General features: G+C 30.6%; 65 protein-coding genes (2 of these 65 cut by a window edge). 24 read left to right on the top strand and 41 right to left on the bottom strand.

The window, feature by feature from the left end; genetic code table 11:
• The 10 genes from mtrA to mcrB all read right to left on the bottom strand — a co-directional run.
• Positions 1–137 carry the 5' end (the start) of a tetrahydromethanopterin S-methyltransferase subunit A gene (mtrA, locus tag MBBWO_RS03355; RefSeq protein ID WP_116669471.1) on the bottom strand. It extends 580 nt beyond the left edge of the window, so the window shows 137 of its 717 coding nt (coding positions 1–137); it begins with the start codon at positions 135–137; its stop codon lies off the left edge, out of view.
• The gene (locus tag MBBWO_RS03350) at positions 138–467 is read right to left on the bottom strand and encodes a tetrahydromethanopterin S-methyltransferase subunit B (RefSeq protein WP_116669470.1); all 330 of its coding nucleotides are present in this window, start codon (positions 465–467) and stop codon (positions 138–140) included. It abuts the gene before it with no gap.
• Between the two features lie 16 nt (positions 468–483).
• Positions 484–1,293 (bottom strand): tetrahydromethanopterin S-methyltransferase subunit MtrC, encoded by an 810-nt coding sequence (gene mtrC / locus MBBWO_RS03345; RefSeq protein WP_116669469.1) that lies wholly within the window; start codon positions 1,291–1,293, stop codon positions 484–486.
• 1 nt (position 1,294) lies between these two features.
• The gene (mtrD, locus tag MBBWO_RS03340) at positions 1,295–1,996 is read right to left on the bottom strand and encodes a tetrahydromethanopterin S-methyltransferase subunit D (protein WP_116669468.1); all 702 of its coding nucleotides are present in this window, start codon (positions 1,994–1,996) and stop codon (positions 1,295–1,297) included.
• A gap of 13 nt (positions 1,997–2,009) precedes the next feature.
• Entirely contained in the window at positions 2,010–2,888 is an 879-nt protein-coding gene (mtrE, locus tag MBBWO_RS03335; protein ID WP_116669467.1) for a tetrahydromethanopterin S-methyltransferase subunit E, read from the bottom strand.
• Between the two features lie 247 nt (positions 2,889–3,135).
• Positions 3,136–4,791, bottom strand: a complete 1,656-nt coding sequence (mcrA, locus tag MBBWO_RS03330; RefSeq protein WP_116669466.1) for a coenzyme-B sulfoethylthiotransferase subunit alpha — start codon at positions 4,789–4,791, stop codon at positions 3,136–3,138.
• A gap of 2 nt (positions 4,792–4,793) precedes the next feature.
• Positions 4,794–5,555: a coenzyme-B sulfoethylthiotransferase subunit gamma gene (gene mcrG, locus MBBWO_RS03325; protein ID WP_116669465.1), complete on the bottom strand. Its 762-nt coding sequence runs from the start codon at positions 5,553–5,555 to the stop codon at positions 4,794–4,796.
• Positions 5,556–5,557: 2 nt separating this feature from the next.
• Complete coding sequence (gene mcrC, locus MBBWO_RS03320; protein WP_116670020.1) at positions 5,558–6,157, bottom strand: methyl-coenzyme M reductase I operon protein C; 600 nt, start codon at positions 6,155–6,157, stop codon at positions 5,558–5,560.
• A 1-nt stretch (position 6,158) separates the two neighbouring features.
• Positions 6,159–6,614 (bottom strand): methyl-coenzyme M reductase operon protein D, encoded by a 456-nt coding sequence (gene mcrD, locus MBBWO_RS03315; protein WP_116669464.1) that lies wholly within the window; start codon positions 6,612–6,614, stop codon positions 6,159–6,161.
• 40 nt (positions 6,615–6,654) lie between these two features.
• On the bottom strand, positions 6,655–7,986 hold the full coding sequence (gene mcrB / locus MBBWO_RS03310) for a coenzyme-B sulfoethylthiotransferase subunit beta (protein ID WP_116669463.1): 1,332 nt from the start codon (positions 7,984–7,986) through the stop codon (positions 6,655–6,657).
• A 588-nt stretch (positions 7,987–8,574) separates the two neighbouring features.
• Here mcrB and mmp10 point away from each other — a divergent pair.
• Positions 8,575–9,819, top strand: a complete 1,245-nt coding sequence (mmp10, locus tag MBBWO_RS03305; RefSeq protein WP_116669462.1) for a methyl coenzyme M reductase-arginine methyltransferase Mmp10 — start codon at positions 8,575–8,577, stop codon at positions 9,817–9,819.
• Here the strand turns inward: mmp10 and MBBWO_RS03300 are convergent.
• The 3 genes from MBBWO_RS03300 to MBBWO_RS03290 are packed head-to-tail and all read right to left on the bottom strand — an operon-like array spanning position 9,816 to position 12,386.
• Positions 9,816–10,841 (bottom strand): metallophosphoesterase, encoded by a 1,026-nt coding sequence (locus MBBWO_RS03300; RefSeq protein WP_165807921.1) that lies wholly within the window; start codon positions 10,839–10,841, stop codon positions 9,816–9,818. The two genes, mmp10 and MBBWO_RS03300, sit on opposite strands and share 4 nt — an antisense overlap.
• 50 nt (positions 10,842–10,891) lie before the next feature.
• On the bottom strand, positions 10,892–11,806 hold the full coding sequence (locus MBBWO_RS03295; protein ID WP_116669460.1) for a methanogenesis marker 7 protein: 915 nt from the start codon (positions 11,804–11,806) through the stop codon (positions 10,892–10,894).
• Positions 11,807–11,864: 58 nt separating this feature from the next.
• Entirely contained in the window at positions 11,865–12,386 is a 522-nt protein-coding gene (locus MBBWO_RS03290) for a hypothetical protein (protein WP_116669459.1), read from the bottom strand.
• 40 nt (positions 12,387–12,426) lie between these two features.
• On the opposite strand from MBBWO_RS03290, the gene comB reads away from it, so the two are divergent.
• The 5 genes from comB to MBBWO_RS03265 all read left to right on the top strand — a co-directional run bounded on the left by comB (position 12,427) and on the right by MBBWO_RS03265 (position 16,986).
• Positions 12,427–13,134, top strand: coding sequence for a 2-phosphosulfolactate phosphatase (gene comB / locus MBBWO_RS03285; RefSeq protein ID WP_116669458.1), 708 nt, complete (start codon positions 12,427–12,429; stop codon positions 13,132–13,134).
• 55 nt (positions 13,135–13,189) lie between these two features.
• Complete coding sequence (locus MBBWO_RS03280; protein WP_116669457.1) at positions 13,190–14,362, top strand: TraB/GumN family protein; 1,173 nt, start codon at positions 13,190–13,192, stop codon at positions 14,360–14,362.
• A 104-nt stretch (positions 14,363–14,466) separates the two neighbouring features.
• Entirely contained in the window at positions 14,467–14,679 is a 213-nt protein-coding gene (locus tag MBBWO_RS03275) for a DUF1922 domain-containing protein (protein ID WP_116669456.1), read from the top strand.
• Positions 14,680–14,707: 28 nt separating this feature from the next.
• Complete coding sequence (locus MBBWO_RS03270) at positions 14,708–16,048, top strand: hemolysin family protein (protein ID WP_116669455.1); 1,341 nt, start codon at positions 14,708–14,710, stop codon at positions 16,046–16,048.
• The gene (locus tag MBBWO_RS03265; RefSeq protein WP_116669454.1) at positions 16,048–16,986 is read left to right on the top strand and encodes a calcium/sodium antiporter; all 939 of its coding nucleotides are present in this window, start codon (positions 16,048–16,050) and stop codon (positions 16,984–16,986) included. Before MBBWO_RS03270 ends, MBBWO_RS03265 begins: the two co-directional genes overlap by 1 nt.
• On the opposite strand, the gene MBBWO_RS03260 is transcribed toward MBBWO_RS03265, so the two are convergent.
• Positions 16,983–17,834, bottom strand: a complete 852-nt coding sequence (locus MBBWO_RS03260) for a TIGR00269 family protein (RefSeq protein WP_116669453.1) — start codon at positions 17,832–17,834, stop codon at positions 16,983–16,985. The two genes, MBBWO_RS03265 and MBBWO_RS03260, sit on opposite strands and share 4 nt — an antisense overlap.
• A 52-nt stretch (positions 17,835–17,886) precedes the next feature.
• Between MBBWO_RS03260 and MBBWO_RS03255 the strand changes: the two genes are divergently transcribed.
• On the top strand, positions 17,887–18,192 hold the full coding sequence (locus MBBWO_RS03255; protein WP_116669452.1) for an MTH1187 family thiamine-binding protein: 306 nt from the start codon (positions 17,887–17,889) through the stop codon (positions 18,190–18,192).
• Between the two features lie 29 nt (positions 18,193–18,221).
• Here the strand turns inward: MBBWO_RS03255 and MBBWO_RS03250 are convergent, their stop codons facing one another.
• Positions 18,222–19,328, bottom strand: coding sequence for a DegT/DnrJ/EryC1/StrS family aminotransferase (locus MBBWO_RS03250; protein ID WP_116669451.1), 1,107 nt, complete (start codon positions 19,326–19,328; stop codon positions 18,222–18,224).
• A 121-nt stretch (positions 19,329–19,449) separates the two neighbouring features.
• Between MBBWO_RS03250 and MBBWO_RS03245 the strand changes: the two genes are divergently transcribed.
• The 6 genes from MBBWO_RS03245 (at position 19,450) to cofG (ending at position 24,658) form a co-directional block, all read left to right on the top strand.
• Complete coding sequence (locus MBBWO_RS03245; RefSeq protein WP_116669450.1) at positions 19,450–20,634, top strand: tRNA (guanine(10)-N(2))-dimethyltransferase; 1,185 nt, start codon at positions 19,450–19,452, stop codon at positions 20,632–20,634.
• A gap of 230 nt (positions 20,635–20,864) precedes the next feature.
• Entirely contained in the window at positions 20,865–21,341 is a 477-nt protein-coding gene (locus MBBWO_RS03240; RefSeq protein WP_116669449.1) for an Lrp/AsnC family transcriptional regulator, read from the top strand.
• Between the two features lie 9 nt (positions 21,342–21,350).
• Positions 21,351–22,028: a SepCysE family protein gene (locus MBBWO_RS03235; protein WP_116669448.1), complete on the top strand. Its 678-nt coding sequence runs from the start codon at positions 21,351–21,353 to the stop codon at positions 22,026–22,028.
• Between the two features lie 144 nt (positions 22,029–22,172).
• Positions 22,173–23,114, top strand: coding sequence for a GTP cyclohydrolase MptA (mptA, locus tag MBBWO_RS03230; RefSeq protein ID WP_116669447.1), 942 nt, complete (start codon positions 22,173–22,175; stop codon positions 23,112–23,114).
• Positions 23,115–23,126: 12 nt separating this feature from the next.
• On the top strand, positions 23,127–23,564 hold the full coding sequence (locus MBBWO_RS03225) for a DUF2120 family protein (protein WP_116669446.1): 438 nt from the start codon (positions 23,127–23,129) through the stop codon (positions 23,562–23,564).
• An 8-nt stretch (positions 23,565–23,572) separates the two neighbouring features.
• Complete coding sequence (cofG, locus tag MBBWO_RS03220) at positions 23,573–24,658, top strand: 7,8-didemethyl-8-hydroxy-5-deazariboflavin synthase subunit CofG (protein ID WP_116669445.1); 1,086 nt, start codon at positions 23,573–23,575, stop codon at positions 24,656–24,658.
• On the opposite strand, the gene MBBWO_RS03215 is transcribed toward cofG, so the two are convergent.
• Complete coding sequence (locus MBBWO_RS03215; protein ID WP_116669444.1) at positions 24,645–25,382, bottom strand: class I SAM-dependent methyltransferase; 738 nt, start codon at positions 25,380–25,382, stop codon at positions 24,645–24,647. The two genes, cofG and MBBWO_RS03215, sit on opposite strands and share 14 nt — an antisense overlap.
• A gap of 195 nt (positions 25,383–25,577) precedes the next feature.
• On the opposite strand from MBBWO_RS03215, the gene psmB reads away from it, so the two are divergent.
• The 4 genes from psmB to comC all read left to right on the top strand — a co-directional run bounded on the left by psmB (position 25,578) and on the right by comC (position 30,397).
• Positions 25,578–26,192, top strand: coding sequence for an archaeal proteasome endopeptidase complex subunit beta (psmB, locus tag MBBWO_RS03210; RefSeq protein ID WP_116669443.1), 615 nt, complete (start codon positions 25,578–25,580; stop codon positions 26,190–26,192).
• 135 nt (positions 26,193–26,327) lie between these two features.
• A complete protein-coding gene (locus tag MBBWO_RS03205) occupies positions 26,328–28,238 on the top strand; it encodes a beta-CASP ribonuclease aCPSF1 (protein ID WP_116669442.1) in 1,911 nt (636 codons plus the stop codon).
• Positions 28,239–28,340: 102 nt separating this feature from the next.
• On the top strand, positions 28,341–29,360 hold the full coding sequence (gene purM / locus MBBWO_RS03200) for a phosphoribosylformylglycinamidine cyclo-ligase (protein ID WP_116669441.1): 1,020 nt from the start codon (positions 28,341–28,343) through the stop codon (positions 29,358–29,360).
• An 11-nt stretch (positions 29,361–29,371) separates the two neighbouring features.
• Positions 29,372–30,397 (top strand): L-sulfolactate dehydrogenase, encoded by a 1,026-nt coding sequence (gene comC, locus MBBWO_RS03195; RefSeq protein ID WP_116669440.1) that lies wholly within the window; start codon positions 29,372–29,374, stop codon positions 30,395–30,397.
• A gap of 5 nt (positions 30,398–30,402) precedes the next feature.
• Here the strand turns inward: comC and MBBWO_RS03190 are convergent, their stop codons facing one another.
• From MBBWO_RS03190 to MBBWO_RS03175, 4 genes are read right to left on the bottom strand one after another with little or no spacing between them, the layout of a single operon-like run.
• Positions 30,403–32,202 carry a DNA-directed DNA polymerase gene (locus tag MBBWO_RS03190; protein WP_116669439.1) on the bottom strand — a complete coding sequence of 600 codons (1,800 nt, stop codon included), beginning with the start codon at positions 32,200–32,202 and terminating at the stop codon, positions 30,403–30,405.
• Positions 32,202–33,236: an AI-2E family transporter gene (locus MBBWO_RS03185; RefSeq protein ID WP_116669438.1), complete on the bottom strand. Its 1,035-nt coding sequence runs from the start codon at positions 33,234–33,236 to the stop codon at positions 32,202–32,204. The genes MBBWO_RS03190 and MBBWO_RS03185 overlap by 1 nt, the downstream gene beginning before the upstream one ends.
• Before the next feature lie 16 nt (positions 33,237–33,252).
• Positions 33,253–34,053, bottom strand: a complete 801-nt coding sequence (locus MBBWO_RS03180) for a dihydroorotate dehydrogenase electron transfer subunit (RefSeq protein WP_116669437.1) — start codon at positions 34,051–34,053, stop codon at positions 33,253–33,255.
• 5 nt (positions 34,054–34,058) lie between these two features.
• On the bottom strand, positions 34,059–34,973 hold the full coding sequence (locus MBBWO_RS03175; protein WP_116669436.1) for a dihydroorotate dehydrogenase: 915 nt from the start codon (positions 34,971–34,973) through the stop codon (positions 34,059–34,061).
• A gap of 115 nt (positions 34,974–35,088) precedes the next feature.
• Between MBBWO_RS03175 and MBBWO_RS03170 the strand changes: the two genes are divergently transcribed.
• Together MBBWO_RS03170 and MBBWO_RS03165 are read left to right on the top strand one after the other, a co-directional pair.
• A complete protein-coding gene (locus tag MBBWO_RS03170; protein ID WP_116669435.1) occupies positions 35,089–36,258 on the top strand; it encodes an NOP5/NOP56 family protein in 1,170 nt (389 codons plus the stop codon).
• Between the two features lie 3 nt (positions 36,259–36,261).
• Positions 36,262–36,906: a fibrillarin-like rRNA/tRNA 2'-O-methyltransferase gene (locus tag MBBWO_RS03165; RefSeq protein WP_116669434.1), complete on the top strand. Its 645-nt coding sequence runs from the start codon at positions 36,262–36,264 to the stop codon at positions 36,904–36,906.
• A 368-nt stretch (positions 36,907–37,274) separates the two neighbouring features.
• Here the strand turns inward: MBBWO_RS03165 and MBBWO_RS03160 are convergent, their stop codons facing one another.
• The 10 genes from MBBWO_RS03160 to MBBWO_RS03115 all read right to left on the bottom strand — a co-directional run bounded on the left by MBBWO_RS03160 (position 37,275) and on the right by MBBWO_RS03115 (position 44,421).
• Positions 37,275–37,955, bottom strand: coding sequence for a phosphopantothenoylcysteine decarboxylase domain-containing protein (locus MBBWO_RS03160; RefSeq protein ID WP_243408460.1), 681 nt, complete (start codon positions 37,953–37,955; stop codon positions 37,275–37,277).
• Positions 37,948–38,463 carry a flavoprotein gene (locus MBBWO_RS03155; protein ID WP_116669433.1) on the bottom strand — a complete coding sequence of 172 codons (516 nt, stop codon included), beginning with the start codon at positions 38,461–38,463 and terminating at the stop codon, positions 37,948–37,950. The genes MBBWO_RS03160 and MBBWO_RS03155 overlap by 8 nt, the downstream gene beginning before the upstream one ends.
• Positions 38,464–38,472: 9 nt before the next feature.
• Entirely contained in the window at positions 38,473–39,021 is a 549-nt protein-coding gene (locus tag MBBWO_RS03150; protein ID WP_116669432.1) for a PsbP-related protein, read from the bottom strand.
• Between the two features lie 42 nt (positions 39,022–39,063).
• Positions 39,064–39,774 carry an endoglucanase gene (locus MBBWO_RS03145; protein ID WP_116669431.1) on the bottom strand — a complete coding sequence of 237 codons (711 nt, stop codon included), beginning with the start codon at positions 39,772–39,774 and terminating at the stop codon, positions 39,064–39,066.
• Between the two features lie 57 nt (positions 39,775–39,831).
• Positions 39,832–40,641, bottom strand: a complete 810-nt coding sequence (gene pheA / locus MBBWO_RS03140; protein ID WP_116669430.1) for a prephenate dehydratase — start codon at positions 40,639–40,641, stop codon at positions 39,832–39,834.
• 62 nt (positions 40,642–40,703) lie between these two features.
• The gene (locus MBBWO_RS03135) at positions 40,704–41,519 is read right to left on the bottom strand and encodes a CBS domain-containing protein (RefSeq protein WP_116669429.1); all 816 of its coding nucleotides are present in this window, start codon (positions 41,517–41,519) and stop codon (positions 40,704–40,706) included.
• Between the two features lie 48 nt (positions 41,520–41,567).
• Positions 41,568–42,509 carry a CBS domain-containing protein gene (locus MBBWO_RS03130; RefSeq protein WP_116669428.1) on the bottom strand — a complete coding sequence of 314 codons (942 nt, stop codon included), beginning with the start codon at positions 42,507–42,509 and terminating at the stop codon, positions 41,568–41,570.
• Positions 42,510–42,595: 86 nt separating this feature from the next.
• Entirely contained in the window at positions 42,596–43,294 is a 699-nt protein-coding gene (locus tag MBBWO_RS03125) for a 7-carboxy-7-deazaguanine synthase QueE (protein ID WP_116669427.1), read from the bottom strand.
• A 2-nt stretch (positions 43,295–43,296) separates the two neighbouring features.
• Entirely contained in the window at positions 43,297–43,818 is a 522-nt protein-coding gene (locus MBBWO_RS03120; protein WP_116669426.1) for a 6-pyruvoyl trahydropterin synthase family protein, read from the bottom strand.
• A gap of 9 nt (positions 43,819–43,827) precedes the next feature.
• The gene (locus MBBWO_RS03115) at positions 43,828–44,421 is read right to left on the bottom strand and encodes a DUF366 family protein (protein WP_116669425.1); all 594 of its coding nucleotides are present in this window, start codon (positions 44,419–44,421) and stop codon (positions 43,828–43,830) included.
• Between the two features lie 118 nt (positions 44,422–44,539).
• Between MBBWO_RS03115 and MBBWO_RS03110 the strand changes: the two genes are divergently transcribed.
• The 3 genes from MBBWO_RS03110 to MBBWO_RS03100 all read left to right on the top strand — a co-directional run bounded on the left by MBBWO_RS03110 (position 44,540) and on the right by MBBWO_RS03100 (position 48,630).
• Positions 44,540–45,613, top strand: coding sequence for a DNA polymerase subunit beta (locus MBBWO_RS03110; RefSeq protein ID WP_116669424.1), 1,074 nt, complete (start codon positions 44,540–44,542; stop codon positions 45,611–45,613).
• Between the two features lie 214 nt (positions 45,614–45,827).
• Complete coding sequence (locus MBBWO_RS03105) at positions 45,828–47,648, top strand: DNA cytosine methyltransferase (RefSeq protein ID WP_116669423.1); 1,821 nt, start codon at positions 45,828–45,830, stop codon at positions 47,646–47,648.
• Entirely contained in the window at positions 47,641–48,630 is a 990-nt protein-coding gene (locus MBBWO_RS03100; RefSeq protein WP_116669422.1) for an HNH endonuclease, read from the top strand. The genes MBBWO_RS03105 and MBBWO_RS03100 overlap by 8 nt, the downstream gene beginning before the upstream one ends.
• A gap of 254 nt (positions 48,631–48,884) precedes the next feature.
• On the opposite strand, the gene MBBWO_RS08105 is transcribed toward MBBWO_RS03100, so the two are convergent.
• The gene (locus MBBWO_RS08105) at positions 48,885–49,025 is read right to left on the bottom strand and encodes a hypothetical protein (RefSeq protein ID WP_165807920.1); all 141 of its coding nucleotides are present in this window, start codon (positions 49,023–49,025) and stop codon (positions 48,885–48,887) included.
• Positions 49,026–49,356: 331 nt separating this feature from the next.
• On the opposite strand from MBBWO_RS08105, the gene MBBWO_RS03090 reads away from it, so the two are divergent.
• Both MBBWO_RS03090 and cas4 read left to right on the top strand, forming a co-directional pair.
• A complete protein-coding gene (locus MBBWO_RS03090; protein ID WP_116669420.1) occupies positions 49,357–50,304 on the top strand; it encodes a Kiwa anti-phage protein KwaB-like domain-containing protein in 948 nt (315 codons plus the stop codon).
• 230 nt (positions 50,305–50,534) lie between these two features.
• Positions 50,535–51,362: a CRISPR-associated protein Cas4 gene (gene cas4, locus MBBWO_RS03085; RefSeq protein WP_116669419.1), complete on the top strand. Its 828-nt coding sequence runs from the start codon at positions 50,535–50,537 to the stop codon at positions 51,360–51,362.
• Here cas4 and MBBWO_RS03080 read toward each other — a convergent pair.
• The 10 genes in view from MBBWO_RS03080 to MBBWO_RS03035 are tightly spaced (at most 18 nt apart) and all read right to left on the bottom strand, a layout consistent with a single transcriptional unit that may run on beyond the window.
• Complete coding sequence (locus MBBWO_RS03080) at positions 51,359–52,018, bottom strand: DUF5612 domain-containing protein (RefSeq protein ID WP_116669418.1); 660 nt, start codon at positions 52,016–52,018, stop codon at positions 51,359–51,361. The two genes, cas4 and MBBWO_RS03080, sit on opposite strands and share 4 nt — an antisense overlap.
• Positions 52,011–52,274 (bottom strand): energy-converting hydrogenase B subunit P, encoded by a 264-nt coding sequence (locus MBBWO_RS03075; RefSeq protein ID WP_116669417.1) that lies wholly within the window; start codon positions 52,272–52,274, stop codon positions 52,011–52,013. The genes MBBWO_RS03080 and MBBWO_RS03075 overlap by 8 nt, the downstream gene beginning before the upstream one ends.
• A 9-nt stretch (positions 52,275–52,283) precedes the next feature.
• A complete protein-coding gene (locus MBBWO_RS03070) occupies positions 52,284–53,282 on the bottom strand; it encodes a respiratory chain complex I subunit 1 family protein (RefSeq protein WP_116669416.1) in 999 nt (332 codons plus the stop codon).
• A gap of 18 nt (positions 53,283–53,300) precedes the next feature.
• Complete coding sequence (locus MBBWO_RS03065; RefSeq protein ID WP_116669415.1) at positions 53,301–54,428, bottom strand: hydrogenase large subunit; 1,128 nt, start codon at positions 54,426–54,428, stop codon at positions 53,301–53,303.
• A gap of 15 nt (positions 54,429–54,443) precedes the next feature.
• Complete coding sequence (locus MBBWO_RS03060; RefSeq protein WP_116669414.1) at positions 54,444–54,890, bottom strand: NADH-quinone oxidoreductase subunit B family protein; 447 nt, start codon at positions 54,888–54,890, stop codon at positions 54,444–54,446.
• Positions 54,891–54,902: 12 nt separating this feature from the next.
• Positions 54,903–55,385: a 4Fe-4S binding protein gene (locus MBBWO_RS03055; protein WP_116669413.1), complete on the bottom strand. Its 483-nt coding sequence runs from the start codon at positions 55,383–55,385 to the stop codon at positions 54,903–54,905.
• Positions 55,386–56,798 carry a 4Fe-4S binding protein gene (locus tag MBBWO_RS03050; RefSeq protein WP_116669412.1) on the bottom strand — a complete coding sequence of 471 codons (1,413 nt, stop codon included), beginning with the start codon at positions 56,796–56,798 and terminating at the stop codon, positions 55,386–55,388.
• Between the two features lie 15 nt (positions 56,799–56,813).
• Entirely contained in the window at positions 56,814–57,068 is a 255-nt protein-coding gene (locus MBBWO_RS03045; protein ID WP_116669411.1) for an energy-converting hydrogenase B subunit J, read from the bottom strand.
• An 8-nt stretch (positions 57,069–57,076) separates the two neighbouring features.
• The gene (locus tag MBBWO_RS03040; protein WP_116669410.1) at positions 57,077–57,553 is read right to left on the bottom strand and encodes an MnhB domain-containing protein; all 477 of its coding nucleotides are present in this window, start codon (positions 57,551–57,553) and stop codon (positions 57,077–57,079) included.
• Positions 57,550–57,671 carry the end of an EhbH gene (locus MBBWO_RS03035; RefSeq protein ID WP_116669409.1) on the bottom strand. It continues 157 nt past the right edge of the window, so only the last 122 of its 279 coding nucleotides appear in the window; its start codon lies off the right edge, out of view; the stop codon is at positions 57,550–57,552. Before MBBWO_RS03035 ends, MBBWO_RS03040 begins: the two co-directional genes overlap by 4 nt.

Raw genomic sequence — 57,671 nt, 5'->3', positions numbered from 1 at the left:
GCAATAGCTGCACCAGAAAGATCTGCTTCAATGTGAGAAGCTAAAGTTGTTACAGCAACAGGACTTTCAGGATCCCCTACAACATAGTCTCCACTAATAACCGGCCATCCTTCTGCAGGTGATTTTTTGTCAGCCATCTATAAAACCCCCAAACTTATTAATATAGGCATTGCAGCAAAGATGATGACAACTGCTAATAAAAATCCGTAAACAGTGTTTGTTAATAAACCTGCAGTTACATAAGAACCATCCCTTCCTGGGAATGAGTTAGATGGACTTACATTTGGATCTAATGCATTAAATAAATCATCAGCAGCTTGTTCAACTTTTGCTACTGCCGCATCAACATCATCCATTGATAAAATTACTACACCTGAACCTAATGAAGCTCCTAATAATCCAGTAGCAGGGTCAAGAGCTAAATTCATTTCAGGTACGACTTGAACCATAGGTAACATTTCAACCATAATCATACACTCCTATTTATTCCTCTAATTTAGGCCAAAGACCAGACCATTTTACAGATGCAGCTGCACCATAGGAAGCATTTACGAATGCTCTGAATGAAATGACCCATCCAATTAAACCAATGATTAATACAATAAACCAACTTACTCCACCAGTAATTACAGATAAAATACCGGTAATTATCATTGCTAAGAATGCAGTGGAAGCAGCACATTTAAGAGTTCTTACTTGATCTTCGTTAGGTCCTAAACATGCGTTATATGGGTGTTGGATTGCCATTGTGTTCATAATAAAGAATACAGCAATAAAACCAGTACCAACAACATGTTCTAAAACAGCTTCAATATCATAAGTTCCAGTGATAGCAACAGAGAATCCTAAAACAGATAAAGCTGCAGCACCTGCAATTTCCATAGTACATCTTTCTAAAATAGGGATTTTCATACCTACAATTTTTTTAGCAACAACAGCTACAATTAAACCAATAATCATTGCGAAGATTAAACCGATAACAGGTCCAGCAACTTCTAATTGAGGGAAACTGTAACCAATACCGATACCAGCTAATGCACCGACAATACCAATAGATAAAGACATGTATCCGATAGATGGTACACCAGTACCTAAACCGTAACTAGCTACTCTACGAATAGCATCAGCACCCCATACGATAGCACAGACACCACCAAGTCCTGCAATAGCAGAACCGAATAATGTACTGTATGGTGCTACATAAATACCAATTAATCCACCAACGATACCTAAAATTAATAAATGAACGGAGCTAATTGAGCCAGTTGCTTCTCCACTTCCTCCAGCAGACATCTTATATACCTCCTGTTAATAATACACAGAATATTCCTAAAACAATAGATGCAATTAAACATGCTACTGCTCCAGTACCAATCCTTTTGAATTTAGGATCAGTGAAACCTTCAATAGTACCACCAATGTTATAAGATGCAATTACTGCGTTAACGAAGAAAACACCAGTACCTAAAATAGCAGCTAAACCAATAGTCATAGTAGGGTCAGTTACAAAGGAACCTTCAGTAGCAGCAAGGTTGATAGCATAGTAAACCATACCTCCACCGAAACCACCACATAATGCACCTATAATACCACTAATAAATGAAGAAGTAGGTACACCGTGTCCTTCAGTACCAGGAGTTTTATACTTTTCTTGGTTACGTCCAGTAATAGGGTCAACTTCTACTTTAGAAGCTGCAGGTACAACACCTACACCATATACATAAATTAAATCAGCAATGTACATAGTAATACCCATCATAATCATAGCACCAATAGCACCACCGATACCAATAATATACCATGGCTCACCAGTCATGGATGCAGCAGTAATAAGTCCAGTTAAACCTGCACCAGCTGCTAACATTGCAGTACCAGTACCTACACCAGTTGCGGTAGCCATAGCTGCAGGAGCTCCTCCTACAGGAATGAAATGTACACCAGCACCGATGAGGACACCACCGATTGCGATAAATAAAATTAATGTAATTGGATCCATAATGAAAACCTCCTTATTCTTCCTCATATGGTCCATAAGCGTTTCTTGCAAATACTTCTAATCTGTCATTTAAGATAATTAATAAAATGACAATTATAATACCTACAACGATTCCGCCATAAATTCCAAATACAACAGTATTCCAGAAACTGAAGAATACAACGAGACCGAAACATAAACCAGTTAAAGGTCCACCAAATTTAGCACAGAAGTTTACGACATCCATGGAGTTTTTAGCACCAACAGGAGCTTTAGTAACAATATCTCCTTGAATAGCTACAGGAGTACCTCCACCAAAGTCGAATTTTTGATATTCGCTTTCTGCACCATAATGAACGTCCCCAGTTGAAGAACCAATTGCTCCAAGGGTAATACCCCAAAGAACAGCTAACATAGGTAATGGGAATACATGTAAAGCAGTACCATTAATTGGGATAATCATTAAATAAGAAACTCCGACAAGACAAAAAGTAGTTATAAATCCGTGACCAACAATAGGTCCTAAAGATTGAGTTAGCACATCCATAAATAAAGGTTGTTCGAATTGAGATTGACCAACAATCCTACCCATATGTGCTGTAACTGTGTAAATACCGTGAACTAAAGCAGCAACACAAGCACCCATTGCAATAGCTATAATTGGGAAAACAGAAAATTCCATTAAAATAAATGCAATAGCACCAGCGATACCACACCAAACACCATAAGCGACCGGTTCACCAGAAGCCGCCTTGTTTATCATACGGTGTAAATGTCCCATTTGAGGAGCTAATTGAACTTGTGAGTTAGGGTTACTTTGAGAACCAATATCAGATTCTAAGTCCTCTGCAGCCCCACCGATAGTTGCAACAGCACCCATCAATGCAACAACACCTAATGTTACAGGGTCCATAATTTTTTCCTCCATATTTTTTTATTAAATTTGATCATTTAATAAACATGAAATAATATTCAATCCATTTGAATATTGAAATTAATGTATGTAAATCAAAAAGATTACAATCAATAGTAAATTCTATTGATAAGATAATTTTTTTATATATTAATATAAATGTTTTACTAAAATTTTTTAAGGTAAGCTTAAATTTTTTTTAAAAATAAATGGGTAAAGGATACCCATTTATTCTAAGTCAATATATCTATTTTGCTGGAGTAATAGCAGTTCTTTCACCGGATGGTTCGAACTCTCTTAATGCACCTTTAGCAAATTCTGCACGAGGTTTACTGAAGTCAAAGATTAAGTTTTTGTCAGCAAATGCAATTTTGATTAATGGGTTGAAAGCCCATGCATCTTTACGAGCAGAGTGAGGAGCTTGTGCGATACCAGCGTATTCACCTTGGTGACCTACGTTCATTGCATAGTTAGGATAGTTAGGACCTCTCATTTCAAGTGGTAAACCTTCATCGTTTCTGATAGCGAATACGTTAGCAGCACCACATTGATCTTGTAAGTCGTAACCGTAGAATCCTAATCTGGAATGTTGTTCTTTGTGTAAGTATTGTGCTAAGTACCATGCACTTAAACCAGTTTGTGCATTTCCAGTTGCGAAAGCAGTGGAAATACCAGCAGCTGCGGAAACAACAGCAGCTCTTTGAGAACCACCGAAGTGAGTTTCAAGTAAAGCTGGGTATTCTTCGTATTGTTCTAAGGAGTAGAAAGTTACTTCAGAACCAACATCGAGAACAGTGTCCATGTTGTTTGGAGCTTCACATAATCCACCGTATTTGTCTTCTACATAATCTTGACCATAGTAACTGAAGTCGTCTAAAACGTTATCAGTGTATGCAGCGGTAGCATATTGAGTAAATCCTACACCACCAGACATGTAAGAACCTAACCAAATTTGGTCGTATAAAGCTGCACCTAAAGCTACTACTTCTAATGAAGAACGTACAGGGTCGTCAGGGTAAAGTCTAGTTGCTTGACAGATATCTGCCATGAAACCGAATGGAACTCCACCAAGTTCGTTTTCTGCTCTTGCTCTTCTGATAGGTAAGTAAGTACCCATGTGGATAACTTCTGCGTGTTTGGATGCGTATGCGAAGTCACCAGTAGCTCCTTCACCAGCACATTGGTTGTAAGCAGAAATCATGGACATACCAATTTGCATAGCAGACCATCTGGAAGTAGTACCTCCATCACAAACTCTACCTACAATACCAGGGATTCTTACAGCTTGCCAAATGCTTCCACCAACTTCAGCTTTTAAAGCTTCAGCTTGTTCTTCAGGGAACTCTTTGTTAATGTCTAATACAAATGCAGAGTCAATTTCGTCTGCTAATTCGTCATCCCCAGTAAATACTTTTACGTAACTGTCGGATACTACTAATGGGTCAGTTTCTACCATGTGTTCTTGAACTACTGCTGCACCAGGCATAGCGTGGTTTACAGTTTCTAAGTATTCGGTAATGGTTTCAGGAGTTACTTCAATACCTAATCTTTTTTCAAGAACGTTGTGAGCAGTGTTTAATCCTACAATTACAGTTTTTCTAATATCATCCCAAGCTTGTTGGATAGCTGAGTTGTTAATAAAGTGTAAATCGTCACCTTCAACAAAAGTGTCAGTGGTAGATAATTGGTAAGACATTAAAGCTCTTTGACCTAAAGGAGTACCAATGTCTGGGTTGTACATTGGGATTCCTCTTTTTTCAGCTATTTCTTGACCTTCTTTTACGAAAGCACTTTTTCTTTCAGATTGTTTCCAACCACCCATGTTATAGAAAGTAGTTCTATCATCAGTTGGATCTTCACTGAACTTTTGTTTCATTGCATCTAAGAATTTTTTATCTGCCATATTTAATCCCATCCTTTTTCTGGATTAAATGCACCAAAGGATCTTGAAACGTGGATGTTTCTTAAAACTTCTACTGCTTGTTCATCATCCTTGTATGCTTCACCATCAATTCTGTAAATAGTGGTTTTTTCTTTTAAAATTTCTTCATCTAATGGTTCACCTAAAACAACTGGTTCATCTAAGTCAGTACCGATTTGGTCTTTTACCATTTCAACATTACCAGTTTCTTTGTTGAATACTTGTCTTCTAAGCATATCAAACATTAAACCATTTTCATCAAGTCTTAAAGAGTGACCGTGTACACCTGCACCTCTAATACCAGTTCTTGCAGTATCAAAGTACTCGGTTTCTAAAAGTATTTTAGAAATACGTTCAATATCTCTTTCCCTTGCTTCGATTACTTGTCTTCCAGATAAAGTACCGGTATCAATTCCTCTGAATCTGTATAAGTATGATCTAGCTCTTAAGTAAGGTTGAGCTGGAGCAAAGTACATAGAGTCTACGAATTGAATGTATCTAATCCTGTCCCCTGCTTTTGCACCGTCAATAGGGGCTACTAATTCTCTTACAATGTCGTCAGGCTCATCCATTTCATCTAATGGTGGGTGAACACTTTTATATTCTTCACCTGGAGCTCTGTGACCTAATATTTTTACTACGTCTTCGTCAGAGATTTCTCTTAACTTTTCTAACTCGTAATCAGGGTCAGTAAAGTTTCTTCTATTTTGAGCAACCTGAGAAGTACCTGGATAAAGTTGTACCATAATTATGCATCTCCTAATGCTAATTTAACTTTTCTAATAATTTCATCTAATTGTTCTTGAGAAGCTGTTTCACCACGAATAACACCTGTAACAATGTCAACAATTGTACCTTTTGTTTTAATATTTTCTTCAGATGGCATTACTTTAGAAGTTTTAATACCAATCTTAGCGAAATCTTCACAGTCTACTGGGGATTCACATATAATGATGCAATTTTTATTAACATTCCTTAGAATTAATCTTGCTTTGTATATAATGTGATTTTTAACTCCACCTAAGTGGACCACAAGTAGTTTAAAATTCTTCATTTGTTCTACTTCCTTATCAGTGAGCCCAAATAAGGTACCACCAGAAGCAGGAGCATCATGAGGAACTCCAGCACCTGCATTTAAAACCATTGTACTAGTTAAAACATTTGCTTCACGTAATCCGAAAGTAATTTCACATACTGGTTTGGTAATATGTCTACGACCTGGTGACATAGCAACAGCTAAAACATCAGTACCACATTCAGCAAAAGTACCTCTTTGTGCGATACTTCCACCTTTTCCCATACCGCTTGTTTCCCTACAATCTACAACGTGAGTACAGCGTCCTATCATATTAATCAAATTGATCTTTTCTTAAGATATTTACGTGGTCTTCAAAACTTGAATATTGATCAGTCATTCCAATTAATTCATCAGGCAAATCTGCTTCACCATATTTAATTCTGTCAGAAACAGTCCTTTCTTTACGGATATAATTTGATTTATCTTGATTAATATCATAACCATATGGGATATGTTTCTTACAAATTTCATCTATTTGTTTTATAGTGGATTCCATTGTTAATTCAACAAAAATTCTGCCTGTTTTCACTTTGAGAATAACATCTTCACCATTAATATTGATAACTCTACGTTCCCTAAATTTAGGTGGTAAAGTTTCTTCATTTGCTGGGAATCTTGGACCGTGAATAACAGTTCTTTTAACATCATTAAGAGCTTCAATTTCATTTAATAACTTTTCAGTTGTGTCACTTCCAAGAACTCTATGTGGAAATATCTCAATATCCATTATTTTGACCTTCTTCCAATTAGATTTTAAACTAAATTAATTAGATGTCACCTTTAATTTCATCAGCTGCTAAAGCAACATATTTGAGAGGTTCTCTAAATTCATCAATTTGACTGTATACTTCTTTAATTAATCCAGAAGTAGCTTCTGGTGAAAAGAGTTGTGTTCCTGCATCTAAAGACATAGCAGCAGCTACACAAGGTATACAGAATCCTTTACTGTGTCTTGTTACAACGTGGTTACCGTTAAAGAGACCAGGACCTCCACCACCGTAGATAGAGTGACTGAAGAAAGAGAATCCTACAGCTACACCTTCTGCTCTACCGTAATCGATACTTGGTAAACCAGTAGCAAATTCAATGTTATCATTGAAGTATAATAAAGTAGATGGAATACCTTGAGCAGCACGAGCAGCACCAACGTTTACCATAGTTGCTGCAGTAGCACCAGCAGCAGCATATGCGTTCCATAAAGCTGCATCATCAGTGTTGTAGAGGTTGAATCCGCCTAAGTCTTTTTGTGGAGCGATTACGCCATCAGCTTCTGCTCTAGCAATAGTACCTTGTACTACACTACCAACAGTACCTTCAGCAGCATTTTCTTTAACTAAGTCTAATACCATGTTGTTTGCGTTCATTCCTTGGTAAGCTAAACCTAATAAGTGTAATCTTTCGTAAGCACCTAAAGCGTCACCCATTTCAAACATAGCAGTTTGTTCGAAGATAGCAGCTAATGCAGTAGCTTGGAAAGTGTTTTTTAAAGTAGCAGCAGCGAAATCGTTTGCTTTTACTCCTCTTAAAGCGTAACCAGGACCTTCGAGTTTTTGTGGAATGTCTAACATAGTAGCAATATTAGCTCCTTTGTAATCTACAGATTGTGGGTATCTACCTAATACTGCACCTTTTACGTAGTTAGCATCGTAGATACTTACATCGAAAGTTTCGATAATTGCTTGAACTAAAGTAGATGCAGCAGATAATGGTGCAACAGAATACTCAGCAGCAACATCAATTCTGACAGATGGGATTTGTACTAATAACCTTTTACCTCCAGAAATTGGAGTAATGTTAGTATCGTCATCTTCAGAAACTTGTATCATATCTTTCATTTTTTCAGCAATTGCTTCTGCATTACCTACGATGTCGAGATCTAATTCTCTTCCTAAAATTTTAGATTTATCTCCACCGATGGAACCAGTTCTCAAAGCTTTTTCTACACCATCTAAGTTTACTGCAACAGTTCTTTTTACACCTTTAACGATGTTTTGAATTGCAGGGTTTCTAAGTGGGCTTAAAGCTTCGATTGGTACATCAGATACAACTAATGAACCTCTATCGTCGTATAAATCGACTTTATCATCAAACTTTGCCATTTTTTCCCTCCTAGTTATAGAGTTTAATAGATATACCAACTCTCAAAAACAAACATATTTTTTGTTTCTAATTGAGTAGCTACAAAGCAAGTCTTTGCAATAGCCAGCCATATGGTATACAAATTTTATTTTAAATTAGATATAATATAAATATTACCTATTGAATGTTTTAGAAAGATTTATTAAGAAGCACCATTTTAAGATAAATAAATCAAAAGGTAATACTTTTAAAAAGGAATATAATTCATTCAAATAATTAATAGATAATTAAAAATGAATTAAACACCACATATTAATAAATTATTCCATTAATTAGATAAATAATATAAAAATAGAAGCATTATAAAAAATAAACCTATATTTGAAATAATTCAAAAAACTAATTATCCTGTTAATGAGTTAGATAATAATTTTTGTCAATACAAATAATAAATTAAAAATTAATTTAATAAATTAACTAATAAAAATAGGGGTAAAATGAACAAGTGTTTAAGTTAATTTAAAATAAATTATTATAAATCATTGCTTAAAGTAATACTGAAATTTAACAAAAATAGCTATATAATATAATATACATAGATAAAATTTATGCAAATTGTAGCTGATGTTGGTGGAATTCCAGGAAAAGATTGTAATGGTTTTTGTAAATATTGTTATTTTAGAAAAGTGAAAGAAATAGAACCTCTTGGATGTTCTAACTGCTTACCAAACAAAATTGGCTGTGAAAGATGCAGTAAAGGAATAAGTGAAAATGTAAGTAAATTTAGAAATCCCTTTGAAGTATTAACTGACGTGCAAAATACTTTAATGATGCAGCCTGTTAAAGATGACATCAAAGTAAATATTAGTGGAGGAGGGGACGTAAGCTGCTATCCTTACTTAGAAAACCTTACAGCTAGTTTAAAACAATATGGATTAAATTCACACTTAGGATATACAAGTGGAAAAGGCATTACCAACAGTGAAATAGCTACAAACTTAATTAACAACAATGTTGATGAAGTTACATTTACTATTTTTTCCAGTAATCCAGATATTAGAAGAGAATGGGTTAATGACAAACATAGCGAAGAATCCCTAAAAGCATGCCAAACTTTCGCTGAAAACATTGATTTAACAGCTGCATCTGTTATAATTCCTGGAGTTAATGATGGAGAAATTCTTAGAGATACTTGTGATGCATTAGAGAAATGGGGTGCCAAAGGAATTATATTAATGAGATTTGCAAATACATTTAATGAAGGATTAATCTTAAAAAATGGGCCAATTCTTAAGGATTTTGAATCACAGCCTATTGAAGAATTTGGCGAGCTTGTAAAACAGATTAATAAAGAGTATAACTTTAGAGTCTCTGGAACCCCAATTTGCGATCCTGAAACTGATGGTCCATTTGCAATAGCTAAAGATAAAAATGAAATCTTTTTACAGTTTATTAAAAAGGTAACTGGAGAAGCTACAATCATCACTTCAAAAACAGCTGAACCATATATTTCTAAGATATTTGAAAAAATTGGTGCTGAAGATGTTAATGTAGTTGCAGTTCCTAAAGAGATTGCATGTTTAATTACAAAAGAAGATCTTGAAACTTTAGATTTAAGTGAAATTAAAGAATCTGTTATATTGCCTGGACGTGCATTTGTACATCAACTTGATGCAGAGCGTATTTTAAGTGCTGATGGAGTTGAAAGAGTTGTTGGGCGCGGTCCAGATACTCTCAGTGTTGATGGTGAATTAAGTTTTGATATGACTGATGAAAATGTTATTGAAAGAGAATTAGAACAGTTTAATGACTTAGTTGATGCAATTAACTTCTTTGGTATGAAAATAAACTAATTCTTTCTTTTTAATTTTAATACAGACATATCACAATGTGTTCCTACTCTAATTGGAGGGCCAAAAGTTCCAATACCATCAGTAACATTTAAATAACTTCTATTTTTCTCAAATAATCCTCTTGAATATGGAAACATTCTTTTTATAAAATAGGTAGCTGGGTAAAACTGACCTCCATGAGTATGGCCTGACAATTGAATATCAAATCCCATTTCAATAAATTCATCCCAATTCATTGGTACATGATAAATTAAGAGATTTGTCTCATTTTTATTTAAATTAAAATTACATTGAGAATTATGGTAAAAACTAAAAGGCAATCCATAAATATTCACTCCTTTAAATTTCATTGATTCATTATTCAAAACTGTAATTTTGGCATTTTCTGCAGCATTTATAACACATTCAAGATCAGGATAGTCATCATGATTACCTGGAGTGAATATAATTGGAGAATTGGATTTTTTAAATATGTCAAAATGATTTGGACCTATTGCACAGGTTCCATCAGCCAAATCACCCGATATAATAACAATATCTGGATTTACTTCATTTATTTTTTCAACAGTTTTTCTCATTAAAGAATCTCTAATAAGTGAACCCACATGTATATCAGATATATGAACTATGGTCATTTCTTCAGTTAAATTTTTTAGATATAAATTCTTCTCATTTATTTTAACATGCCTTGCATTATAAATTCCATAAATGTATAATAAAATTATTATTAACAACATGAATTTAGCATATTCAATTGGAATTGGACAAATAATACAGTTAAATAAGAATACAGCTAATGCTAAAAATCCATACATTATTGATGCCCACTTTATAGATTCAGAAAAAAACATTAGTGTCCTTGAAATAATATTAGAATGCTTTAATTCAAAATAAACTGAAATAACATTTATAAAAGCCAGAACCAATACAATAGTTATTGTTTGTAAATCTGAAATAGGAATAAACAAATAGCTAGTGTATTTTAAAAGTAAAAAATAGAAAATAGATAGGATAATAGTCATCCCTATACCATTCATCCTAAAACGTTGTTTAAAATAGTTCATAATTAATTTTATTGAATAAGAGAACTTTCACTATATATTTTAACAAGAATGTAATCATACATGAAAGATTTTTTAATTTCAGCTAATTCAGATAACTTTTTACCATCAACAATAACATTTTCAATTTCTTCATGATATTTATCATAATCTAATTTAACACGAACACCATCTAATTGACCAGTGACAGGAAGTGGAGATATAACATCATTAATAGCTGGAACTTGGTGTTCAATTGCATTTTTAACAACTATTGGTGGTACCAATGGTGCATCATGAACCATTTCACGTTTTTTATTATTTAATATTTCTTCAGCAGTTTCCACTAGCTTATCAAGAGCACGAATATCAGGACCTCTTCTTAAACGTCTTGGAATTCTACCAAGTCCACCAACATAAGCATCTGCTCCAGGAAGCTCTTCAAGAGGAATGTCTGGAGCACCAGTTACAATAACTGGAATGTCAATATCATCAAATAAAAATGATTTGTCAATAATACATTGTTTAAAACTACCTAATGCAAAAATAGCTAAGTCATGTTCTTCAATTAATTTTTTTTCCTCTTCTGTAATTCCAGAAGTTCCTTTTCCATCTCCACGAGCAAGTCCAATCATGTTATCTTTAGCACCATACTCACGAAGATATTCAGAAATATCACAAGCAGCATGAGGAAGATGATGTCTTGCAAGAGTAGGGGAAACAATTACAATCTCAGAACCTGCCATAGGAGCAACAGATACTTTACCTAAAAGTTCTTTTGATTTTTCTTCTATTTTCTTAACATCCTCTAATGGAATAGCCATATTTAAAACTAAATCCATTTGAAAAACATTTTCTTGGAGAATAAATCCCCCTAAATCTTCAATGAGTTCCTTAAGTTCTTCACTTTTATGAACTCCACCAGTAAATGTTAATGTTTCATACATTATTTTTTCCTCACTTCCATTGTACTAAATTATACTTAGAATTTATTCATTAATATAATTATATAATATCTTCTAAAATTGAGTACCTTAATTCAGTTCTTTCAATAGGATTTTTTGAAACAGATGAATGAGAAGGCATTTCAACAAGATTATCTTTTTCAACAACCTCATTTCTCAAATAATCTGGAAAAACTACATAGTCAAAATCAACATCATCTACTATAAAACCCATATCTTCAACTATATCCTTTAAAAAGTTTGAGTATACCTTAATTTTAATATCCAAATCATTTGAATTATTCAAATACTTCATAGCAACATCATAGTCTCTAAAAATATCATCCAAATCCTTATTTGAAAGTTCTCCCCCATTTGAAAAATTTGAAACAATTTTTATACTATTTCTAATCTGTTTAAAAGTATTTAGTTTAATTTTTAAAGAAATTAAAGAAGTTTTACTTTCAGATAATAAAATAGCCAAATCTCCATCCTCTTTATCAGGAAATTTATTTACAACATATTCTTCAATTCCAGCATATTTTAAGATACTTTCACACATAGGTGTTGTAACAATTCTCATAGTAAATAATATAATACAATAATATATAAAATTATTAAATATGAAAATTACATTATCCTTTGAAAAAACAACCACTACTGACGTTTCAATAATGGTTGATGCATTAAGAGCAAGTTCAAGCATAGTTTTAGGATTAAATAATTTTAAAGAAATAATACCATGTTTTACACCAGAAGAAGCTTTTAAACTAGGTGAAGAATATAATGCAATACTTGCGGGTGAACGTGAAGGAATAAAAATTAAAGGTTTTGATATTGGCAATTCACCTAAAGCTATTGAAACTTATAAAATACCTCCAGAAAAAAAGGACACCCTTATTTTAACAACAAGCAATGGAACTAGAATATTGAAAGATATGAAATCCACAGTTCTTGTTGGATCAATAGTTAATGCTGAGGCAGTTGGTAAAAAATCTATTGAAATAGCTGAAAATGAAATTGATGTAGTTATGGCAGGATATAAAGGTAATTTCGCACTTGAAGACTTTTTAGCATCAGGAGAAATTATTTACTGGATAGAAAAAGAACTGACAGATAACTCTATAGAATTTGAGATTAGTGATTTTGCAAAAGCTGCAATATTAGCCAGTAGAGACTATGAAAATGTAAAAAAAGCATTTTATAACTGTAATTCCGGGCGTAAACTTAAAAAATTAAACTCCCAAGATGATGTGACCTACTGTGTTCAGAAAAACATTAGTGATAATGTAGCAATTTATAAAAATGGAAAGTTAAAAGTATTTAAATAGCCATTACATAGTATAACTATTAATTAAATTTTAAAATAAAAGAAGTGTATTTTTAATGAATAGAGAATGTTTAACAATCATTGGGACTGCACATGTATCTGAAAAAAGTGTAGAAGAAGTTAAAGATGCAATCTACGAAAAACAACCAGATGTAGTAGCTATTGAACTTGATAGAGGTAGATACACTAGACTCAGAAAAGAAATGGCAGGTATTGAAGAAGATGATACCATCCCAATTACTCAAATTATTAAAGAAAATAAAATTGGAGTATTTCTTGTAAGTACCATCCTTGGACATTTCCAGTCAAAAATTGGTGCAGAACTTGATGTAAAACCAGGATCAGAAATGATTGGTGCTATTGAAGCTGCAGAAGATTTAAAAATCCCAATTGCATTGATTGATAGAGACATCAATATTACATTACAAAGAGCACTTAATAAAATGACTTTTAAAGAAAAATTTAAATTTCTTACAAGTCTTGTAACTTCCTTTTTCTCAGATGATGACGAAGCAGATGAACTTGATATTGAAGAACTTAAAAATCCAGAAAATATTGATGAAGTTATGGGATATTTCAAAGAAGTTTCCCCTGGAGCATATGAAGTTCTTGTAAAAGAAAGAGATGCTTATCTTGCAGGAAATATTTTAAGAATAAAACAAGATAAAGTAGTTGCAGTTGTTGGTGCAGGCCATAAACCTGGAATTGAAGCACATCTAAACAATCCAGAAGGCATACCTCCACTTTCATCATTAGTTATTACCAACGAAAAAAAAAGCATACCTTGGGCTAAAATCATCTTAGCATTAATCCCAATCTTATTTGTTGTGATATTTTTTCTGGCTTTTATAAGTGGTATTAACATTAGTGATAACCTTATTGAATTTATTGCCATTAGTATGATAATGGGGTTTCTAGGTTCAATATTATCTGGTTCTAAATTAATTTCAGCTATTGTCGGAGGTGTTGTGGCTCCATTAACCATAATTCATCCATTATTAGCTGCAGGTTGGTTTTCTGGTTTAACTGAAGCAAAATTAAGGAAAATTAGAAAAAGAGACATATCTAATCTTTCTAATGTTGAAAAAATAAGTGACTTATGGCACAACAACATAATAAGAATTTTACTTGTTGTTATTGGTACTAATTTAGCAGTTAGCATAGCTACTTTAATTATACTTCCATCCCAAGTTTTTATACCTTTATTTATGAAAATATTTGGTGGATAGATACTAAGTAAATTAGTGCATTATAAAAAACTGATTCTAAAAGTTTTTATATACTAATTATTATATAATATACAAATAAAAATTAGGTTTCATGGTAGATTGAAATGTATTTAATATTTCGTTGTGACTGCGGTAGAGTTTTATATGCAAAAAAAGGAGTAGCTACTCGAAAATGCACATGCGGTAAAACTATTAAAGTTAAAGAAAGGAGAATCTTTAAAAAAGTTGAAACCCGTGAAGAAGCATCAGAAGCAGTTCAGGAAATGCAAGATGAAATCTATGGAAATACTGGCTTTAAATTAGCTAGTGAATTATAATAAAACTTTAAATTAGGTAAGATTAGAAATGTATGAAACGATAATCTCGATAGTTATTATAGTTGTATTAATTGTTGTTAACGGTATATTTTCCATGTCTGAATTGGCAGTTGTATCTTCAAGGAAAGGTAAACTTCAAAAAATGTATAATGATGGGAAAAAACACGCAAAAACCGCTATAGATTTGATGGAAAATCCTAATCAATTTTTATCTACAATTCAGATTGGAATTACACTTATTGGTATATTAACAGGGGCTTTTGGTGGAGCAACATTATCTGATCCATTAAATGCAATTATTTCACCATATATCCCGTATAGTGAAATTGTAAGTACAATCGTTGTTGTAATTATAACTACCTACTTATCCTTAGTTGTTGGAGAACTTGTTCCAAAAAGAGTTGCATTAAACAATCCTGAAAATATTGCAGTTAAAGTTGCAAAATGGATGAAATTATTATCCAAAGCATCTGGACCATTTGTTGTTATCTTAAGTAAATCTACAAATGGACTTTTAAGATTAATGGGAATTAGTCATGAAGAAAATAATGCAATTACAGAAGAAGAAATTGAATTGATGATTGAAGAAGGTAGAGTAGAAGGAACTATTGAAAAAGAAGAAGAAGACATTATTAAAAGAGTATTCAAACTTGATGATCAAAAAGTAGATATGATTATGACTCCAAGAAATGAAATCGTCTGGATTGATTTGGAAGATACTCCTGAAGAAAACCAAAATAAGATTATTGAAAGTAAAAGATCAATATTCCCGGTAGCTAGTGGAGAATTAGATGATTTCATTGGAGTTGTTCAAGCAAAAGATATTCTTTCTGTTTTATTTAAAGAAGAAGACTTAGAAATAGAAGATATCATTAAAGATCCATTAGTTGTTCCTGAAAACTTAGAAGCATTAGAATTAGTCAAACAATTTAAAGAAAACAAAGAATATGTCCATATGTCCTTAGTTGTAGATGAATTTGGAAGTTTAACTGGATTAATTACTTTAAATGACTTACTTGAAGGCATTGTTGGAGATATCCCGGGTATTGATGAAACAGATGACCCAATAGCTATTAAAAGAAATGATGATTCCTGGTTAATTGATGGAAGATATCAAATTGACAGATTTAAAGAATTATTTGACTTTGATGGCGAATTTCCAGATGAAAAAGAAGATAACTTTACAACAATAGCTGGATTTATTTTAAGTTATTGTGGTAAAATACCTACTGACGGTGAAACCTTTAAATGGGACAGATTCTGTTTTGAGATTATGGACATGGATGGTCACCAAATTGACAAGATACTTGTAACTGATTTAGGCGACAAACCAAAATATGAAAATAATGAAGAAGGAGAAACAGACTAATGGATTTAATAATTGAAGTCATAATTTTACTAGTTGGTTTTGTGCTCCTTATTAAAGGTGCAGACTATTTTGTAGATGGAGCTAGTAATGTTGCACGTATTTTAAAAATACCTGCAATCATTATTGGTTTAACAGTTGTAGGATTTGGTACTAGTGCTCCTGAAGCTGCAGTTTCAATTACAGCGGCTCTTAGTGGAAATAATGCAATAGCTGTAAGTAATATTGTTGGAAGTAACATATTCAACCTTTTATTTATTGTAGGTGTCTGTGCAATAATAAAAAATCTTAAAATTGGTAGAAATTTACTTAAACAGGATTTACCCTTTTTAGTACTTGTAAGCGCACTTATTGTTGTCTTAATCTTAATTAACTGGGATATTACAAGATTAGAAGGATTAATTTTACTTATATTAATTATTTTATATGTTTCATATCTTGTATATACTGCTAAAAAGTCCAAAGAAGCAGAATATATTGAAAAACCTACTATTGGAAAAGGTAGAAGCATACTGTACATTGTAGCAGGTTTAATTGGAGTTATTATTGGTGGAGAATGTGTTGTTGAAGGTGCATCGTCCATTGCTATGGCAATGGGAATGAGTGAAACCTTAGTTGGATTAACCATAGTAGCTATAGGTACTTCACTTCCAGAACTTGTTACATCTCTTACAGCACTTAAAAGAAAAGAAAATCAAATTGTTATTGGAAATATAGTTGGATCCAACATATTTAACATTTTATTTATCTTGGGATTAAGTTCATTGATTACACCAATCCCGGTAAGTCCTGAAATGATTGTTGATTTAGGATTAATGTTAGGTATGACCATACTTGCATTCATATTTGCAAAATTAGACTCCGACTACAACAAAAAAGAAGGAATTATCCTTACAGCCCTATTTATAATATATATGATATTTGCTATATTGAGGAATTAATCCTCATTAATCTCTTTTTTTAATTCACAAGCTTTACAAATATCAGAAGAAGTAGGTTCACCACATATTTCACATTCATTTAGAACTGGAGAAATACTACTTTCAAAAGTTAAAATTTTATTAAATGATTCCATTACATTATACTTTATTTCAGGATTCATTTTTTCACAATCATTTAAAAATCCTTTAATTTTAGATCTTAATGACAAGCTAGAATAAGGACATGGCGCAGAATGAAAAGGAACATTATTCTTTTGAGCCCATAAAAGAACTTCTTTTTCAGGAGTATTCCATAATGGTTTAATTCTTGGAACTAATTTGGGATGAATCACATCTAACATAGGACCATATTTAGAAAATTTAATTAGATCTCCACGAGCAAAACTCATTAAAAATGATTGAATTTCATCATCTAAATTATGACCAGTAGCTATTTTAGAAGCCCCTAATTCATAAGCAGTTTTATTTAATATATTTCGTCTAAAAACACCACAAGGAATACATGCACTTTTAAAATTCATATAAATATCATCTAAAATAAAACCTTCCTCTTTTTTAAATGATTTTTTAATTAATTTAATACCTAAATTATCTGCATTTTCAGAAGCTGCATCAACACCATCCTGACGGTAACCTGCAATACCTTCATCAACAGAAATAGCTATCAAATCAAAATCAACAAACTGCTGATAATTTTTAAGAGCATGTAAAGTTAAAACACTATCTTTACCACCAGATAAAGCAACTGCTACTGTTTCACCTTCACAAATCAAATTATATTCCTTGATTAAATTATTAATCCTTAAAAAAAGGTTTTCATTAAATTCACTTAAATCTAAATCAGACATCGTGAATAATTTTATACTAAGATAAATATATATTTTATAGGAAGTGAAAAATATGATAACCGCAGATTTTGCAATAGTTCCTGTTGGAAGTAAAGATACTGAATGTAAAGACTATGTAACCGCAGCAGTTCAAGCTATTAAAGATTCAGGTCTCAATTACCAGTTAACAGGAATGGGAACACAAATAGAAGCAGATAATCTCAAAGAATTATATGATGCAATAGCTACTGCACAGGAAGCTGTTTTCAAAATAGGTGTAGGCAGAGTTTATACTATTATTAAAGTCGATGATAGAAGAGACCTTGATAACAGAACCTTAAATGTGAAAATAGACACAGTAAATGAAATGTTAAAATAAAAAAAGAAAAAAGACTAGTTTATAAAAAACTAGCAAAATTTAGCAGATGCTTCTTTTACAGCATCAACAACTAAATCTAAATCCTCTTTTGTTAAAGAAGGGTGTACAGGTAATGAAATTACATTGTCTGCAGCTTTTTCAGCTAGTGGGCAATCACCTTCAATACCTAATTTTTTATAAATAGGTTGATTGTACAATGGAATTGGATAATGAATACCTGTTCCAATACCTTTATTAGTTAAAAATTCAACCCAATCATCACGGTTTCCTTTTTCAACAAGAATAGTGTACTGATGATAGACATGTTTATAATTATCTGGAGATTTAGGAGTTACAATTCCTTCAACATCTTTTAATTGTTCATTTAAATAGTTTGCATTACTTATTCTTTTATCATTAAATTCATCAATTACTTTAAGTTGAGCAAGACCAATAGCTGCAGCAATATCAGTCATTCTAAAGTTATATCCGATTTCATCATGATGGTATCTTTCACTAGCTCCATGAGCTCTGAACATTTGAGCTTTTTTAGCTAGTTCTTCATCATCAGTAGTAATCATTCCACCTTCACTGGTAGTCATGTTTTTTGTAGGGTAAAAACTGAAGCAAGCCATATCTCCAAGAGTTCCAACTTTTTCACCATTATATTCTGCCCCATGTGCTTGAGCTGCATCTTCAATAATTTTTAAATCGTGTTTTTCTGCAATTTCCCTGATTTTATCCATATCTGCAGCTTGACCATAAAGTTGAACTGGTAAAATAGCTTTAGTTTTATCAGTGATAAGATCTTCAATTTTATCTGGATCAATAGTATAAGTATCTAAATCTATATCTGCAAAAACAGGAGTTGCACCAGTATAAACAATCGCATTTCCACTAGCTATAAATGTAAAAGGAGTTGTAATAACTTCATCTCCTTCACCAATTCCACAAGCTAAAAGAGCTACATGTAATGCAGAGGTTCCAGAATTTGTAGCGATACCATATTTTGCTCCAATCCAATTAGCAAATTTTTCTTCAAATTCCATTACTTTAGGACCTTGAGCAATCATACCAGATTTTAAAACTTCAACAACATTTTCAATTTCCTCTTCACCAATAATTGGTTTTGCAATAGGAACCTTAATATCCGCCATAACTATCACCAAATTATAAAAAAAATAATTAACTAACTTTTCTAAACTATATTTATATTATAACTTAATAATATTTAAAACAATACATAAATATTGAAAATAAAATATCAAAGTTGATAAAATGGGTGAAACTGAAAAAACACATAACGATTATAATCTTGTAACAATAACAGAAGGAACAACAAAAATTCAATTCCCTGAATTTGACAAAGTTTCATCTGATGCACCTGTATTTTACAACCCACATATGGAACTAAATAGAGACATTTCTATTTTAGCTCTCCAAACATTCCAAAAGGAACAAAATCGCCCAATAGCTATTTGCGATTTGTTTGGTGGAAGTGGGATTAGAGGAATACGATACAAAAATGAAATCGATTCAACAGACACCATATCCATTAATGATATAAGTGAAACTGCAAATGAATTTGAAAAAATAAATGTAGAACTTAATAACCTCCAAGATATTAACATTTATAACCATGAAGCTAGTGCTTTTTTACGTTCACATAGAGGAGAATTTGATGTTATTGATATTGACCCATTTGGAACCCCATCTCCTTTTTTAGATGCTGCAGGATATTGTGCTCGTAAAAATTCCCTTCTTTGTGTAACCGCAACTGACACTTCTGCATTATGTGGAACTTACAAAGAACCATGTATCCGCAAATACAATGCAAAACCATATAAAAGCGAATACTGTCATGAAACAGGAATTAGAATCCTTACAGGGTATGTTGCATTAACTTTAGCCAAATATAAAAAATATATTGAAGTTAAGCTATCCCACAGTACTGAACATTACATGAGATTGTATCTTGAAGTTAAAAAGGGTTCTAAAGCAACTGATGAATCTTTAAACAATATCGGTTATATAAGCCATTGTAAGCATTGTCTTTACAGGGAAACAAACAATGGGCTTGCAACTTCAATACAAGACACATGTCCAGAATGCGGTGAAAAATTAATCCATGCAGGACCTTTATGGCTTGGAAAAATCCAAGATGAAGAGTTCATTGGAGAAATGATTAAAGAAAGTGAAAATAAGAAACTAAATAGTAAAAAAGAGCTTCTTAAATTATTAAATAGCTGCCATGGCGAAGCTAATGCTCCGATAACTTTCTATGATATGCACCATTTATGCAGAGTCTTAAAAATTAGTGCTCCAAAATTAGATTTAGTTTTTGATCAATTGAAAAAAGAAGGATTTATTGCCATTAAAAGCCATTATAATCCCCTCGCTATTAAAACAGATGCTCCAATCAAAAAAATAAAATCCATTATTATAAGCTTAAATTGTTCATAATACATAAGACCAACTTTTGTATATGAATAATAACTATCATTTATTAAAATCAAATGAATACACAATTAGTTTGAAAAATATTAAAGAATGATATACAAATAAATTAAAGTATTGAATAATTAAAAGAAAATGGAAACTTTTAATAGTAATTAAATTATAAAATAAAATATTTAAATGTTCATAAAAAACATTAAAATAATGAGAATTAAACAATTAGAGGGCAGATAAAAATGGTCAAGAAAAAAGAGGACATAATAAAATTAGATGATACAGATATTAATATCTTGAAAATCATCAATGAAGATGTTAGAACCTCTTACAGACAAATATCTCGTAGTTTAGATGTTTCTGTAGGTACTGTACACAACCGTATCGACAAAATGATTAAATCTGGAGTAATTAAGAAATTTTCACCTGTAATCGACCATAGAAAGCTCGGATATGTTCTTACAACAATTATCGGAGTTAGAGTCAAAGGTGGAAAACTTAAAAACTGGGAAGAAAAAACTTTCTTTAATAAAAATGTTGTAGGAATTTATGATGTTACTGGAGAATATGATGCATTTTTAATAGCTAAATTCAAAGATACTGATGAATTAAACTCATTTATTAAAGAATTACTAAAAGATCCGATTATAGAAAGAACTTATACTCAAACTGTTTTAGATGTAATTAAAGAAGACATGGGATCTTCAAATATTTTATAATGTGGTGACATGAACAATTTTAGAAATGAACAAGTGCAAAATATAATCTTAAAATCAACTAAAAAAACAACAAACTCATTTAAGCTAAAAGAAGCAGAAGAAGGCGAAATTGATGTTGCGCTTTTTGAATCTGGATTAAAAAATCTAATAGCTGCAGAAGAATACATTTACAAAAGTTTACCTAATCATCATTTAGACAAGGAAGATGCAACAGCATTTACTAAATTCTTAATTGATGCACGTGAAAGTATTAATGAACAGCTATCCAACTTTAAAGTCATTGAACAAGAAGTTGAAGAATTTGATTTATCCAAATTAACTTCAAATATTTTATTCATTACACCAAAAAACAATTTTAAAAAATCCTTAAAAAAGCTTGGAATTGATGTATCCAATATTGTAGTTGCTGATATGCCACTAGTAATTGAGGATATGAAAGAAATAAATCCTAAAATTCCAGATGCTGCTTTGAAAGGAATTGAAAAGAAAATAGAACATATTCATAATGATATTAAAAGGAAAATTGATTCAATAAATCCTGAAAAAATCATTGTTCTCGGTGAAAAAGATAAAAATGGAGAACTTCTTGCAAAACGTGCAACTGAACAATATTCTGCACAAATCCATTTAGATGAAAATTTAAAAGAATTAACCGACATTGATATTAAAAATATAATAGAACAATGATTTTATCTATTATATTTTTAAAAACTTTTTTTAGACTCTTTTTTTAAAAAAATACTGAAATTTAGTTTAATTAAAAAAAAAAGTATTTAAATATAAAAAATAAATTATTATATTATAAATTTAATATAAACCGAGGTTTTACAATTGGTAGTTTGTTTACCTGATACACAAGATGACTCTCCAAATATTCCTATTAGTTTAACTAGAGTAGGAGTAACTGGAGTAAAAAAATTATTACAATTAGAGAGAAAAGATAAAAGACCTATTATATTAGTACCTACTTTTGATGCATTTGTAGATTTACCAAATGATCAAAAAGGAGTACATATGTCTAGAAGCCCTGAGGCTATTAGTGAAGTAATGGAAGACGTTGCAAATGACAAATCTGTTGAAGTTGAAATCATATGTGCTGAAATCGTGAATAAAATGATGAAAAAGCACGAATATGCAAAACGTGTTGAAGTTTCAATGGTTACAGATTATATGTTTGTTAAAGAATCTCCAGTGACAAAAAACAAAACACAAGAAATGGCTAAACTTATAGCAAAAGCTGTTGGAGTCAGAGATGACAATGAAGATATAAAAATCAGAAAAAGCATTGGTGCAGAAGTAACAGGAATGACTGTTTGTCCTTGTGCACAAGAATCTGTGAAAGAATCTGATAAAAACAAATTATTAGAATTCTTAGATGAAGAAACAACAGAAAAAGTCTTAAACACTGTAACATTTGCTTCCCACAACCAAAGAGGAGTTGGAACCTTATTAATAGAAGTTCCTGAAAAATACATTGTAAAAGGGGAAGACATAATCAATATGATTGAATCTTCTATGAGTTCTCCAGTTTGTGAATTATTAAAAAGACCTGATGAAAATGCTGTTGTAATGTCTGCTCATAAAAATCCTGTTTTTGTTGAAGACTGTGTTAGAAACATGATGGAAAAAATTGTCAACATGTATGGAGATTTCCCTGATGACACTTTAATTACAGCACGTCAAGAAAATTATGAAAGTATCCATAGACACAATGCTTATGCAGAAAAAGTAACAACTATGGGTGAATTAAAAGAAGAATTAGATGTTCAATAAGGATTTGATTAGATGCAAAAATTATACGAAGTAGCTGGACAAGTAATGGGTTTTTTTGATGCATTTAAAGGATCACAACCAGCTATAGATAATGAAAAAATTCTAATTGTTAGAGGCAGATCAAGATCTGTAATTCCCCTTGACCAGTTCCACGATAAAATTAATGAAATTGGAGAACTTCTTGGAGGAAAAGAAGTAACTTCTGATGAAAAAATAAGAGACATTCTTGAGCTTGGAGATAAACACATCCAATCTAAAGAAGAACCAACAACTGCTGTTGATTCACATGGTTTTACAAGAATGAAAAAAGAGTTAGAGGGAATGGGTCTTGTTGTAGAATATAAAGTATTTGAACTTCCAGATTGTGATGTTATAATAGCAATTTGGGAAGATAAACATGAACTCCCTCCATTATATGTCGAAGTTACTGTTTCAGACAATGAAAGATAAATGATAAAATGAACTATACAAAAGAAGAAATTCTCTCATTTTTAACTGCAGAAAAAGAAGAAATACTCGATTTAATGAAACAGACAGTTAATAATGAAGAGAATAACACCATTACTTATTCTAAAAATATTTTTATCCCTTTAACTGAAATCTGCAGAAATGACTGCGGATACTGCAATTTTAAAAAAACACCTGAAGATAAAAATGCCATAATCTTAAAGGATATGGATGAAATTCTTGAAGAATTGAAAATAGCTGAAAAACAGGGATGTAAAGAAGCATTATTTACTTTTGGAGAAGATGCAGATGAAAGCCCTGCAGTTGTTAAAGCTCTTGAGGATAAAGGATATAAAAATATGATTGATTATATCTATGATGTCTGTTTAATGACATTAAATGAAACTAAATTATTGCCTCATACCAATGGTGGAAATTTTAGCTATGATGCACTTAAAAAATTAAAAGAAGTTAATGCATCAATGGGTTTAATGTTGGAAAATTCTTCAAAAAGATTAATGGAAACAATAGCTCATAGAAGAAGTCCTGGAAAAGATCCAGAATTGAGAATTGATACAATAAGTAATGCTGGAAAACTTAAAATACCCTATACCACAGGAATTTTAATTGGTATTGGAGAAACAAAAGAAGAAATAGCTGATTCTTTACTAACAATTAAAGAACTATCTGATAAATACAATCATATTCAGGAAGTGATTATTCAAAACTTTACAGTGAGCCCAGGTATTGAGATGGAAAACTGTGAAGAACCTAGTTTAATGGATATGATTCGTACTGTAGTGGCTGCAAAGTTATTATTTAAGGATAGTGATGTCTCAATACAAGTTCCACCTAACTTAAATTATGATACTGCTCAGATATTCTTATTATGTGGTGCAGATGATTGGGGTGGTGTTTCACCGATTTCAAAAGACTTTGTTAATCCAACATCCCCATGGCCTGCATTAGAAGAACTTGAAAAACTTACAAATAATGTTGGTTTTAACTTAACTGAAAGATTATGTATTTATGATAAATATATAACTCCAGAATGGTTAAATGAGAAACTTTTAGATGCAATATCTAATTTATCCTAGCATCTACAACAACATGCATAACTCCGGGAGAATACTTTTTTATTTTTTGAATATTTAACAATTCAACTTCCCTATCTTTTGCTGCCTGTCTAATACGAGATATTGGACGTGTTTCCATTAGTTTTTCAGGTACTGTTTCATGATAATGGATTATTCCACCGCTATTTAATGAATCAACCGCTGTTTTAAGATAATGATGAGTTGTTTTAACATATCCCATTAAAATTCTATCTGCATTGTAATTAGGTGTCAACTGACTGCAGTCTCCTAAAAGTGGAGTGATATTGTTAATTTTATTTAAGTTTATGTTCTCATTAAGATAATAAAAAGAATTAGGATTAATTTCCATTGAATAAATCTCTTTTGCATTGCTGAATTTAGCTATTGGGATTGAAAAGTAGCCTATACCTGCAAACATATCAATTATTGTTTCATCATCTTCAACAAGGTTTGCTATTCTTATTCTTTCGTTAACATTGCCTTTAGACCACATTACTTTAGTTAAATCCAACTTAAAGTAACAACCATTTTCTTTATTAATAGTTTCACTTTTACTGCCCAAAAGAAATTTATAATGAGGTTCCCTTTTAACACCATAAATATTGTCAATTTCGATTATAGATTCTACTTTTTCCTTGTTAGCTATAGATTTTAACTCTTCTAAGGATTTATCACCGAATTTATCATCTACAACAAGAATATCCCCAATTTTTTTCCATTTCATATTAACACCTAAAAGAAAATAAGAAAGATTTATATATATAAATATACAATAATGATTATTAGTTAGTTTATACTAATTATTTGATTCTGATTTTAATAAATATTAATTATAGTAATGTATTAATTATTTTTATTATATTAACCTATGAAGTAGTTGAAATAATATTATTTTGAATACTTATAAGAGGTGTTATAAATGAAAGATAAAATTTTAGAAGGAACAACAACCGTAGGTATTACATGTAAGGACGGTGTTGTATTTGCAAGTGAAAGAAGAGCAACTATGGGAAACTTAGTAGCTCATAAAGTAGCTGAAAAAATATTTAAAATTGATGATCATATTGTAACTACAATCGCAGGTTCTGTTGGAGATGCTCAAAACTTAATGAAAATAATTGAGGCTGAAGTATCACTTTACCAATTAAGAAACAACGATAAGATTAGTATTAAAGCTGCTGCATCATTAACAGCAAATATTTTACGTTCTGGACCAGCATATGTCCAAACTTTACTTGGTGGTGTTGATGATGAAGGACCTTCTATTTACTCCTTAGACCCAGCAGGAGGTATGATCAAAGATACATACATATCAACTGGTTCAGGATCAATTACTGCATATGGAGTGCTTGAAGATAGATTCCATGATGAAATAACTGTTGAAGAAGGATTAGAAGTAGCTGTAAGAGCAATCAAAGCTGCTGCTGAACGTGACACTTACTCCGGAAATGGATTTTTAGTTGCTAAAGTAGATGAAAACGGCTACGAAATGTTAGATAATGAAAAAGTTAATGATATTCTAGAAAAAATATAAGGAAACTAATTTTCATAACTAACTATTTTTTTATATAATTGTGTAAATAGAGTTATGGCGTTATAAACTAATTATAGCTATTAAAAGCTTTTCATGACCTATTTTTACACATCTCACTTTTTTTGAAGGGATTATATGACTTCAGAGATTTTAGAAGATATTAAAAAGGCGATAATAGGAAAATTACCTGCTGAAACCCAAGTCTCAAAAGTTGAATTCGAGGGTCCAGAAGTGGTAATTTACACTAAAAACCCAGAAATCATAACTGAAAATGGCGATCTTATAAGAACATTAGCTAAAGATTTAAGAAAAAGAATTATCATTCGTTCAGATAAAAGCGTATTATTAAGTCCTGAAAAGACTATTGAAAAAGTTCATGAAATCGTTCCTGATGGTGCTGAAATTACTGATATCTATTTTGACACTGTAACAGGAGAAGTTGTTATTACTGCTAAAAAACCAGGACTTGTAATTGGTAAATTTGGTGCAACATCTAGAAATATTGTTAAAAATACAGGGTGGGCTCCAAAAATATTGAGAACACCACCAATTAGTTCTGAAATAATTGGAAAAATCAGAGGAATATTAAAAAATAGTAGCAAAGACCGTAAAAAGATGTTACAAAGACTTGGAAAACAAATCCATCAAGGAAGTAAATATCCTAATGATTGGGCAAGAGTAACATCCATGGGAGGATTTAAAGAAGTAGGACGTTCCTCCATGCTTTTACAAACTCCAAATAGTAGAGTATTATTAGATTGTGGAGTTAACGTTGCTGCAACAGATAATAAAAATGCTTTTCCTTATTTAAATGTTCCAGAATTCTCAATTGAAGAATTAGATGCAGTTATTATTTCACATGCTCACTTAGACCATTGTGGATTCTTACCATACTTATATCATTATGGTTATGAAGGACCTGTATACTGTACAACACCAACAAGAGATTTAATGACTTTATTACAATTAGATCATATTGATATTGCTCACAGAGAAGGAAATCCATTACCATTTAATGTAAAACATGTTCAAAAAGCTATTAAAAACACAATTACATTAGATTATGGAGAAGTAACTGACATATCTCCAGACATTAGATTAACTTTACATAATGCAGGACATATCCTTGGTTCAGCTATGTCCCATATGCATATTGGTGACGGAGCTCATAACTTAGTTTATACTGGAGATTTCAAGTATGAAAGAAGTAGATTACTTGAACCTGCTACCACCAGATTCCCACGTTCTGAAACTGTGATTATGGAAAGTACTTATGGTGGAAGAGAAGATGTGCAACCATCTAGAAACTCTGCTGAAAAAGAAATGATGAAAACTATATATAAAACACTTAAACGTGGTGGAAAAGTTTTAGTTCCAGTATTTGCTGTAGGAAGAGCACAAGAGCTTATGGTTGTACTTGAAGAATATATGCGTCATGGAATGATTGAAGAGGTACCTATATACATTGATGGTATGATTTGGGAAGCAACAGCTATCCATACTGCAAGACCTGAATATTTAAGTAAAGATTTAAGAGATCAAATATTCCATATGGGCAGAAATCCATTTATCTCAGATATGTTCCTTAAAGTTCAAAGTTTAGACCAAAGAAAAGAACTTGTTGAAAGTAAACAACCAGCAATCATTCTTTCAACATCAGGTATGTTAACTGGAGGTAATTCAGTTGAATACTTCAAATGGTTATGTGAAGATGAAAGAAACACCTTAATATTTGTAGGATATCAATCTGAAGGATCTCTCGGAAGAAGAATACAAAAAGGATGGAAAGAAGTTCCTCTTGAAGAAGATGGAAAAACAAAAGTATTCAATGTTAAAATGGAAATTAAAACCATTAATGGATTTAGTGGTCACTCTAACAGACGCCAATTAATGGATTACGTTAAAAGGTTAAATCCAAGACCTGAAAAAGTCATTACCTGCCACGGAGATCCATATAAAACTGTTGACTTAGCATCAAGTGTACATAGAAGTTATAAAATTGAAACAAAAACACCACTTAATTTAGATTGTGTGAGAATTCAATAAAAATAACAAATAATTAAATAGGAATCTAAACATATTATATAATGTTATACTTTAAAAAAAATAATCAAACTATTTACATTTAATTAAAAAATAGGTGATGAGATGGTTACATATTCAGAATCCGGTGTTGATATAGACCTTGAGGCTGTTACTGTTGACAAGTTAGCATCCAAACTCAAATCAACTCTTAAATATAGAGATATAATCACAGATAGTGGCCATTATGCTGCTCTTGTAAGATTAGGTGATAAAGCTATTGCAATGAGTACTGATGGAGTAGGTAGTAAAATATTAATTGCCAAAATGATGAATAAATTTGATACAGTCGGTATTGATTGTATAGCTATGGTTGTTAACGATATACTTTGTGTCGGTGCAGAACCAATTGCTTTAGTAGATTATCTTGCTGTTGAAGAACCAAACCCTGAAATGGCTAGTGAAATCGCTGAAGGATTAGTTAAAGGAGCTATTGAATCTAAAATAGCTATTATTGGTGGAGAAACAGCATCATTACCAGGAATCATTAAAGATTTCGATATTGCTGGAACTGGAATTGGTTTCGTTGATGTTGATAAAATAATCACTGGTGAGGATATAACTCCTGGAAATGTCTTGATTGGTATTGAAAGTAATGGTATTCACAGTAATGGATACAGTTTAGCAAGAAAAGCATTATTTGATGATGCAGGATATGCTATTGATGATAAAATGCCAAATGGTGACACAACCATCGGTGAAGAATTACTTAGACCAACTACATTATATGTTGAACCAATTGTTAGATTATTTAAAGAAAATTACAAAATCAATGGTTTAGCACATATTACTGGCGGAGGATTCACTAACCTTAAAAGATTAAAAAAGAACGTAGGTTATGAAATAAACGATCTTCCAGAAGTCCCTGAAATTTTTAAACTTATTTATGAACAAAATGTTCCTTTAAAAGAAATGTACAAAGTTTTCAACATGGGAGTAGGTTTTGTTGTAATAACTGAAGAGGAAGAAGCTGACAAAATAATGGAAACTTTAAAAGAATATTGCAATTGTCAAATAATTGGTAAAGTAATTGAAGAAGATAAAATTGTAGTTAAAACCTTTGAAGGAACTGAAGTTGAATATTAGGAGAGAGCAAAATGAAAATTACAAAAGATAATGAAATAAGCCTTGTAAAAGAAATATTGAAAAAATTAGGTGCAAGTGAAGAAGACTGCGAATTAGTAGCTGAAGCAACTATTGATGCAGACTTAAAAGGATTTACTTCCCATGGACTTGGAAGATTCCCACAATACTTAAAAAGTATTGAAGCAGGAACTATCAATTTAGAAGATAACATAACTATTGAAAAAGAAACTCCTGCAATAGCTTTAATTAACGGTAACAGTGGATTTGGACAAGCAGTATCTTACAAAGCTATGAAATTAGCTATTAAAAAAGCTAAAGAAATAGGTGTAGGATGTGTAGGTGTACATAACTCAAACCACTTTGGTGTAACTGGATTTTATTCTGATTTAGCTATTAGAGATGGAGTTATTGGTCTTGTAATTGCAAATACTGAACCTGCAATCGCACCATTAGGTGCAAGTAAAGCACTCTTAGGTACTAACCCAATAGCTATTGGTATTCCATCAGATACTTACATCGCTCTTGATATGGCAACTTCTGCTACTGCACGTGGAAAATTATTAGAAGCAAGAAGAAAAGGAAATTCAATCCCAGAAGGATGGGCATTAGATGCTGACGGAAACCCAACCACTGATCCTGATGAAGGATTAAAAGGATCCATCTTACCATTTGGTGCACATAAAGGATATGGATTAGCATTTATGATTGAATTATTAACTGGACCATTAGTAAGTGCAGCATGGGGTAAAGAAGTTACTGGTACTGCAGACCCTACTAAAGACTGTACAAAAGGAGATTTATACTTAGCTATTGATCCTTCTAAATTTGTTGACCCAGAAACATTCAAAGAACAAACTGAAGCATTTTGTCAAGAAGTAAGAGACACAGGAGACACCTTTGTTCCAGGTGATTTAGAAGTCAAAAGAATAGCTGAAGCTGAAGCTAATGGAATGGAAATCGATGAAAAATTATATGAACAATTAAAAGAAATCTGTTCTGATTTAGAAATCGATATTGATTCCTATTTAGAAGAATAAATTAATTATTCTTCATTACTTTTTTTATATTTTGCATAGAACCCATCAGTATCAGCGTATATTGCATAAAAACCGAAATTTTCTGCTTCTTTTATAGATTTTTTAATATATTGCCTTCCCCATGCAGTAATAGCTTTAGCACATTCAAAGGAATACCATCTAAATCTTGGAAAACCATAAATTCCATACATAGTATTTGCCAATCTTTTTATTGCTTGCTGCTGTACATCTAATGATTTTTTCTCAGTTTCATCAGTTGATGCTTTCATCTGTTTTTTAATCTTGAAACGCTCATTTAAAATTTTAGCAATAACTGAAGGAATAAAACCTTTAGGCTCTTTTTTAAACTTAAAATCATGTTCTGGAGCGATATTATAATCCCCAATATTTTCTACTTCACCAAATTCGATTACATCTGGAGAAATATTTTTAGAAATGATAATACTTGGATATAGGCTTCTAAAATCAAACTGAACTAAATTTTCATGTAAACCTTTTTCAGGCTCTTTTACATATCCCCCCTCATTATCCTCTTCAGCTTGTCTTACAGCAAAATTAGCACCACCAGGTTTATTTGGAACTACTTCATCATCCCAATAGGCTTCTTTAACTAAAAACCATTCTGCTTGTTGACCAGTAGCCATACGACTTAAATCAAATAAAGGTTGACCTACAATACGAGTAAGTTCTAAATTTAAAGGCAATGTTTGTTCAGCTATTTCTAAAGTAGCCACTACATCATCTAATGAGTAATCAAATAAATTATCTAACTCTTCACCACCATTATCCCAAAATTCCCAGATTCTTTCTCCTGGAACATCGATCTTCTCAACACCAAAAAGTTCCAAATATACTCTTTCGAGTGTATATCTATCAAGTGTCATATACCTTCTCATGACAAGATATAAATCTACGTGAATAATCCCTTTAATATTTGCAGCGTTAGCATAACCACGTCTAATAAATTTAATCGAAGATCCATCCATTCCAATATCTAAATCAACACCTAAAATTCTTGCCCTATCCTTTAGGTAAGGGAAGTCAAAATTATCTGAATTATAACCTACTATAATATCAACATTGTTGTCTCTTATAATATCAACAAAAGTTTCAATCATCTCTTTTTCAGAGCTAACCTGACAAACAAAAGATTCTTTAGGATTAGTCTTGTTTTTTGTAGATATTACCTGGCGAAGCCCAAAATTACTTGCAACACCAATCATAATAATCTCATCTTCTTCAGAATTAGGCATCCCATGAGGATTTCTCACCTCTAAATCAAAACTAAGAATTCTAAAATCCTGAAGATTATCTTTAACCAATGTTAAAGGTTCTTCCAATTTGATAATTTCAATACCTAATTCATCAGCTTCCAAATTTCCAAAAGAAGGTATGGACTGTCCAACAGCTTTAACTTCTGTCATTGGAACAACATTATTATTGATTAGATATCTTCTATAAAAAGGAATGTCAAACTCTCTAATTTCTGCAACTTCACTTAATCCTCTTAAAAGATCCCTATTTTTAGCCAATATTTGTGGATGTTTGAAAGTTACTTTTATAAAATCTGTTTCAACTTGAAAATCTTTTTTCACAACTTCCTCAACAATGACATCATCTAATTCTTCATTGATTTCATTTATACAATCTTCTGGAAATCCCACAGGTAAAACATAAAGATAAGGCTGAAATGAATCATCAATTAAAATGACATTATCTTCACCATCTTTTGCAAAAAGGCGAACAACAGGTTTATCATCATGAGTTACATAATCAACATCTAAAATAACAACATTCCTCTCCATTAGCTAGTCTCCTTTTTATTTTTTAATTCATTCCTATAACTATCTAGAACTGCATAGGTTATTCCCAAAAGCAGCGGGCATAAAATAAACCCAGTGAGTCCATAAACTAAAGGACCAGTTAAAAATCCAATAAGTAAAATTAAAGGATGGATTTCAGCATAATGACTAGATAAAGCCGGCCTAATATACATATCACTTAAACTAAGGCCAAATCCAAATAGCAATACCAATACAGCACCCATATAATCCCCATGGATGAAGTCAATAATAGCTAGTGCCCAATAAATTGGCCATGGGCCAAATACTGGAATTAACTGGAATATTCCTGTGAGAATTCCCAAAAATATGCCGTAAGGATAACCCAATAAAGAATACCCAATAGCTGCAACAATACCAATAATTAAAGATGTTAGGAAATGACCATAAAATATGCTTTTTAAAACATTTTTAACAGATTTTACAGTATTATCAAAGAAATTTATTGTATTATCTGGAACAAAATCCTTAATGAAGTTGAATAATTTATCCCCATCCCTAGTAAAGTAAAATACTGAACATACCAATATAAATATCTCTAAAGAAAGAGAAGGTATCTCACTAACTAGAGAAACAACACCATTTACAATAAAATTACCAATCTCATTAAAAGCTGTGTTTAAAGATGAACTAATGCTTGAAAGATATTGAGGTGGAATTGCAGAAGATAATTCTGAAAAAGTTGCATTAAGACTTTCTTGAGATAATGCCGGATTTGAGATAATATTTTCTGAAACAAAACCTCCAATAACCATAGCCATATAAATTAACAAGAGAATTAATGGAATTACTACTAAAATTATAGATAGCGAAATTGAAATAGAAGAATATTTAATTTTAGTTTGTAAACGCCTATTAATAGGCCTTATACAAAATGATAAAATAGCCCCCAATAGAATCATGTTTAAAACAGGCATTACAATAACTAAGGATAACACCAATAAAAACAAAATTAGCAATATTGGAGGAGTAATATATTCTTTTAAGTCTTTTTCCATTAATCTCACCAATTAATTAATGCTTAATTCCAGAAGCATCCCTATGATATTTACCAAACTCATTAATCTCTTTTAATAAATCATTTGAGAAAACTGGCCCCTCTACACAAATTCTCCAACCAGTATTATCTACACAACATTGACCACATATTCCTAGAGCACATTTCATATATCTTTCCATAGAATATTCAGCAGGAATCTCATTATCTTCAAGTATATCAAATACTCCTTTCATCATTATCTCAGGTCCGCAAACAAATGCAATATCATAAGAGGTATCTTTGATTAACTCGATAGCAAGATTAGTTGCAAATCCTTTAAACCCTACACTTCCATCATCAGTACAAGGACAAACATTAACACCAATATCTTTTAGAGAATCAACAAACAATAATTCATCTCCATTGACTGCAGCTGAAATAACATCAACATCATTACCATTGTTAGCCAATGCTGTAGCAATTGAATTGATAGGTGCCATACCGACACCCCCACCAATAGCTAATACTTTTTTGTTCTTTAAATCATAGGAAAAACCATTTCCATAGCTACCACGAATACCTAACACATCTCCAACTTTTAATTGATGAAGTTCATTAGTAAATTCACCAACATTCTTAACAGTGATAGCTAGTTCATTATCATTGATTTTTGAAATTGACATTGGTTTTTCGTTGTTAAAATTCCAAACCATTAAAAATTCCCCAGGGTTTGGAGTTCCATACTTATCCATATCCCAATCAAAGACAAATGTTTTAATTGAAGGAGTTTCATCAATAATTTCTTTAATTTTAACAATTTGTGGAACATCATTCATAAAAATCACAACTCCTCATGAGCTAATGCTACCATTTCATCAATAGATTTATATCCTTTATCTTTCATGAAATTCTCTAAATCTTTATTAATTGAATTGAATACTTCAACACCCTCATTCATAATAGAAGTTCCAATTTGAACCCCTCTAGCACCTGCAAAAATAAATTCAACAACATCCTCATAGTTGGATATGCCTCCAACACCAATAATTGGAATGTCTACAGTATCATAAACTACAAAGACATCTCTAATAGCAATTGGTTTTACTGCTTTACCACTCATTCCACCAAATCTATTTGATAAAACAGGTTTTGCAACATCAATATTGATTTTCATTCCAGGCCCTAATGAGTTAATTAATGTTAAAGCATCTGCTCCTGCATCTTCAGCAGATTTAGCTATTTCACCAATGTCAGTAACATTAGGAGTTAATTTAGCAATGATTGGAACATTAGATGCATCTTTTGCTGCAGACACTATTTTGTGAGTAAGATTTGGATCTTGACCAATAGCTGCACCACATCCTGCCATTGCATGAGGGCATGAAATATTAAGTTCAATCATATCAACATCATCTTGTATTTTCTCCACTAAAAAAGAAAATTCATCTGGAGTTGCTCCATAAATAGATGCAATTAATACCTCATCGTCCCCTGTTTCAACTCTCCTTATTTCCTCAATGAAATTATCAGCCCCTGGATTAGAAAGACCGATTGCATTAATAATTCCACAATCAACACCAACAGTTGTAGGATTCTTATAACCAGTATTAGGTTCCTTAGAGAATGATTTTGTGACAACTCCCGCAGCTCCAGACTTTAAAACCCAATTTAAAGATGAAGCATTACTTCCTAAAACACCAGCAGCTAGCATTAAAGGATTTTTAAAGTTAACACCACAAATATTAGTTTTTAACATTTAATACACCAACAATTTTTATTATATTAATTATATCTGCTTAATCATTTATAATTATTTAAAAAAATTTGTCAAATACTAAAATTTATTAAAAACTACAAATAAAAAAGATAATATGGAATGCTATATAACCTATTGCATTGGTGGATTTCTAGCTTTTGATGAGAATAATAATCTGATTTCCTTAAAAGCATTTCCTAAAGATGAAAGAATATCCAAATTCATATCAATTGAGAATAAAAAGTTAACTTCTGAAGAAGAAGACTTAATAAATGAAATAGGAAATGATTTTGACTTTATTATAATTGAAACAACTAAAAGGAAATCAGATTACTCAAAAAACGAATTTTATGAAAAAATTCAGATTGAAGTTCCAAATAAAGGTGGCGAACATTTAAGAAAAAATTTAGAGGAATATTTAACTGATTTGGATTTTGATAATAAAGAGGAATATGTAAAAACATATAGAGAGTTAGCTCTTTTTAAAATGAAAGAAACCTCCAAATCAGAAGATAAACATCTTATTCAAGCTATTAATTCCATTGATGAAATTGATGAATCAATAAGTAAATTAATTGAAAGAATAAGAGAATGGTATGCACTTTATTTCCCTGAAATGGACAATATACGGAATAACGAAACATACATCAAATTAATATCTGAAAATAAAACCAAAGAAGAAATTATTAAAGTGAAACCAGATGCTTTTTTAGAGGATGTTGATGATGAAGAAATAAATCCTGACGATTTAGATATAATCAACACATTTGCAAACTCCATTTACACATTACAAAAGACTAGAAAAGCAACTGAAGATTATATTGAATCTAAAATGGAAAGTATTGCTCCAAATTTAAGAATATTAGTTGGATCTTCTCTTGGTGCAAAATTAATCTCACATGCAGGAGGAATTAAAAGACTAGCTACTTATCCATCAAGTACTGTTCAAATAATGGGTGCTGAAAAAGCATTATTTAGACATTTAAAAAGTGGAGACAACCCTCCAAAATATGGTTTAATCTACCAACACCCCGATGTTAGAGGCAGCAAATGGTGGAATCGTGGAAAGATAGCAAGATTACTTGCATCTAGAATTTCATTAGCTGTTAGAAAAGATGTATTTGGAAATGATGTTGATTTAGATATCTATGATAAATTTATTGAAAAAGCAAATGAAATAGAAAAAGAAAATCCATTCCCAAAAACCAGCAATCAAAGAAAAACATCAAAAAATGCCCCTAAAAAGAGAAAATCTAGAAAGAAGAAAAAAAGAAGAAGGAAATAAAAAATGAACATCTATCTAAAAGATAACCAATTAGCAACCGAAAATTTAGTTGTGGGCACTTCCGTTTATGGAGAACCGCTAATTAAAAGTGATGATAAAGAGTATAGGATTTGGAACCCTACAAGATCCAAACTTGCAGCTAGTCTGTTAAATGGAATGGAAAAACTGGATATCCCAGAAAACAGCAAAATTCTTTATTTAGGAGCATCTACTGGAACCACAGTATCCCATATCTCAGATATCATTAAAGATGGTTTGATTTATGCAGTTGAATTTTCACCAGTTACTGCAAAAAAACTTGTTAGACTTGCTAACCAAAGAACAAATATTGCCCCAATACTTGGAGATGCAACTAAACCCAAAGAATATTTGAATATCGTGGAAAAAGTTGATTTAGTTTACTGTGACGTTGCACAGCCTACTCAAACTGAACTATTTGTAAAAAACATGAATATTTTCGCTAAAGAAGACGGAAAAGGACTATTAATGCTAAAAGCAAGAAGTATTGATGTTGTACAGAAACCTAAAAAGATTTTTAAAGAGGAAGAAAAAAAGTTAAAAGAAAAAGGTTTCACAGTTCTTGAAAAAATTAAATTGGAGCCATATGAAAAAGACCATATTGCATTCTTAGTAGAAAAAAACTTTTAAATAAAATATACCAATTTTCAACCTATTTTACAACAAAATAAGTGCAAGAATCAAAATATAAAAATAAGACAAAAAAGTAGAAAAAGTATTACTATACTTAGCTATTTATAACATAATAACATATATAATATATGCTAATGCAATTACTAAAAAGTTCAAAGGATTATCCCCTCTAGGAAATTCACTCATTACCGGGCCAAAATTGGTAGTTCCTAGAGGATTGAACTCTTTTTTTAAAATAACTTGATTAAATCCTTTTTTTAAAAAAATTTATCATAGCTTTAATAACTGTAGAAATAGCTAAAAATTATTACTTTTTTAAAAGAAATCTGTTTAAAAAAACTATAAAAAATAGATTAAAAGGATGATTAAATTTTACGAGCAATTTCATCAAATATACGATAAGCAATTTCTTTTTTTGAAGCTAGTGGAATTTTTATAATATCATCATCAATAAGTAAAACTTCATTATTATCTGAACCAAAATTACAGTTATCATGCCCTACATCATTAGCTACAACCAAATCAGTACCTGCATCCTTAATCTGTCTTTTAGCACAATTTATAATCTGAGATTCAGTTATATTAAATTCTGCTTTAAATCCAACTAAAAATATGTCAGGATTAATCTCTTTAATTTGCCTAATAATTTTAACAGTTGGTTTAAAAGTTAAAGACATGGATGATGAAGCATGCATCTTACTGCTATCTTTACTAATTGGAGCAAAATCAGAAACTGCAGCAGTTGAAATAAATATATCAAAATCAGAGACAATTTCTTCAATAACCCTACTCATTTCAGCAGTTGTATTAACATGAATAACATTAAAAATAGAAGGGATTTTGACAGACACATTAGCTACAAGTAATGTTAAATCTGCCCCCCTAATATAAGCTTGTTTAGCTAATTCCAAACCCATTTTACCAGAAGATTGATTAGTAATCCCCCTAACTGGATCAATAGGTTCAAAAGTTCCCCCAAGACTAATTAAAATCTTTTTATTAGCTATTTTTCTAATTAAATTTAAATCTTTAATAATATCACTCAATCATGTTTAAATTCATTACCCTTAAAGATTCCAATACTATATCTTCAATATCTGGAAATTTAGCTTTGCCTTCATCCATTTTAGGATCAATAAAATCAGCAGAACCTTCATCTTTAATTTTATTGATATTCTCTTCAATAGCTGTAAACATTGAATCATGCATTGATGGAACAAATAAAATAGGAGTATTATGACCATAAGCAGTAATTAAAAGAGTTGAAATAGGATTATCAGCTATTTTATAAGCAAATTTACTTATAGTGTTTGCAGTAGCTGGTGCAACAACAACTAAATCAGATTGTGCATATTTTACATGCTCAATTTTACCAGTTAATTTAGTTACAACCTCCTGCCCAGTTGCAAATTCCATTGTGTTTGGTGAAATTAAATCACATGCAGATTCACTCATGAAACATTTAACTTCAACATCATTTCTTCTAAATTCCCTAGCTAATTTAACAGCTTCTCCAGCTGCAACACTACCAGTTACACACAATACAATATTCATAAAGACACCTCAAGCTATAAACTTAAAATTTTCTACAATAAAATCAAAAGCTCCTTGATTCTGAGCATATTGACTTACAGGAGCACTGCATAAAATTACATATGCTTCCCCATTATGATTAAACCATAGTGCACTATGTTCCTTAGTAACATTCCCATCATTTGATTGATAAATATATTGAAGTCCTTCTAAATCATTAACAATAACAGCACCAGATGAAATTAAAGTAAACTCTTCTTGTTCCTCAATTGCATCATAAGTACTATTTACAAAATTATTAAAGTCACCTTCAATAGGCCTTTTTTCAATGTTTACAGTAACTTGACCTACTTTTGACATGTCAATTGAATCGGATTGAGAAAGAGCCAATACTGAATAATTAGATGAAGATTGTGAAACAACCCAATCACCAGGATATTGAATGCTAACCCCGCCTTTAGAAATTGATTGAACCTCAGTTATATTATCATTCTCCTCATTATTTCCACCTAAATCAATACAACCTGAACAGAAAATAACAAGTAATACAACCAATATTCCAATAATATATTTTTTCATAAATCCACCATTTTAAGTAAAATAAAAAAAGGTTAATAAAAATTAACCAGAACCATCACCAGCAGAACCTCCAGAACTACCTTCAGAACCACTACCTGAAGATCCACCAGAACCATCACCAGCAGAACCTTCACCTGAAGATCCACCAGAACCATCACCAGCAGAACCTCCAGAATTATAATCTTGAGAATAATCAGTAGACTCACTTGAAGAATAATAGCTAGTATCTACATCATTATCCGATGATTCTGAACTTGAATTAGAATCTGTGGTATTAGTTACATTAATTTCATCTACTGGAAATGCTGTATCTTCAACAGTTGCTTCAGCAGCAGCTACAGACATATTTCCAAAATCAAAAGTGAATACACCAAAACCAATACCTACAGCAAACCCGATTACAAGCACAAGAACTGCAAATAATTTAAATGAACTTGAATCCATTGGTTTTTTCTGTTTTTTAGATAAATTTTTATCTCCTTTCTTAGGATTAATAATATACTTCTGAACAAGATCCTGTTCTTCTCGTTTAGGGTCTCTAGTAGGTCTTTTTCTCAAATCAACATTTTTAGGTTGGCTTTTACCTTGCATTGACCTAATTCTACTTGTAGCTTCCTTAGCATCCAATGCATTAAGCTTATCTTCATATTTAGAACGGAAATATCTATATTTTTCAACAGATATCTTACCATTACGGTAATCAGATTCTAAATTGCGCATAATCATCAATAATTTCTGCTTATCATTATGCATGCCTACACTCCCATTAATTAGTATATTAATAAATCTATTATAACATTAATTTATAGTTTACTTAAATTCAGGATAAGAACCTAAAACTTTTAAAAAAGAAGTGTTTAATTCAAGCTCTTTTAGTATCTTTTTAATTGTATTATCATTTCTATGGCCATAAAAATCAACAAAAAAAAGATATTTCCCCAAACCTCTTTTAGATGGTCTAGATTCAATTTTAGTCAGGTTAACATTATCTTTATTAAATATCCCTAAGATTTTGTATAGTTCACCAGGATGGTCCTCAAAAATTGAAAATATAATGGAAGTCTTATCATTTCCAGTGACTTCATGATCTTTTTTAGATACAACAACAAACCTAGTTTCATTATTATCAACATCTTGAATACCAGTATCTGCAATCTCTAAATCATATAATTCAGCAGCTTTAGCATTTCCAATAGCTGCAAAGTTATTTTCACCAATTATATTTTTTGCTGCTCTGGCAGTACTAATCGCATAATGAGGTTGTAATCCATAATCATTAATAAATTTCCTACACTGTCCTAATGCCTGTGAATGAGAAAAAACATCAGTTATCTCTTCTAACTTCACTCCGGGATTAACTAATAAATTATGATTAATTGGAATAATAATTTCTTTATAAATTTTTAAATCAAAATTATGAGCTAATGAATCTAAAGTCGCACCTACAGGCCCTTCAATTGAATTTTCAATAGGAACAACACCAAATTGACATTCACCAGAATCAACACTTTCCATTACCGCTGGAATAGTACAATACTCAATTAAATCATCAGTTAATAAGTTAGCAGCTTCATGTGTAAATGTTCCTTTAGGACCTAAAAATGAAATAGAACTAATAATAATTTCCCCCTAAAACTAAAAAAAAAATAAAAAAAGAAGTATAGCTAAGGCTATACTTTAAATTAAGATTCTAATTCTGAGATTAATCTCAAAATATCAGTTTGTGTTATAATACCAACAACAACCCCATTATCAACAACTGGAAGTCCATTAAATCCTGTTTCTATCATTATATTAGCAACTTCAGCTATTGACATATCTTTATTAACATATCTTGGATTATCAGACATTACATCTTCAACAAGAACTTCTTTAATTTGGGATTTTTGATATTTATCAGGCACATTTTTTCTAAAGTCAATAAAGGTTCTCATTAAATCTTTAGAAGTGACCATACCCACTAATTCATCATTATCTATAACAGGCACTCTTCCAACTTTTGCATCAATCATCAACCTTCTTGCATGAACAATCCTATCAGAAGGCAATGCAGAAGTAATATCACTAGACATTACATCTTCAACAGCGATTTTTTCAAATGCTTTACCTACAGCAAGAGTTAAGAAGTCTGCTTTAGATACAATTCCAACCATAACATCATCAGATTCGACAGGCACTGAACCAATTCCATTGTCTAACATCAATTTAGCTACATCAACTAATTCCATTGATTCAGGCACTGAAATAACATCTTTAACCATTACTGATGAAATATGGAACCTTGATGGAGGCATATTTTCATATTTTGAAGAACCTAATTTTGCAGCAATATCCCTTTCTGAAACAATACCCACTAATTGTTTTTGATTTTCCTGATTAACATTTGTAACAGGTAAACGGGAAATATTGTGTTTACGGAACAATTTTAAACCATCAGAAAGATTTTGATCTTTATCAATGGTAATTAATTCTTCAGTCATTAAATTTTTTACTTTCATAATAACCCCTCCTTTTAATTATGAAATATAGGTTATCTTTCTAAATGTTTAGAACCTTTTAATTGCCCTTAAAATATCTCTTTCAGTGATGATACCAACAACTTCATCATTTTTGACTACTGGTACACCACCAATATTGTTGTCAAGGAAAATTTGACATAAATCACCTAATCTTTCAGTAGGTGGAACAGTAATTAACTTTTCAACCATAATATCAGAAAGTTTGGTGTTTAATACATCAGATGCTAAGTTTGAATTTAAATTTTCAAATAAATCTTTAGCATTTAAGAATCTGATAATATCAGTGGAGGTAATAATTCCTAACAACTTTTTAGCAGCTTTGGAAATGTCTGCTTCTCCACCAATGATAGGGATTCTTCTTAATCTGTTTCTAACCATTATCTTAGATGCACTTTCTACAGGAGTACCTGGAGTAGTTGTGAAAACTTTAGTACTCATATAATCTTGTACTCTTTCCTCAGTTAAAACACCTGCTAAAGATAATGCAATATCTCTTTCAGTAACGATTCCAACTAACTGTTCATCAGAATCCACAATTGGTACTGCACCAATTTGATTTTCCAACATCACATCAATTGTTTTTTCTATAGAATCTTTATTGGATAAAACAATAAGATCTCTTGACATGATTTGTCTAATAGGTTCATTAATAGCTGCTAAAAAATTATCTTCGTACTTATTTACAATGATATTAAACTTATTTCCCCCACCAAGGAAATCTAAAATATCCATTACGGTTACGAAACCTAATAATTTACCAGAACCTGGATCAGTAACAGGTAACCTCCTGAACTCATGTTTCATCATTACTTCAGCGGTTTCCTTAATACTTTTTGATGGAGGTATAGATATTACATCTTTAGTAGCTATTGCCATGATACTTCCATCCCTATCAGGAACTTTAGTCTCTTGTTCGACTGAACCTCTGTTTCTAGATTTTTTATAGTTAATAGCTGATTTATCTTTCATTTTGACACCTTACAAGCTATTTATTTACATTGCGCAAAAATAAAAACATTAAACAAAAACAGCCCCTCATAACATAAAACACATATTTATTCAATATTTAGAATTTTATGCATTTGAGGAATGGTGGAAACTTCAAAATATTGCCCAACAATTTCAGAAAACTCAAATAAATGAGAATTAGAATTTACCCAATCTTTTAAAGGACTGGAAGGCTGAATAATTATTTGAAGCCTGTTTTTATTTGAGATATTTTTAGATAGTTTTTCAATTACCTCTCTAAATGTATTTATTTTTGTTGAAGGCAATGCAACAAGTTTACAATAAACAGTTATATCATTAGCCATTAATAAATTTAGTGATTTGATTTCGTTGATTAAAATACTTTCATCATAATCACCATCAAAATGTTCAGGAAGTTTAATATCTAGGGAAACAATGTCCAACTTTTCAATCATAGAGATGTTATTTGGTAAAGTCCCATTAGTTTCGAGCAAAATATCTAAATCAATCTGTTTAGAGACTTCATTAATAAAATCAGGATATAAAGAAGGTTCCCCACCTGTAAAAGAAACAACATGACAATCTGGAGTGATAATCTCATTAATAGAATCTACAACTTCGTCAACAGTCATCAATTTTCCAGATTTTTCAGATTTACTGTCTCCAGTATCACAATAAGAGCAATTAAGATTGCATCCCGCAAATCTTACAAAAATTTGCCTTTGGCCAATAAAAAGACCTTCACCCTGGAAACTAGAAAAAATTTCAATAATTGGAGCTTTCATGATTATTCCACTAAACTTTTAGTATAAACTGCACCTTGACCTATTCCCTCATTAACACAAACAGATACTGAGGTTAAATTATCATATTTTTCAGCTAATTTAGAAGCTAATTTTTCTGCAAAGTATTTGGATAACTCTTCTGCAGAAGTATAAGGCAATTCTAAAAATACACAATCTTCAGAAGGTACACTATATCCTTTACCAGCTATTTTAAATCTTGCCACTTTAGAGTTTACTAATTCATCAATAGAATCTTCACTTGGATTAAACTCCTTAAATTCAATTAAGTCATTGAATATTGGAATTAATAATCTGTGATCTAAAGTGTTACAAAGTTCTTTAGTGTATCCTTTTACATCCTTAAAATCGACTACAAATTCAAACTCACCTGCACGTTCACCTTCAATTTCAACATCTACAAAATAAGAATGACCATGAATGAAACCACAAGAACTGTGTCCAGGAATAATATGTGCAGAAGAGAATCTTAAATTAGATTGAATACCATTAATTAAAATTTTCATTAAAAACACCTATAACAAGTTAGTCTTACTAATATCTTTTTCTATTGTTTCAATTTCTAAAATAAAACGATTAGCAATTTCATTAATTAAATCAACTAAATTTTCTTTATTAAATACTTGATTATTATCTTCATCAACAATATCTAATATTCCAATTGTTTCCACATCATCAGGAGTTCCCTTATCTTCAAGATTAAAAGCAAAATGAATCTTCATAGAACTTAAAGAAGCACTAGCTATTGAAATACTGAGTTTCCTACCATTTACAAAAATGTCATCCCCTTCTCTTTTAGATGAAACCCCTTTTTCAAATAAAATTTCTCTAAAAATCATAACAAGTAATCTTTGACGAAGATATGCTATTCTCATATTAGCAGGTTGACAATCAAAGAATTCACAAATAAAATTTACCATATAATTGGATTTAATTTCAAGGCCAACATCTGCAAAATCTTTTAGATTATCCGGAGTAATGTTAACAGGCCCAATCCAAGTTATTATGGATGAACCATAAATTCCAAATTGGTTAAAAGCCCAAGAAGGATTAATTTGACTTCCATCATACTCAAAAACTTCATCAATATGTTTATGTTCAATACTCATTAAAATCTCCTATTAAAATATATTATCCTTATTTATATAAAAATATCACCAAATAAAAAGTAATTTTAATAATTATTAATAAATATTTATGTAAAATTTTATTATAGGAAGTTATTATATGGAAAAAGTAAGAACAAGAGACTTTATTTATACAACAGATGATTTATTATTCGCTTCAACAAATTATGTGCATCCAGATAATCGTTACATTTCCTTTTTAAGATATATTCCTGATCCAGAAGGAGATAGAGAACGTAATGGTAAAAAATATAGAAAAGTTAGTTCAGATGAAGCATATACCTTTTTAAGAGAAAATTATCCTGACTATTTATACTTCTGTGATGTGACAAATGTAGAAATGATGGGAGTTCCACATGAAAAAGTCAAAGAAATAATCAAACCTGATGAAAGATTAGCACAGTTAAGAGCAGACTTTAAAGCAGGAAAAGAACTTAAAAACCCTGAAATAATGGCAAAATTAATGGATGTTTCAGATTTCTTCCATTATGTTGCTGGAGTTCCTTATGAAAATCTCGGTATCTCAGGTTCTATACTTCCAGGCCTTCATAAAGAAGATGTTTCCGATATTGACTTTGTAATTTTCGGTCTTGAAAATCACAGGAAAGCTATGAAAGCTTTTAGAGATAATAAAAATAAACCAGTTTACATTGAAGAAGTTGATAAAGAGATTCAACTAAATGGAATTGAAGACGAATTTTGGCAAAGAGTTTACGATAAAAGAATGAAAGATTCAAGTTTAACTTTTGATGAATTCCGTTGGTATGAAAATAGAAAAGGAAACCGTGGAACCATAAATGGAACTCTTTTTGACATCTTATGTACCCGCGATTATGATGAAATTAGTGGAACTTGGGGAGACACTGTTTATGAACCTCAAGGAATAAGTCAAATTGAATGTAAGATTACAAGTGCATTAGGTGCTTTTGATAATCCATCATTGTACACTATTGAAGATTTAAAAGTCATAGATGGTGTAGATGTGCCTATGAAAGAAGTTGTTTCATTTACACACACTTATGCTGGAGAAGTTGTTGATGGAGAAGAAGTAGTGGCTAAAGGAAAAGTTGAAAAAGTTATTAAAAATGGTAAAGATTCTCATTATAGATTAGTTGTTGGAACTACTAGAGAATCAATGGATGAATATATTAAACTTAAAGAAAGTCCTGCTTAATTTTCCTTCTTTTTTTTATTTTTTAATATTGTTTATCATGCCAAAAATATTTGTAGAAAAAAACATCCACTTTTTTATTATATAATAATAAAAATATATTAACAATAAGATATATGTTTTGTATGGACTCCACAGGTAGTTAAAGAAAATTTTAATATATTATGAAGTCCATTAGATATATTATTTAAAATAACTGCAAGGAAAATAGATTTAAATGATAAGGTTAGCTACTGTATTCAGTGGAATAGGTGCCGTTGAACATGCATTAAACCGTATGGGCCTTGATAATGAAATTGTTTTTGCATGTGATAATGGAGATATTGATATATTCTCTAAAAAAATTGATGTTGATATGGATCAAATAGGCACTGAAATATCTTCTTTAAATGCCCTCATTAACAATATGAAATACTCTGAAGATGATGATTACGAACTACAATTAGCGAATATGTTCAATGATGTTACAACACGTTTTGAATATATACAAAATATGTTAAAATCAATAAATATAACAAATGAGGAAAAAAAAGTAAAAGATATTCTAAAAATAATTATTAAAACACCCCACTTAAACAAAAGGAGAATAAAAGTTTACACTGATTTTCTCAATGATTTAAATTCAAATTGTTCTAATATAAATAAAAAGTTACTTTTGTTTAAAATTATACTAAAGATTACAAATGATTTTAAAAAAGATAATTCAATGAAAAACCTTGGTAAAGATGATATAAACTTCTTATCAGCGTATAACATAGACTGGTCCTTAATAAACAAACCACTAAAATTATTGTACAATTTTATGGAAGTTAACAATGGAAAAAAATTAATTAGAGAAGTTAAAGATTTGAGTCAAAGAGTAGGGCAATTATATGGTAAAATAAATACATTACATCATTTAAAAAAAATGGAATCTCTTGACTCGTTTTCTAAAAAGAAAAAATATGTTGATACTCTTTATAAAGGAAATGAAAAAAGAAATAAAGTAAAAATAAGTTATATGTCAAATTATAATTGTCCTGAAGAACATTTTCATTGGGATGTAACTTTTTTAGATGGTAACCACTATAAAAATCAAGTCGATTTATTTGTGGGAGGCAGCCCCTGCCAATCTTTTTCATTAGTTGGAAAACAAAGAGGTTTATCAGACACTAGAGGAACGTTATTTTATGATTATGCTCGTTTAATAAACGAAATTTGTCCAAAAGTATTTATTTATGAAAATGTGCGTGCTGTTTTAAGTAATGACTGTGGAAGAACATGGGAAAAAATGAAAGAAGTTTTTGAACAACTAAATTATGATGTTTATTATACTAATGAAGGTAAACCCTCCATATTAAATGCTAAAGATTACGGTATTCCTCAGAATAGAGAAAGACTGTTTGTTGTGGGATTCCGATCAGATTTAAAGTTAAAGCAAAAATTTAAATTTCCTAAAAAGATGGAACTGAAAAAAAAGATGCAAGATTTTTTAATAGACAATGCTCCTGGAGGATATTTTTTACCTAAAAAAGGAGTTGAATTTGTAACCAAAGAAAAAAATCTTAATAAAAAATACACTCAAATTGATGGCAATATTGCCCTTTGTCAGAAAAAAAATCAGGAATTTAATTGGCATGGCGATTTTATATTTCAGTCAGAGAAAGATGCTAAAAAAAATAATATTCCTGATTTAGAAAAGTACTTTTTATCTGAAAAAGTGAAAAAATATGTCTTATCATCAGGTACCAAAAATTTTTACAGCAAACCTAAAACAGATTTAGATGTTGCAAGACCTTTATTAACTACAATGCATAAAATGCATCGTGCGGGGGTAGATAATTATGTTACTACTGAAGGTCGTTTAAGAAAATTAACACCAAGAGAATGTTTAAGATTGATGGGGTTCTCTGATGATTGGAAAATAGTAGTATCAGACACCGCAATGTATCAACAAGCAGGAAATTCTATTGTTGTAGATGTTTTAATTCAAATAATTAACGAAATTATTAAATGTTACCCTTCATTAATCAAATCTAATGGTGAAAAATATGAATAAACAAGTTAAACAAAAAATTACAATAAATGGAAGTAGTTATACTGTTATTGATGCATTAAACAATATAACTTTAGCAGATTCATTTGTAAAAAATAAAATTGGTACAGGACACGGAGAAGCTAAATTATATGTTGGAAATTATAATGACAGATATACTACTTTTTTTGATAATCTTAATCGCCCCTTTTTCTTTTTAAAAAAAGATTTTATTAGATATATGCTCGATGCAAAATATGAATTTACTAACCCTCAGCAAGATTATGTTAAAAAAGGTGATATGCCAAAACGTTATACTGATTTATACAGGAAGTTATGTTCAATAAATGAAGAGAAGTTAAATTTTGAAATGATTCGTAAAGATGTTAAACCACCTAGAGTATATTTACAATCTAATTCCAAATATTATACATTAATGAGAGAAATAGGACTTCCAAACATCTCTTATTTATCTATTTTAAAACTAAAAAATTCTTCTAATAAAATCGTATATTATTGTAAAATATTTATAGAATATAAACACGACATAGTCAAATATGATTCTCCTTTAGAAAAAAAAGAAATGGAAGAAATAGAACACAGTAACAAAACGGATAAAGAAAAAAACAGTTTAATTGAATCTAGACAAGGACAAGGAGAATATAGACGTAAAGTTTTAGAAGATTGCCAATATTGTCCTTTTACACTTGTTAATGATGAACGTTTATTAATTGCATCCCACATTAAACCATGGGTTAATTCTACAGATAAAGAAAAAATAGACCCTAAAAATGGATTTGCTCTAACTCCTACATATGATAAATTATTTGATCAAGGATATATTACATTTTGTTCTGATAAAAAACTTAAAGTTTCACCTTGGATTTCCCCAATGAACCAACAAAGACTTAAAATATATGATGGTATGCTATTAAAAAATCTACAAATAGATAAAAAAAGAGAATATTATCTTACATATCATAGAAAACATATTTTCAAAGAATAATATATTTGATTTTAAAAAACATTCTTTTATCATTCAATATACTTAATGATATTTATACAGTAATGATACAAAAACTCAAATTATTATTTTTTTTTATATTGCATAATATTTCCACATATTTATTATAAAATAAAGTTAAAGTATAATTATATGAACATAAATTCTAGACAGTATAAACAATTTTTAAATAAAACAATTTTGTTTATTATTGCATATAGTCCATTATTATTAATAATAAGTATAAAAACATTTGCTTATAAAACACAAATTAATTTACTTCTAATTAACCAATCGATATCCCTCCCAATAATATCAATTTTCTTTTTAATCTTCTTTTTAATAATCATTTTCATCTCATATAAACTGGTAGAAGACACTGCTAATACAAGTTCCAATAAATATATAACTGTTAACAAAATTGATGAAAAAACAGATACTATTTTATCTTATTTATTCCCTTACATTATCTCTATTATTTCATTAAAAACAACAGAAGAGTTTATTTCTGTAGGCATTATATTATTATTTATCTTTATAATCTATTTCCATTCAGAAATAATTTATATAAACCCAATATTTATGTTACTAGGATATAAAGTTTACAATTTACATACAGATAAAGATTATATTATAATCCTCTCAAAAAAAAATTTACATAGGTATATTGGACAAAAAATTACCGTTAGACAACTTAGTACAAGATTTTATGTTTTATATGGTGATTAAATGAAAAAAATACTGAAAAAAATAAACAATATAGATATAAACAATGTAAATTTATATTTATTCTCAAAACACAAATATTCAAATGATTTTGAAGTATTTTCTACAATATTTAACAATAATCAGATAAAAGAAGATATGAAAAATATTTTAAAAGAACAAATCATTAATCATATAGATGATGAAAACCATGAAATATACGAATACAATCCTATATTTAAAGATAATCAAATTGTTCAAAGAATAAACTGTGATGAAATAGAATATCTAAATAAATTTATCAATGAAATCAACCTAAATTGTGGAATATATAATGAAAATAAATTAAAAAAAGACCATGAATTATGGTTAATAGCTATTGTAATTGATGATGGAATTGATAAAATAATATCTTTCCAAAAAATTAGATCAAAAATACTTTTAAAGAATAAAACATATTTGTTAACATTTGGAAATAAAATTAAAAAGTTTAAAGAACCTTTATTACAATTAAAAGAAACAATGGACTGTATATGTTTTTTAGAAAAAAATAAAGAATGGAAAGACCAAAATATGTACATATTTAATAGTTATTACTTCGAAATGATATTTGGTTTTGAAAAAAAATTTAAAAGAGAAATAATCAGTATGCTAGAAAATTTAAAAAACAATAATGAATATGATATGAATTTATTGAATACAAACCAATTATATGAAAAAGTAAAAACCAATAAAAACCATTTAAAAAAATTATATGTCATATTAAAAAATAATAATTTTAATTATTTGAATGAAGAAAATATCCATAAAATTGAAGAGAAGAGCAGAATTAAATTTAATAGACCTAATGGGAAAATAGAATTAAAAACAAACGAAGATGTTAGAAAATTATTAAATTTTTTAAACGATGATTATTTAGAAGGAATTTTATCTGAAAAAACATTCATTACATCTAATAAAAGAGATGTGTAAATTAAGTAAATAAAATATTACTCCTAAAGTACCTTCTATTAAAAGGAATACCTCCTATATCTACATAATATAAATGATAAATAATAAAATAAGAATACATTGCATTCAAAATTAAATATTTCTCTTTTTTTAAAATAATTATCTTTAAAATAGCTATTTACATTATTAAAAGCCCCAATTATTTATATTAAGTACATATAATTAGTATTATAAATTTTAGAGGTCAAACTATGATAAATCTATCATCAATAAAGACATATATGTACTGTCCAATGAAATTGTACCTTGAGAAATATTTAGACAATAGCTATGGTGAAGAATATCATATTTACAATGATTTAAAAAATTTAAGAATTGATATTCAAGACCTACTAGAAAAAAACATGCGAAAAATCACAAGAAAAATGGATTATGCCACAATAGAAAAAATACTGAAAGAAGAGATTTTCGAATACATTGAAAAATCACTGAAGAGAATGAAATCCTATGATGAATATAATATAAGTGATGAAAAATTTGATGAAATTTACAATGACATATTTAGTGAAACAGAATATTTAATTAAAATCAACACATTAAAGACTAAAAAAGCTATGAATGTGATGAATCAAGATGGAAATACAATTGTTCAAATGTTTTTTCAATCCTGTATGTATACATATCTAATTAAAGACCCGCAACTTGACTTAATTGGAGTTTGTGATAAGATAGAAATTATAAATGGAAAATATTATCCAATATCCTATAAAAGTACAAATCCACCCTTAAGAGGTGTTTGGGATGGAGATGCAGTAGAACTAGCAGCTAATGCAATATTAATAGAACAGGAGTTTGATACAGAAGTTTATGTTGGATTTATTGAATATCAAAAGATAAATGAAAGACGACCTGTTGTAATGGATGTTAATTTAAGAAAAAGTCTATTTGAAGTAATTCATGAAATAAATGAAATACAAGATAACAAAATAATGCCAAAAATTAAAACTAGTAAAAACAAGTGCAATAATTGCGAATATAAAACCATTTGTTCACAAAAAGAGTTAGATAAAGGTAATTAAAACTTATTATTACCTTTTAATTTTTTTATATCGAAAACAGCAGTATCTGCAATAGCCATAACTGCCATAACGCCTGCCTGAATAGGATCTGTAACTACTAAATCTGCAACATCAGTTACTCCGCCGGGCATATTTAAACTAATAACAATAATCTTATCTTCTGTTTTGATTTTTTTAACAGCATCAATAATATCCCCACCCATTAAAGAGCCAGCAAGAACTAATGCATGAATACGAGGCAATCTTAAGATAGCATCAACTGCCTCAGCAATATTTTGTTCACCTACAAGAGGTATTGTATCAACACTGATACGCTCACCACGAATGTTATGCCTATCAGCCTCTGTAATAGCACCCATTGCAACTTGAGATACTTGAGCGCCGCCCCCAATAATTAAAATGCGTTTACCAAAAATATCATTTGATGAACTGTGTAATTCAGTAGATTTAACACCATCAATAGAATCAATTAATTCAATTAGAGCATCTATATTGGAAACATTTTCTAGCTCAAAGTTGATAGTTCCAATATTCCTACTATCAACAAAAAGATGAGTATAAGTGATATTAACACCAAAATCACTTATTAAAGATGTAATATCATTTAATATACCTTCTCTCTCTTCAGATTTAATTGTTATTGCATAATCATTCATTTTTTGGCCTAATTTTATCTAATTCAGCATGTGCTCTTTTCCACATACTTAAATAATTATCATCATCAGTAACTGGAATAACTTCAAGTCCTAAAGCTCTGTGATCATCAATCCATTCTTCATTAAATACAGGAATTTCAACTTTAATAGGTTCATTAGTCTTATTTACAATTATAAGATTCCTATATGGAAAATCCCATTCTACAATATATCCACCAAGACTTACAATATGGTAAGGTCTCATTACAAATTTCAAACAATCACCTCATAACAAACCTAATACAATAGCTAAAACACCAAATAAAGAAGCACCAATAACAGTAGGTAACAGTTGTCTATTAGTGAATACTGGTGTAAATGCTGAAAAAATTCCCATTGCAAAAACAAAGATTAATGCAACAATAATATTAACTACAATTCCCCAAGAGAATATTGATGGTGGCATTCCAATAAACAATACTGAAAAGACAGAACCAAGTACAAACATTAAAAATCCTCTGGTTAAGAATACAATAGCTCTTGAGTTAGCAGCATATTCCATATATGGTCCTTCAATAACATCTGATTTAGCTTTAATTATTGAAAATGGATATTCATTTAATAAAATCATATATCCAACGAAGAATACAACAGCTGCAATAGCCCCAGATACTGTAAATAGGAAAGGACCATGAATTTGTTGATATGCTACAATATCGGCAAGAAATATACTTCCAACTTGTGTTACAGGAGCAAATAATGCTAAATAAAGTGGGAATGAACCATAAGTAATCATTCTTAAAGATCTTTTTGCACTTATATCTTCAAAAAAGGATCTGGTTAATTCTGGATGTGCAGCACCTTTTACTATATCTGGAAATGGCATTCTTACAGACATTACAGACTTAGATAAAGCACCCATAAAAACATAACATATTTCTTCAACTTTTAATAGACCTACAACAGCTATTAAACTAGCTAACGCTGGAATATAAGTAGCATATGGAGTTAAAGCAATTAAGAGAACTAATATTACAATAAAACATACAATAGGTAATGCTTTATATAATCCTGGAACAGTAGCATTTGGTTTAATATTTTTCTTATAGAAAAACTTTAATGGAGCCATTATTCCTGGAGATGTTACAGGAGGCCCAATTCTTTGTTGAATCCTAGCATGAACATATTTTCTTTCAATACCTGGCAATAAGGTACTAATAATAAAACAGACAACAACTGTAAGAATTAATGCCAGTGCAGTATTTACAATAATTTCGTATGTCATTTATATTCCTCTTAAAATTTATCTCCTTATTATCTCTATAGCACGATCAGTACAGGTAAAACATGGATCGCATTGAACAATACACAATTGAGCATCAGTAATCTGATCTCCAATACATGCATATTGCATTGCACCAATATTAGCCATTGAAGGAGTTCTTATAATACAATGTCTAACTCTTCCATCCTCTAATGAATATGAGTGATACAAAGTTCCCCTTGGAACTTCAATATAACTTTTAATTATATCAGTATCTTTCATTTCCCATCCTCTATTAACAATTTTTCCTTCAGGCAAGTTTTTAATAGCTTGACGAATTATTTTAATAGATTCAAAGGATTCTAAAACCCTCATTAATAAATTGGATTTAACATCCCCATCATTTTGAGTAACAACATTAAAATCAAAGTTATCATATTCATACATTGATGTTCTTAAATCTCTAGCAATTCCAGTTGCTCTTAATGTTGGACCAGTTACAGCTAATTTCAATGCTTGTTTCTGTGGAAGTACACCAACGCCAGTTATACGAGACATTATAATTGAATCAGCAGTAAAACGATTTGCAAAATCTGTAAGACCTTGTTCTACAGTATCCATTCCTTCAATCAATCTAGCTATTCTGTTATCATCCAATTCGCATCTTGGTCTTACACCACCAATAATAGGACAACCATATTGAACCCTATTTCCACCAATCATTGCTAAAAGTTCCATTATAGTTTCCCTAAGATAAAATACTCTCATTGAAAATGTTTCATGAGCTAAAACTTCACAACCATGTGCTAAATAAAGAAAATGACTGTGTAACCTTTCAAGTTCGCCCATAATTACCCTAATGTAGTTAGCTCTTTCAGGGACTTCAATATCCAAACCAATTTCTGCAGTCCTAACAGAATTCCAAACATGTGAGTTAGAACAAATACCACAAATCTTTTCAGTTAATGCATTAGCTTTTTCAACAGGAAGTCCTTCCATAATCCTTTCAATTCCCCTATGATTTACACCAATAGTAATCTCAGCTTCCCTAACAATTTCATCTTCAACAAAAAGTCTAACTCTGTATGGTTCTAAAGCTGCAGGGTGAACAGTACCCATTGGAATTTCTGTTTCAATAATTTCACTATTTGGTACCTTTTCGTCCATTTTTTAAACCTCCTATTAATCAGCCTCTAATAATTTTGGTAAAATTGATACAACCCCAGACAATACATCCTGAGGTCTAACAGCACAACCTGGGATTTTTGCATCTACTGGAATAATATTTTCAACAGGCCCCTCAATTTCTTCTGAAGGAATATCTCCATGAATATTCTTATAAACACCACCCATTAAAGCACAACTTCCAGCAGCAACAACCAATTTAGGCTCAGGTATTGCTTCATAAATTTTTAATAATGGTTGCTTATTTAAATGAGTTACTGGACCAGTAACAACTAAAACATCCGCTTCACGAGGATTCCATGTTAAAAAAACCTTATATTGTTCAGCATCGAATCTAGGTGATAAAACAGAATTGACAATCTCAATATCACAGCCATTACAACCACCAGTGTATACTAACATTATATGAATAGCTCTTGCTCTTGAATATGATTTAATTCCCATAAAATTCCTCATCTATTTTTTATTTTTTAATATAGTTTTATCTGAGAGATACTGTGAAATCATTTTAAGTTTATCATCAGATATTTTAAAGGGTTGTTCAATTAAATTTGACACATCCACTTCTTGTTCTCCAACAGAATTTGGATGTATTGCTCCTTTTTCACCGAATAATGCATAAACCGGACAAAAATCATGACAATGATAACATACAACACATTTTTCAGGGTTTAATTCAGGAACTTCAGATATGATCCAATCATCAGTCAATTTAACTCTTGTATTTAAAGGTTTCATCTCAATTGCATCAGTAGGGCAAACATTAGCACAACCCCCACAACCTATACAAGCAGCATCATCAACCTTTTTCTCTGGTTCCACGGTTCCAGTAGAAATCTTTTTACGTATATCCATATCAGTTACTCTGTCTGCTGCGAAGAAAATTCTTTTAAAGTTGTCAAAAGTTCCTTCCAAAGCTATTTTAAGCATATCTTTCATTTAAATACCCTCTGTAGAATCTTTAAAGTTTCTCTCGAAAATAAATGCATTAGACGGACATGCATTCTTACATGCTCCACAATACTTACATTTTTCATCATTCACTTCGAATCCATCTTCTTTTTTAATAATTGCATCATATGAACAAGTTTTATAACATAATCCACAGTTAATACATAATTTTTCATCAATGAAACAGAAACCACTGTCAATTACTCTCTTGTGCATAGTGGATCTTGGGATTGCATCAACTGGACAATGAACAGCACATCTTTCACATAATATACATTTATCTAAGTTTACAGAAATGGAGCCCCTGTTTAATGTAATAGCTTCTTCAGGACATACTTCATAACAAATTCCACAGGATATACAGTCATCAGAAATTGAACCATCCCAAGTAGCTACTTTATAAACTCTTGCTCCTTGAACATCACATGCATTTACACAAGTTCCACAGGAAACACAAAAACCAGATAAAGTAGGCAATTCAACATTATTCACTTCATCAAATATGAATAGATTTTCATCTTCTTTTAAAGTGGAAACAGGACATAATCCAATAGACACTTCATGAACTTTTTCTACAGTTTCTCCAATATCTGCAGTTGGATCATATCTTTGTGCATTATTAATTCTTTTTAAAGAGTTATTTTCACTTAATTCAGCACATAATCCACAATTTAGACAAGATACAATGCTTCCAGCTGATTTTTGATTTATATTATTAATGTTAACCTCAAAATCACCAATTGTAATTGCATCATGAGGGCAGTTTTTAACACAGTTTAAACAAAGTGTACAGGTATCATGATTTATAATTAATTGTTTTGTGATTGAACCATTAGAACAAGCATCAACACAAGCCCTACATTGAGTACAAATACCTTCATCCCTATCTATGTTTACATTAATTGCATTTGTAGGACATTTATCTTGACAACGACCACAGAAGATACAATCATCATAATTGGTTCCAAAGTAACCCCTTGTAACTACTTTTTTTTCTGATTTTTTAGGAACATCAATAGGAGGTAAATTGAAATTTAAAGATTTAATGAAATTAAGATGTTTTTCTTCAGTTAACTCAAATCCATCTACCCTTGCAGAATTAGGACAAGCCTCCATACAAACTCCACAACGTGAGCAGATACCATAAGTAACACCATCTTCAATCTTAATATTGTCAATAGGACAAGAATGCATACAGATTCCACATGCATTACATTTTGCTCTATCTACAACATATCCACCATAATTATTTTTAAATATAGCATCATTAGGGCAAGCTTCATAACATTTTCCACATGTAAGACAACTAAAAGCTTTTCCGCCAATATATCTAATAGCTTTTGTTGGACATTGTTTAATACAATCCCCGCTTCCATCACATTTATTTGTTGACAAAAACATCATAACAACCCCTAATCATGCTTCTCCTGCTGAAGATACAAGTTTACCAATCAATACTCCAATTAAAGCAAATATAAATCCAGTAGCTATTGGTACATCAGTATAAAATGGATATGCACCTAATTGCCATGCCATTAAAAGTCCTGCAATAATAATAGCTACAAAAGAAGCTAAAGTGAATTTAGTTTCTTGTTTTGAATTAGTTTTAATCTGAACTCCTACAACAAAACCTAATATAAATCCAAATATAACGGGTCCTAAAATTAACATAATCCACCTCAGCTATTTTCTTCTCCTAATTTTTTAAAGCCTACAAAGGCTATTACTATTGCAGATAATCCTACAAGTACTTTTAATCCCACAAATATGTTTAAGTATGGAACAATACCTGCATTAGTTGGATCTGGATAATGGAAAATATTTTGAATAAATCCTGGAACCAAATTATAGAAATCCGCACCAACATTGTATAAAAATGATCCAGCCACAAATAAACCAACTAAACCTAAAATAACATAACCTAATGCTCCAACATTCTCTAAAATTGCAATATACTCATGAGAAAATTTTAATGGAGATTCTTCCAATCCATAAACTAGAATACATAAAATAACTCCAGCAGCAATCATTGCTCCACCTTGGAATCCTCCACCAGGAGTAATATGTCCACCTAATATAGTCATGACACCTAAACAGATTAAAATAATAGCAATAGGCAGTGCAATTAATTTAAGAATAGTGCTTCCCTGACTCATTCTTTATTACCCCCTAATCTACCTCTACCAAATATAAGTAAAACTACTAAACCTGCAGTTAATAATATTAAAGACTCACCTAAAGTATCGTAACCTCTGAAATCAAAAATTACAACAG

Source organism: Methanobrevibacter woesei (assembly GCF_003111605.1).
Classification (GTDB): Archaea; Methanobacteriota; Methanobacteria; order Methanobacteriales; family Methanobacteriaceae; genus Methanocatella; species Methanocatella woesei.
Note: the sequence above shows the minus strand (reverse complement) of the source record. Positions and strands in the feature narration are given on the sequence as shown.

Bases quoted from the DNA above. Each gene is read 5' to 3' on its own strand.
- MBBWO_RS03350 (WP_116669470.1), bottom strand. From the start codon at position 467: ATGGTTGAAATGTTACCTATGGTTCAAGTCGTACCTGAAATGAATTTA.
- mtrC (WP_116669469.1), bottom strand. From the start codon at position 1,293: ATGTCTGCTGGAGGAAGTGGAGAAGCAACTGGCTCAATTAGCTCCGTT.
- mtrD (WP_116669468.1), bottom strand. From the start codon at position 1,996: ATGGATCCAATTACATTAATTTTATTTATCGCAATCGGTGGTGTCCTC.
- mtrE (WP_116669467.1), bottom strand. From the start codon at position 2,888: ATGGACCCTGTAACATTAGGTGTTGTTGCATTGATGGGTGCTGTTGCA.
- mcrA (WP_116669466.1), bottom strand. From the start codon at position 4,791: ATGGCAGATAAAAAATTCTTAGATGCAATGAAACAAAAGTTCAGTGAA.
- mcrG (WP_116669465.1), bottom strand. From the start codon at position 5,555: ATGGTACAACTTTATCCAGGTACTTCTCAGGTTGCTCAAAATAGAAGA.
- mcrC (WP_116670020.1), bottom strand. From the start codon at position 6,157: ATGATAGGACGCTGTACTCACGTTGTAGATTGTAGGGAAACAAGCGGT.
- mcrD (WP_116669464.1), bottom strand. From the start codon at position 6,614: ATGGATATTGAGATATTTCCACATAGAGTTCTTGGAAGTGACACAACT.
- mcrB (WP_116669463.1), bottom strand. From the start codon at position 7,986: ATGGCAAAGTTTGATGATAAAGTCGATTTATACGACGATAGAGGTTCA.
- mmp10 (WP_116669462.1), top strand. From the start codon at position 8,575: ATGCAAATTGTAGCTGATGTTGGTGGAATTCCAGGAAAAGATTGTAAT.
- MBBWO_RS03300 (WP_165807921.1), bottom strand. From the start codon at position 10,841: ATGACTATTATCCTATCTATTTTCTATTTTTTACTTTTAAAATACACT.
- MBBWO_RS03295 (WP_116669460.1), bottom strand. From the start codon at position 11,806: ATGTATGAAACATTAACATTTACTGGTGGAGTTCATAAAAGTGAAGAA.
- MBBWO_RS03290 (WP_116669459.1), bottom strand. From the start codon at position 12,386: ATGAGAATTGTTACAACACCTATGTGTGAAAGTATCTTAAAATATGCT.
- comB (WP_116669458.1), top strand. From the start codon at position 12,427: ATGAAAATTACATTATCCTTTGAAAAAACAACCACTACTGACGTTTCA.
- MBBWO_RS03280 (WP_116669457.1), top strand. From the start codon at position 13,190: ATGAATAGAGAATGTTTAACAATCATTGGGACTGCACATGTATCTGAA.
- MBBWO_RS03275 (WP_116669456.1), top strand. From the start codon at position 14,467: ATGTATTTAATATTTCGTTGTGACTGCGGTAGAGTTTTATATGCAAAA.
- MBBWO_RS03270 (WP_116669455.1), top strand. From the start codon at position 14,708: ATGTATGAAACGATAATCTCGATAGTTATTATAGTTGTATTAATTGTT.
- MBBWO_RS03265 (WP_116669454.1), top strand. From the start codon at position 16,048: ATGGATTTAATAATTGAAGTCATAATTTTACTAGTTGGTTTTGTGCTC.
- MBBWO_RS03260 (WP_116669453.1), bottom strand. From the start codon at position 17,834: ATGTCTGATTTAGATTTAAGTGAATTTAATGAAAACCTTTTTTTAAGG.
- MBBWO_RS03255 (WP_116669452.1), top strand. From the start codon at position 17,887: ATGATAACCGCAGATTTTGCAATAGTTCCTGTTGGAAGTAAAGATACT.
- MBBWO_RS03250 (WP_116669451.1), bottom strand. From the start codon at position 19,328: ATGGCGGATATTAAGGTTCCTATTGCAAAACCAATTATTGGTGAAGAG.
- MBBWO_RS03245 (WP_116669450.1), top strand. From the start codon at position 19,450: ATGGGTGAAACTGAAAAAACACATAACGATTATAATCTTGTAACAATA.
- MBBWO_RS03240 (WP_116669449.1), top strand. From the start codon at position 20,865: ATGGTCAAGAAAAAAGAGGACATAATAAAATTAGATGATACAGATATT.
- MBBWO_RS03235 (WP_116669448.1), top strand. From the start codon at position 21,351: ATGAACAATTTTAGAAATGAACAAGTGCAAAATATAATCTTAAAATCA.
- MBBWO_RS03225 (WP_116669446.1), top strand. From the start codon at position 23,127: ATGCAAAAATTATACGAAGTAGCTGGACAAGTAATGGGTTTTTTTGAT.
- cofG (WP_116669445.1), top strand. From the start codon at position 23,573: ATGAACTATACAAAAGAAGAAATTCTCTCATTTTTAACTGCAGAAAAA.
- MBBWO_RS03215 (WP_116669444.1), bottom strand. From the start codon at position 25,382: ATGAAATGGAAAAAAATTGGGGATATTCTTGTTGTAGATGATAAATTC.
- psmB (WP_116669443.1), top strand. From the start codon at position 25,578: ATGAAAGATAAAATTTTAGAAGGAACAACAACCGTAGGTATTACATGT.
- MBBWO_RS03205 (WP_116669442.1), top strand. From the start codon at position 26,328: ATGACTTCAGAGATTTTAGAAGATATTAAAAAGGCGATAATAGGAAAA.
- purM (WP_116669441.1), top strand. From the start codon at position 28,341: ATGGTTACATATTCAGAATCCGGTGTTGATATAGACCTTGAGGCTGTT.
- comC (WP_116669440.1), top strand. From the start codon at position 29,372: ATGAAAATTACAAAAGATAATGAAATAAGCCTTGTAAAAGAAATATTG.
- MBBWO_RS03190 (WP_116669439.1), bottom strand. From the start codon at position 32,202: ATGGAGAGGAATGTTGTTATTTTAGATGTTGATTATGTAACTCATGAT.
- MBBWO_RS03185 (WP_116669438.1), bottom strand. From the start codon at position 33,236: ATGGAAAAAGACTTAAAAGAATATATTACTCCTCCAATATTGCTAATT.
- MBBWO_RS03180 (WP_116669437.1), bottom strand. From the start codon at position 34,053: ATGAATGATGTTCCACAAATTGTTAAAATTAAAGAAATTATTGATGAA.
- MBBWO_RS03175 (WP_116669436.1), bottom strand. From the start codon at position 34,973: ATGTTAAAAACTAATATTTGTGGTGTTAACTTTAAAAATCCTTTAATG.
- MBBWO_RS03170 (WP_116669435.1), top strand. From the start codon at position 35,089: ATGGAATGCTATATAACCTATTGCATTGGTGGATTTCTAGCTTTTGAT.
- MBBWO_RS03165 (WP_116669434.1), top strand. From the start codon at position 36,262: ATGAACATCTATCTAAAAGATAACCAATTAGCAACCGAAAATTTAGTT.
- MBBWO_RS03155 (WP_116669433.1), bottom strand. From the start codon at position 38,463: ATGAATATTGTATTGTGTGTAACTGGTAGTGTTGCAGCTGGAGAAGCT.
- MBBWO_RS03150 (WP_116669432.1), bottom strand. From the start codon at position 39,021: ATGAAAAAATATATTATTGGAATATTGGTTGTATTACTTGTTATTTTC.
- MBBWO_RS03145 (WP_116669431.1), bottom strand. From the start codon at position 39,774: ATGCATAATGATAAGCAGAAATTATTGATGATTATGCGCAATTTAGAA.
- MBBWO_RS03135 (WP_116669429.1), bottom strand. From the start codon at position 41,519: ATGAAAGTAAAAAATTTAATGACTGAAGAATTAATTACCATTGATAAA.
- MBBWO_RS03130 (WP_116669428.1), bottom strand. From the start codon at position 42,509: ATGAAAGATAAATCAGCTATTAACTATAAAAAATCTAGAAACAGAGGT.
- MBBWO_RS03125 (WP_116669427.1), bottom strand. From the start codon at position 43,294: ATGAAAGCTCCAATTATTGAAATTTTTTCTAGTTTCCAGGGTGAAGGT.
- MBBWO_RS03120 (WP_116669426.1), bottom strand. From the start codon at position 43,818: ATGAAAATTTTAATTAATGGTATTCAATCTAATTTAAGATTCTCTTCT.
- MBBWO_RS03115 (WP_116669425.1), bottom strand. From the start codon at position 44,421: ATGAGTATTGAACATAAACATATTGATGAAGTTTTTGAGTATGATGGA.
- MBBWO_RS03110 (WP_116669424.1), top strand. From the start codon at position 44,540: ATGGAAAAAGTAAGAACAAGAGACTTTATTTATACAACAGATGATTTA.
- MBBWO_RS03105 (WP_116669423.1), top strand. From the start codon at position 45,828: ATGATAAGGTTAGCTACTGTATTCAGTGGAATAGGTGCCGTTGAACAT.
- MBBWO_RS03100 (WP_116669422.1), top strand. From the start codon at position 47,641: ATGAATAAACAAGTTAAACAAAAAATTACAATAAATGGAAGTAGTTAT.
- MBBWO_RS03090 (WP_116669420.1), top strand. From the start codon at position 49,357: ATGAAAAAAATACTGAAAAAAATAAACAATATAGATATAAACAATGTA.
- cas4 (WP_116669419.1), top strand. From the start codon at position 50,535: ATGATAAATCTATCATCAATAAAGACATATATGTACTGTCCAATGAAA.
- MBBWO_RS03080 (WP_116669418.1), bottom strand. From the start codon at position 52,018: ATGAATGATTATGCAATAACAATTAAATCTGAAGAGAGAGAAGGTATA.
- MBBWO_RS03070 (WP_116669416.1), bottom strand. From the start codon at position 53,282: ATGACATACGAAATTATTGTAAATACTGCACTGGCATTAATTCTTACA.
- MBBWO_RS03065 (WP_116669415.1), bottom strand. From the start codon at position 54,428: ATGGACGAAAAGGTACCAAATAGTGAAATTATTGAAACAGAAATTCCA.
- MBBWO_RS03060 (WP_116669414.1), bottom strand. From the start codon at position 54,890: ATGGGAATTAAATCATATTCAAGAGCAAGAGCTATTCATATAATGTTA.
- MBBWO_RS03055 (WP_116669413.1), bottom strand. From the start codon at position 55,385: ATGAAAGATATGCTTAAAATAGCTTTGGAAGGAACTTTTGACAACTTT.
- MBBWO_RS03050 (WP_116669412.1), bottom strand. From the start codon at position 56,798: ATGTTTTTGTCAACAAATAAATGTGATGGAAGCGGGGATTGTATTAAA.
- MBBWO_RS03045 (WP_116669411.1), bottom strand. From the start codon at position 57,068: ATGTTAATTTTAGGACCCGTTATATTTGGATTTATATTAGGTTTTGTT.
- MBBWO_RS03040 (WP_116669410.1), bottom strand. From the start codon at position 57,553: ATGAGTCAGGGAAGCACTATTCTTAAATTAATTGCACTGCCTATTGCT.